This is a genomic window from Tissierella sp., from assembly GCF_032104385.1.
Taxonomy (GTDB): Bacteria; Bacillota; Clostridia; order Tissierellales; family Tissierellaceae; genus Tissierella.
Genome location: NZ_DAMCHJ010000009.1, coordinates 1 through 57671 on the forward strand (window position 1 = coordinate 1; position 57671 = coordinate 57671).

Consider the following 57671-nt stretch of genomic DNA (forward strand, 5'->3'; position numbering starts at 1 on the left):
TTAGGGTCAAATCTATACGAACATAGTGAGTAAATAGATTTGAGTTGCGAAACTGAGGGAAATGAGGTGATTTATATGAAGATTTTGGAGACTATGGACCTGAAAAAATATTATGGTAATGATAAGAATTTTGTAAAGGCACTAGATGGAGTTAGTGTAGAGGTGGAACGAGGAGAGTTTGTAGCTATTGTAGGAACTTCTGGATCAGGAAAATCTACTTTGTTGCATATGTTAGGGGGATTAGATAGACCGACATCTGGAGAAGTTATAGTTGATGATAAAGATATATTTAAACTAAAGGATGATGAACTTACTATATTTCGCAGGAGAAAAATTGGGTTTATTTTTCAATCATATAACTTGATACCAGTCCTAAATGTATATGAAAATATTACACTCCCAATTTCCTTAGATGGGAATGAAATAGATAAAGAATATATAGAGGAAATATTTAAGACTTTGGGAATTGAAGATAAAAAATATAATATGCCAAATCAACTTTCTGGTGGGCAGCAGCAAAGAGTTGCTATTGGCCGGGCATTGGCTACTAAACCATCAATTATATTAGCCGATGAGCCAACAGGTAATTTAGATAGTAAAACTAGCTTAGATGTAATGGGACTTATTAAGATTTCAAGCAAAAGATTTAATCAAACAGTTATTATGATTACTCACAATGAAGAAATTGCTCAGATGGCAGACCGTATTATTAGAATTGAGGATGGAAGAATTCTTGGTGGTGAGATTTATGAATAAGGTTAATAATAAAAAAGTTATCAATAAAATTGCCATTGCTAGTTTGAAGAATAATCACAGGAGAAATATTATTGCATTTATTGCAATCGCACTGACTACTTTGTTATTTACAAGTCTTTTCACCATTGGATTCGGTATGAAAAACTCTATAGAAATGGAAAACATGAGGATGGTAGGATCTACATTTCATGGTGAGTTTAAGAGAATAAATAAAGAAGATATAGATAAGTTACAGACTCACCCATTGATTAAAGAAACAGGAATAAGGCAAATGATAGGGTTTGTAGTAAATGAGGAATTTATCAAGGAACATGTGGAAATTTCCTATGGAGATGATAATTATATTAAAAAGGGGTTTTGTTATCCAACTACAGGAAGGTTACCTATAGAAAGAAATGAGATTATCACCGATACGAAAGTTTTAGATCTACTTCATATACCTCACAAAGTAGGGGAAAAGATTAAATTAAAATATAATATTGAGAAAGATGGAGAAGTTCTAGAAACTATAGAAGATGAATTTATATTATCAGGATTTTATGATGTAGATGAAGTAATGATGGCAAGAATGATATTTACATCAAAGGAATACGCAGGCTCTCTTAAATTACCACAAAATATTTATTCTTTAGATGTAATGTTTTCTAATTCGAGGAATATAGAAAGAAAATTGTTACAGGTTCAAATGGAAAGCGGATATAATTTTGATGAAGATGGGCCAGCTATTGATATTGGAGTTAATTGGGGGTATATATCAGGAAAATTGGAAGATGCTGACTCTGTTACTTTAGGTAGCGCAGTAGTGATTTTATTAATTATCATTTTTACAGGATATCTAATTATATATAATATATTTCAAATTTCTGTAGTTTCAGATATTAAATTCTACGGGCTACTAAAAACTGTGGGTACTACTAGAAAACAGATTATGAAGATTATAAGGAAACAGGCTTTGTTTATATCTGTGATAGGAATTCCTATAGGTTTGATTTTAGGATATTTTACAGGGAATATGATTCTTCCGAGAATTGCATCTACTACATCAATTGGAGATCAAGTGGTGAAAAGTCCTACACCTTGGATTTTTTTGTTTTCCATAGCATTTTCGTTAATTACAGTTTTTATATCTTGTAGAAGGCCAGGTAAGATTGCAGGAAAAGTTTCACCGGTTGAAGCTGTAAAGGTTACAGATATTCATAAGGTGAATTATAGACATATAAGAAAAACAGAAAAAAAGGTCGATATTAGTAAAATGGCAGTTTCTAACTTATTTAGAAATAAGACTAGAACTATTATTGTCCTTCTATCCATGTCTTTAAGTTTAGTACTCCTCAATTCTGTATATACAATGACAAATAGTTTTGATATGAATAAATATTTAAGTAAATTTATTAACTCTGACTTTGTACTAGGGTCAGCAAAATATTTTAAGTCTGATTTTAGATTGAAAGAAGATAATTTATCTGAAAATATAATAAATATAATAAAAGACAGGAATGGCTTTATAAATGGAGGCAGAATTTATTATACTCCAGAAGAATTCATAGAACTTTTTGAAGAAAAAGATTTAGATTTTGTGGATAAAACTCCCATTCAACTTTTTGGATTAGATGAATATTTGATGGAAAAACAAAAATTAGTCAAGGGTAAAATTGATATGGAAAAATTAAGCACTGGAGATTATGTTATTTATGGCGGATATACCAATGATAATGGAACTCCTGTCTGGGATAGAATTAAGTATGATATAGGGGATAAGATTAAATTAACTACAGAAAATGGAGTTAGAGAATTTGAAGTTATGGCTATTATATCCTATGATTATACTAATTCCTCTAGATACTTTCTTGAAAGTTATGTTACAGCAATTAATGGGAAAATAGTTACAGATTCAAAAAAAGGTCAGCTATTATATTTACCTTCTAATATTTATAAAGAAATAGTAGATAGTCCCTTTACTATGGTATATCAATTTGATGTGAATACTGAAAATATCACTGATTATGAAAGTTTTCTAGAGGATTATACTAATAATGTTGACTATACTTTAGATTATGACTCCAGAAACAAACAAAAGGGAGAGTTTGACAATTTTAAAAATATGTTTTTATTAGTCGGAGGTTCTTTAAGTTTTATTGTGGGGTTAGTTGGAATTGTTAATTTTATTAACTCCATAATAACAAGTATTATAACAAGAAAAAGAGAATTTGCATTGCTTGAAAGTATAGGAATGACAAAAAAGCAATTAAATTTTATGCTGATAAGAGAAGGTATATATTATTCTTTAGGGACTATGATTATATCTGTAATACTCTCCATAGTTATATCTATTACTGTAATAAAGAAATTAATTAGCAAATCTTTCTTTGCTACTTATAACTTTACTTTAAATCCACTTCTCGTAGCTTTACCTATGATAGTTATCTTGGGCATTGTTTTACCTTATATTATAAAAAAAGCTATGGTAAAGGAAAGCATAGTGGAAAGGATTAGAAAAGAGGATTAAGCGGTTATAAAACAAATATAGCATACAAACTTAAATAAGTATCATATTTGACATTATACATCAAAAATGATACTTATTATAATGTTTTTATCTAAATTTATTACTGTAATAGTTTTGAAATCTGGTATAATAGTATATAATAAGAAAAATGGAGGGAATTAAATGTTAGTAACAGGAAGAGAATTATTATTAGATGCTCAAAAAAATGGATATGCTGTTGGTGCTTTTAATGTGAATAATATGGAGATAGTACAGGCAATTATTGAAGCTGCAGAGGAAACTAATTCTCCTGTTATTCTTCAAGCTAGTCAAGGTGGAATTAAATATGCTGGAATAGAATATATTGCAGGCTTGGGAAAAATAGCTGCTAGAAATGCTAAGGTACCAGTAGCATTACATTTAGACCATGGTACTGATTTTGACCAGGTGATGCTATGTATTAGACATGGATTTACTTCTGTTATGATTGATGGGTCTAGATTCCCATTAGATGAAAATATTGCATACACTAAAAAGGTAATAGAAGTGGCTAAAGCTGTAGGTGTTTCTGTTGAAGCTGAGTTAGGGAAAATTGGTGGTACGGAAGACCACATAACTGTAGATGAGAGAGATGCTACGTTTACCGATCCAGATGAAGCTTTAAGATTTGTAAATGAAACGGATGTGGATTTTTTAGCAATAGCTGTTGGTACTGCTCATGGAGTATATAAAGGAGAGCCAAAGCTTGATTTTGATAGAATAAAAGTTATTAGGGATAAAGTTGGTATTCCTTTAGTATTGCATGGTTCCTCAGGAGTTCCTGAAGAGGCTTTAAAGAAAGCAATTCCATTAGGAATTTGCAAAATAAATATAGATACAGATCTTAGAATTGCCTTTGCTAATGGTGTAAAAGATTTCCTTAAATCTAATCCAGATAATATTGATCCAAGAAAGATATTAACTCCTGCAAAAAATCAAATGAAGGAAAAAATCAAAGAAAAAATGCATATATTTGGTTCAGTTAATAGAGCTTAGGCTTTATTAACTGACAATTGGCAATGTACAATTGACAATTAAAGGATTAAAAGATTATGAAATAAAAGATAAAAAGCTATGATTTTAATGTGTTTAATTATTTTTAGAACTTATTTTTTGTGAGGTTTTCATCGTCAATTCTCAATTCTCAATTGTCAATTGAATAGAGGGGGAATATTATGAAGCTTTTTATAGATACTGCAAATATAGATGAAATAAAAGAAATTAATGAATGGGGAGTTATCTGCGGAGTCACTACTAATCCTAGTTTGATAGCTAAAGAAGGTAGGGATTTTAAGGAAGTTGTCAAGGAGATTGCTAATATCGTAGATGGACCTATTAGTGCAGAGGTTATTTCTTTAGATAAGGAAGGAATGTTAAAGGAAGCTAGAGAATTAGCAAAAATTCATCCCAATATTATTATTAAGATTCCTATGACTAAGGAAGGATTAAAGGCTGTAAAAGTTTTAGTTAATGAGGGAATAAAAACCAATGTAACTCTGATTTTCTCAGCTAATCAAGCTTTGCTTGCTGCTCGTGCAGGAGCTACATATGTTAGCCCTTTTGTTGGTAGACTTGATGATATTGGAAATGAAGGAATTTATATTATTGAAGATATAGTTCAAGTATTTAATATGCATAATATAAATACTGAAATAATTGCAGCAAGCATTAGACATCCTATTCATGTATTAGATGCTGCAAAGGCTGGAGCTCATATTTCAACTATACCTTATAAGGTTTTTATGCAAATGTTAAGTCATCCTTTAACTGACAGTGGTATAGATAAATTTTTAAAGGATTGGGATAGTCTACAAAATAAATAGGGAGTGTTAGAATGGATAGAAATTTGGCTTTAAATTTAGCAAGGGTGACAGAAGCTGCTGCATTAGCTAGTGCAAAGTTATTAGGCAGAGGAGATAAAAATGCGGCAGATCAAGCTGCTGTTGATGCTATGAGGCGTATGTTTGATACTGTAAATATAGATGGAGTTGTGGTTATCGGTGAAGGAGAAATAGATGAAGCTCCTATGCTATATATTGGAGAGCAAATAGGCATTGCAGGCGAGGATAGTTTGAAGGTTGATATAGCAGTAGACCCTCTTGATGGAACAAGCTCTATAGCATATGGTCGTCCAGATGCAGTTTCTGTAGTTGCTATAGCTCCTAGGGGTTGCATGCTTCATGCTCCAGATACCTATATGAATAAAATAGCTGTAGGACCAAAGGCAGCAGGAGTTATAGATATTAATGCTCCAATAGAAGATAATATAGCTAGAGTTGCTAAAGCTTTAGATAAAGATGTATCTGAGGTCACAATAACTATGCTTGATAGACCAAGACATAGTGATTTAGTGGCAAGTATAAGAAAAGCCGGTGCAAGGATTAGAATGATTACTGATGGAGATGTTATTGCAGCAATAAATACCTGTTTTGAAAATACAGGTGTAGATATGATGGTAGGTATAGGAGGAGCTCCTGAAGGGGTTCTTACTGCAGCTGCTTTAAAATGTATGGGTGGTGAATTCCAAGGTATTTTGCATCCGGTGACAGAAGAACAAAAAAGAAGATGTATAGAGATGGGAGCTGACTTAAATAAGGTCTATAAAACAGATGATCTTGTAAAGGGAGATGAAGTTGTTTTTGCAGCAACGGGTGTATCTCATGGAGAGTTACTTCAAGGGGTTAAGTATTTAGAAAATAATGTTGCTTCAACTCATACCTTAGTTTTAAGGGCAGAAACAGGGACGATTAGATTTATAGAAGCCACTCACAAATTAGATAAAAAACCAGAATACGCAAAATAAAATTAGTGAATAATGAAAAAACAGTGAATAGTGAATAGTGAAAGGTTTATGTCATTTTGAAGAAAATGGGAATCTATGTTTTAAGGTTTTAACTATTAGTTATTCACTATTACCTATTCACTAAAATGAAAGGAGTGTTTATATTTGACGGAACATGATCTGTCGGATAAAAAGATAGGTGATTTAAGGGAAATAGCAAAGTCTCAAGGTATAGCTAGTCCCTATAAGTATAAAAAGGATGAGTTAATAGATATAATACTTCAAAGTTATGCTTCTGAAGAGAAGGAAAAAGGATTATCTGATGAAAATGAAATAAAAATAGATATTAAAGATATTGAAACAGAGGATTTACCTGAGAAGGTTACGGAAGAACTAGAGAATATGGATATAATAAATGGTGCCGAAGGAATCCTCGAACTACACACAGATGGTTATGGTTTTTTAAGATCTGATAATTATTTATCTGGTGACGAGGATATATATATTTCTCCATCTCAAATTAGACGATTTAGATTGAGAACGGGAGATAAAATCTTTGGTGTGACTCGTGATCCAAATCCTGGAGAAAGATACAAAGCTCTTCTTTATATCAAATCAGTTAATGGAATGCATCCGGAAACCTGCACAAAAAGACCTAATTTCGATAGTTTAACCCCTATATATCCAACTAAAAGATTAGAACTTGAAACTAATTCCTCTGAGTTAGCTACTAGGATGATAGATTTAATTGCACCTATAGGAAAAGGACAAAGGGGTATGATAGTTTCTCCACCAAAGGCTGGAAAGACATCACTTCTTAAAATGGTAGCCAATGCAATAGAAAAAAATCATCCAGAAGTAGAAGTTATTGTATTATTAATAGATGAAAGACCTGAAGAAGTAACAGATATGAAAAGGTCTGTAAAGGGAGATGTAGTTTACTCAACTTTTGATGAGCTTCCTCAGCATCATACAAAGGTTGCAGAGATTGTATTGGAAAGGGCAAAGAGGTTGGTAGAACATGGAAAAGATGTAGTAGTTCTATTAGACAGTATTACAAGACTTGCTAGAGCATATAATCTAACTATACCAGCCACTGGAAGAACTCTTTCTGGAGGATTGGACCCTGGTGCTTTACATAAACCTAAAAGATTTTTTGGAGCTGCAAGAAATTTGGAAGAAGGTGGCTCATTGACCATACTTGCTACAGCTTTAGTTGAAACTGGCAGTCGTATGGATGATGTTATATTTGAAGAGTTTAAAGGTACAGGAAATATGGAAATCCATTTAGATAGAAAATTATCTGAAAAGAGAATTTTCCCAGCTATTGATATAAATAAATCAGGTACTAGGAGAGAGGAATTAATTTTATCTCAAAAAGAGCTTGAAACTATTTGGGCAATAAGAAAAGCAATGGGAAATGCACCTACACAGGATGTAATTGAAAATTTAATAGAAAACCTAGTAAGAACTAAAGATAATGATAAATTTATAGATGAGATGAGAAATAAAATTTGGTTTTAGTTGAAAAGAAAAATTTTATATGCTATAATTTAATGGTTGAATTATGAAAAAATGTTTTTTTGCTATATACTAGCAGTTGAAGAGAGGTGAAAGGAATGAAGGCGGATATTCATCCAAATTATAAAGATGTTACTGTAACTTGTGCCTGTGGAAATACTTTTACAACAGGTTCCGTTAAAGATGAATTAAGAGTTGAAATTTGTTCAGAATGTCATCCATTCTTTACAGGTCGTCAAAAATTTGTTGAACGTGGTGGACGTGTTGAAAAATTCAAGAAGAAATACAATATGGACTAATTTCTTCGGAAAACTAGGTTAGATGCTTGAGCAACTAACCTTTATTTTTTATGACCTAATACAACGAACGGCAAATTCATGCGAGTGATAACGAGCAAATGAATTTGTGCAGTGAGACTGCGTGGCTGTCCTACTATCAAAATTATAGTAAGGAAGGATGGTAGGTCAAACGCAATTAGCACCAAATCTATACGAGTGTAGTGAGCCCTAAAGGACTATCGAATTATACCCTGCGGGGCAAATTGAGGAAGTAAATAGATTTGTGTTGCGAAACTGCGGGAAATGACCTAACACAGCGAACAGAGGTAGAGGTGAATTTTGATGCTTAGAAAAGGCTAAAAATTGGGGGTGAAATGATATGAAAATAAAAAATCTAGACAGAACACCAAAGCATATTACAAGTATTGGGGGACAGGCATTAATTGAAGGAGTTATGATGCGTGGACCAAAGGATATAGCTATTGCTGTTAGAAAGCCTGATAAAGAAATTGAAATAAAAAAAGAGAAATTAAATACTTTAGGGATGAAGTATAAAATATTTCGACTACCATTTCTTAGGGGAGTAGTAGGGCTTATAGAAGCTTTAATGTTTGGAACTAGGGCACTTATGTATTCAGCAGAATTTTTTGAAGAGGAAGAAGATTCCACTAAAGAAAGTTTTACGGAAAAGCTGTTTAAGGATAAGGCTGAGGAAGCTGAAATGATATTTGCTGTTATTAGTTCTGTTGTACTTGCTATAGGAATGTTTATGATATTACCAACTATTTTAACTAATTTTTTTAAAGAAAAAATTAGTAGTTCTATAGGACTAAATCTTGTGGAGGGTTTAATTAGAATAATAATATTTTTAATATATATAATAGGGGTATCAAAATTTGAAGATATAAAAAGGGTGTTTGAGTATCATGGAGCAGAGCATAAGACTATACATTGTTATGAAAATGAAGAAGAACTTACAGTTGAAAATGTAAAGAAATATCCTATTCTTCATCCAAGATGCGGAACAAGTTTTTTATTTATGGTAATGATTATTAGTATATTGGTTTTATCATTTTTTGGCTGGCCAAATCCATTACAAAGATTTATTATAAGAATTTTGATGTTTCCTGTAATTGCAGGTATTTCTTATGAAATCAATAAACTTATTGGAAAGAGCAATTCTAGATTATCTTATTTTTTATCTTATCCAGGATTGATGATTCAAAAGTTAGCCACAGTAAAAGAACCTGATGGTGAGCAAATTCAAGTGGCTATAGAATCTTTAAAGGCAGTTTTAACAGATAATAAGGATGAGGATAAATGGTAGGGATAAATGATTTGTTGAGGAAGTCTAGAGCCCCTATTTTAGATTCTATTCTGATATTGTGCAAACTATTAGATGTAGATAAATCCTATATATATACTTACGGTGAGCGAGAGATCTCAAAAGAAATAGAATCTAAGTTTCTGCAGTTAGTAGAAAAAAGGACTGAGGGATATCCTATACAATATATATTAGGAGAAAGAGAGTTTATGGGATTGGACTTTTATTTGGAAGAAGGAGTTCTAATCCCTAGACCTGATACTGAAATTTTAGTAGAGTATATTATAGATTATATAAATAAAATATATAAGAATAAAAGAATTAAGGTACTAGATTTGGGAATTGGGAGTGGAGCTATTTCTTTAAGTATTGCTAATTACTGCAAAGATGTCCTTGTATATGGAGTAGATATTTCAGATACTGCTATTAAGGTAGCGAATATTAATAAGAATAGATTTAGACTATCCAATGTTAATTTTTATAAGGGAGATTTATTTAAAGCAATAGAATTACTTGATTTAGAAAAAGAATTTCAAATTATAGTATCTAATCCACCTTATATTGCTTCTAAGGAAATCGAAACTCTTGATATTACCGTAAAGGATTTTGAGCCAAGGGGTGCTTTAGATGGAGGAGTTGATGGATTGGACTTTTATAGAAAAATTACACCTGAAAGCAGAAGGTATTTAAAAGATAATGGACTTCTAATATATGAGATTGGGTATAATCAAGGAGAGGAAGTTCGAGATATTTTACTTGATGAAGGCTTTAGAGATGTATCTATTCTAAAGGATTTACAAGGCCATACTAGGGTAGTTTTAGGCATTAAATAATAAAGGAGTATGATTTAATGGGAAAACTATTGAAATTATTTTGGGCGTTTTTTAAAATAGGAGCATTTACCATTGGTGGAGGGTACGCCATGCTTCCTTTAATTCAGAGAGAAGTAGTAGATGAGAATAATTGGCTGACAACGGAAGAATTTATAGATATATTGGCTATAGCTGAAGTAACACCAGGACCTGTAGCTGTTAATACAAGTACCTATGTTGGATATAAGGTGGCAGGCATTAAAGGAGCCATGTTTTGTACATTAGGAACTATTCTTCCCTCATTTACAATTATACTTTTGGTTGTAAAGTTTTTTTGGGGTTTTAGGCAAAATCCTATAATCGAAAAAGTGTTTTTAGGCATAAGACCAGCAGTGGCTGCTTTAATATTCTCCGCAGTATATAAATTAGGGAAAAATATGAAATTTAATATTTTCATAATATCAGGAGCTTTTCTTACTGTTTTGGCAATAATGCTATTTAATATTAGTCCAATAATTATAATCCTTATTGCTGCTATTGGCTCAATTATATATTTTAAAAATAAGGAGAAAAAAATATGACTATATTAAAACTTTTCATATCATTTCTTAAAATTGGAGCCTTTAGTTTTGGTGGTGGATATGCTATGCTGCCATTGATACAAAAAGAGATAATAGAAGTTCATAATTGGCTGACATTAAATGAATTTATAGATATATTAGCAGTAGTAGAAATGACACCAGGACCAGTTGCCATAAATTCGGCAACCTTTTTAGGTTATAAGGTTGGGGGAATATTAGGTTCTGTTGTAGCAACAATTGGAGTAGTCCTACCATCTATTGTCGTAATACTTATTATAGCTCATTTCTTATCAAAGTTTAAAAATTCCCCCTATGTAGAGTGGGCATTTAAGGGTATAAGACCAGTGGTTCTTGGGCTTATTATCTCCGCTAGTCTAACAGTATCTAAAAATGCCATTATAGACATAAAGACTTTTATATTAGGTGCAGTACTTTTTTATTTAACTTCATTTAAAAAAATGCACCCCATAATCACTATTATAATAGCAGGAATTGTAGGGGTGATTATTTATTAATTTAAAATTAACAAAATAAGATTAAAATTAATCAAATATATTTTTATCAATGGATAATTAAAGGAAATTAATATTAATAGGTTTTTGATTGTCAGTTGTCCATTGTCAATTGAATAAAGGGAGTGATAGAATATGTTAGATAAATTAGCTAGTATTGAAGAAAGATATAATGAATTAGGCCAAAAAGTAATGGACATGGAAGTGATAAATGATAGAGAATTATTCCAAAAATTAATGAAAGAACATTCCGATATAGAGCCTATTGTATTTAAATATAGGGAGTTTGTAAAAACTAGGGATGGTCTTGAAGAAGCCAAAGAGATGCTTAGAGATAAATTAGATGATGAAATGAAAGAACTTGTTAAAGAAGAAATAAAAGATTTGGAGACTTCGTTAGAAGCTATAGAAGAAGAGCTTAGATTATTACTTATACCTAAAGACCCTAATGATCATAAAAATGTTATTGTAGAAATAAGAGGTGGAGCTGGAGGAGATGAAGCTGCTTTATTCTCAGGAGTATTATTTAGAATGTACTCAAGATATGCAGAGAGAAATAGATGGAAAGTAGAAGTAATGAGTACAAACGAAATAGGTATTGGTGGATTTAAAGAAGTAATATTTATGATAAAGGGGAAAGGCGCTTATAGCAGATTAAAATATGAATCTGGGGTACATAGGGTTCAAAGAGTACCTGAAACTGAAGCGAGTGGTAGAATTCATACATCTACTTCTACAGTTGCCGTATTACCAGAAGCAGAAGATGTAGATATAGATATTCAAGAAAAAGATTTAAAAATAGATATCTATAGATCTTCCGGAGCAGGTGGACAGCACGTAAACACTACTGACTCTGCTGTTAGAATTACTCATATACCAACAGGGGTAGTAGTTGCTTGTCAAGATGAAAGAAGTCAAATCAAAAATAGAGAAAAGGCAATGAGAATATTAAAAACTAGAATATATGATAAAATGCTAACTGATCAGGCGGCAGAAATAGCTGAAGAAAGAAAAGGTCAAGTAGGTACAGGAGATAGATCAGAAAGAATTAGAACCTATAACTTCCCACAAGGTAGAGTTACAGACCATAGAATTAATTTAACACTATATAAATTAGATGCCTTTGTAGATGGGGATCTAGACGAAATGATAGATGCATTAATTACATCTGATCAAGCAGAAAGGCTAGGATCAGAATAAAAAAATAGTTTTAAATAAGTGAAAAAATGGTGTTTAGCACCATTTTTGTCATTTTTGCGGGTTGAAGTTGCTCTGCTACTACAACCTGCAATATTATTGTTTTCTCCTTAGACATAAGCCCTCAATTTTCTTAATTCTGTAACGGTCTAGCATCCCTTTGTGTTTATGTTTATAAAACATCTCTTGTTTTTAAATTTTGATAAGTTTCGGATATTAATATATCAAAATACCAAATTTATCTGAATAATCATATTTGTCTGAATAATCATGTTGACAATAAGTACAATATTTGATTTAATAGATATATGAATAATTTATTGAATAAACCAATTAAAAATATTGAGTTTTTTAATTAAAAGTTAATTGCTTATGCAAGGATTTAATTTGCTTGATTTAATTATTGTACTTAAATACTAGTTGACATAGAATTAGTTTTAATAAGGGGGTGATTAAATGAATAAGCATAGTTTAGCTAGAAACTTAATAAGTCATATTTTTTACCACTATTATTGATATTTGCAATTACATTTACTTCAAATGCAGCTAGTCTTGAGAGAAACAATGTATCAGATATAGATTCATCAGAAGACTTTGTAATCGTTCCAGCAGAACCTGAAATTTGTAATGGATATGATTACCATTTGATGTATTCACGTGGCTGGGGGTTTGTGTATAGAGGAAAGTTTGGTCAAGATGCAGTATTTGCATTTGATGGCAGCTGTTGGCAATGTAAGAGGTGTACTGAAGTATTAATAACTGAATATGATCCTTTAGAAGTGAATTATGTAGGTTATTATGCTCTATGGCATGCAGGATATACTATACCTGCTGCTGGTACGTATCTTTATACAAATGATATTAAGTTTACATCAGGGTCACCTGTACCAGATTGTAGATTGAGGTATGAGGCATATGGGAGAGAGATGGAGTTACCTTAAAGTTTAATCGATGTTTATCTGGAGGTAAAATGACATGAAAATTTGTAAGCCCCACCTACTATTATTATTAATTATCGTTTCTATAGCTCTACTTTTAGTTTTCTATATATACAATAAAACACCCAATCCAAAAACAACTATAAAAAACTTTTTTGATATGAAATCTGCTCTTTATGAAAATTACGATAATATAGTGTCAGGCTTATTCTTACAAGAAGATGTGGATATATTCCTTGGAAATTTCAAACCTTTATTGTCTGAAAAAGTTTACGATGGTTTAATAGCTTCACGCTATTTAATTAATTCTAATTTAGTAAGTGGCAAATTTGATAAATCTAAGATAAATATAAAGAGATGGGAAAAAATATCTAAAGATAAAACAAATGTAAAATACTTGATTGAATATACGGAAAAGCTGTATTCAAATGAAACTATCATAGAAGAATATACCGATGTTTCTGAATTTAAGCTTGAATATATTGACGGAAAATGGATAATAACGAGTATTTATATTTACTAAAAGAAATAGAGGCAAATGGTAAAAAATGATATGCTCCCATGTTAGACAGATTAAAAAATAAAAATCTGATACTAAGAGGGGAGTATTTTTGTTATTTATTTAAAATATAAGATAATACCCAATATAAAACCAATAACAGTACCGATACTAGAAATCCTTCCTTTGTGAAGGGTTTTTGCTGTTGGAATTAGTTCATCACAGACTATATATAGCATGATACCTCCAGCACTGGCTAAACAAATGGAGATTATAGTATTAGATATAGTACCTAAATATGCCCCGATATATGCTCCTATTCCAGTGGGTATTCCAACTAGAATACTAAATAAAATTATTTTCCAAGGTCTAACCTTATTCATGCTCAGGGGTAATGAAATGGATATCCCCTCAGGAATATTATGTAGTAACATTGCCATGGTAAGTACAAATCCAAAATCAGATAGACCAACTAATGTGGAGCCTAATGCCATCCCTTCTGGAATACTATGTATAGCTACGCTTAGACCTAATATAATACCTGTTCTTGCATTGATAAAACAAGATAACCTTTCTAATAAGATTTCTAATAAAGTAATAATGAAAATGCCAACAGTAACACCAAATACTACATTAAAAACTCCTCCTATATAAAATGCTTCGGGAAATAAGTGAAAACTTACTATAAACATTATAAATCCACCAGTTAATCCCAATAAAAAGCTTAACATTTTATCTGTTTTTCTAATACATATTCCAATTATGCCACCTAGACTAATACCTACAACCCCTACTAAAAGACCAATAAGTCCTATAATCCATTCATTCATTTTATCTCCTCCTATTTATAAATATGAAAAGGTTTCATCAATTATTAATTTTTAATTGATAATTGTTCTTTGTTAATTGTTAATTGTCAGGTAATAATATATAATGAAATAAAGCAATAGGAGATGAGAGGGAAATAATGGAAACAAAGATAATAAAGATTGATGAAAACAATGTAGATGAAGACTTAATTATTGAGGCAGTAAATATAATTAAAAATAGTGGAACTGTTGCGTTTCCAACGGAAACAGTATATGGATTAGGTGCTAATGGATTCGATGAAATTGCAATAAAAAAGATATTTACTGCAAAGGGTAGACCACAGGATAATCCATTAATTCTTCATGTTCATTCCATGAGACAAGTGGAAGAATTAGTAGAGGAGATTCCAGATATAGGGAAATTATGCATGGAAAAATTTTGGCCTGGACCATTGACTATTCTTTTACCAAAATCTAATAAGGTACCAGATATGATTACAGCAGGACTTAATACTGTAGCTATTAGAATGCCAGAGCATAAAATAGCATTAGAATTAATTAGAAAATCAAATGTACCAATAGCCGCACCATCGGCTAATACATCAGGAAGACCTAGTCCTACATCAGCAAGGCATGTAATAGAGGACTTAATGGGTAAAGTAGACTTGATAATAGATGGTGGGGATACAGGAATAGGATTGGAATCAACGGTACTAGATTTATCAGGGAATTTACCTATGATTCTTCGACCGGGAGGAGTTACTAAAGAGGAATTACAAAAAATAATTCCTAATGTAAGCATAGATCTTGCTATAATAAAGGAAAATGAGAATATAATTCCAAAGTCCCCAGGACAGAAATATAGACATTATGCACCGAAATCAGATATGATGGTTTTTAGTGGTGATATTGAAAATATTGTAGAGAATATTATTAAAAATACCAAGAAATATATTGATAATGATAAAAAAGTAGGAATTATTTGTACAGATGAAACAAAAGAATTCTATAAAGAAGGGTTAATAATATCTATAGGCAGCAGACAAAATAAAGAAACTATTGCTCATAATCTATTCAATACCCTTAGGCTATTTGATAAAGAAAATGTAGATATTATCTTGGCTGAAGGAGTTGAGATATCTGATTTAGGAATAGCAATAATGAATAGAATGATGAAGGCTGCTGGTGGAAAGGTTATTAATGTGTAGAAGGGAGAATTATATGAAGATTTTATTTATATGTACTGGTAATACTTGTAGAAGTCCTATGTCTGAAGGAATTTTAAAATCTATGATAGAAAAAAATAATTTAAGTATAGAAGTTGAATCTGCCGGAATTTCTGCATTTCATGGAGATAATGCCTCTAAAAATTCAATAGAAGTTATGAAAAAAATTGGAATAGATATATCGAAGCATAGGGCTAAGCAAATTCATAGGGAACTAGTTGACGAGGCTTATATTATTTTAACTATGTCTAAATCTCATAAGGATTTTATTATATTAAATTTTCCTAAATCAAAGGATAAGGTATTTACATTGTTAGAATATGCCTATAAACTAGATAAGGATGTAGTAGATCCATTTGGTGGCAGATTAACAGTATATGAGAATACTAGGGATGAAATCTATCAAGCTATAGAGGAGATAGTGAAAAGTGAGGAGTGGATATAATTGAAAATAGGTATAGGTAGTGATCATGGTGGATTTGAATTAAAAGAGTATATCAAGGAATATTTAGATAAAGAGGAAATTTTTTATATTGACTATGGAACCAATTCTCTTGAATCAGTAGATTATCCTGATTATGGAGAGAAGGTGGCGAGAGCTGTTGTAGCTAAGGAAGTAGATAGAGCCATTGTTATTTGTGGTACAGGTATTGGTATTTCCATAGCTTGTAATAAAGTAAAGGGAATTAGATGCGCTTTATGTGGAGATACTTATTCAGCTAAAATGAGTAGAGAACATAACGATGCTAATATTTTAGCCCTTGGTGGTAGAGTAATTGGAAGGGATTTAGCCATTGAAATAGTATCTGCTTGGCTGAAATCAGAATTCGCAGGTGGAAGACATGGAAAAAGAATAAATAAAATTAGTGAAATTGAAGGTTAATTTATGATATAATTTTCAAGGAAAATAATTAACACTTAGAAGGGAGTTTTATATATGGCAAAAGTAGTAGTATTTGATCATCCTCTTATTAAACATAAACTTACATTTATAAGAGATAAAAATACAGGCTCTAAGGAGTTTAGAGAGTTAGTTACAGAGGTTTCGATGTTAATGGGTTATGAGGTAACTAGAGATTTTCCTTTAGAGGAAATTGAAATAGAAACTCCTCTTACAACAATGAAATCAGAAGTTATATCAGGTAAGAAGGTAGGGCTTATACCAATACTTAGGGCAGGATTAGGAATGGTTGATGGTATGCTAAGTCTATTACCAGCAGCTCGTGTGGGGCATATTGGACTTTATAGAGATCCAGAAACATTAAAACCTGTAGAATATTATTGTAAATTACCTCAAGATATTGAAGAAAGAGAATTAATAGTTTTAGATCCTATGCTTGCAACAGGTGGCTCAGCCATAGCAGCCATAGATTTCTTGAAAAAAAGAGGTGCTAATTCCATTAGATTGGTTTGCCTAATATCTGCACCTGAAGGAGTAAAAGCTGTAACTGAGGCACATCCTGACGTGGATATCTATGTAGCATCCTTAGATGAAAAATTAAATGATCATGCCTATATAGTACCAGGATTGGGAGATGCTGGTGATAGGTTATTCGGCACTAAATAAAAGGAGAGAGGGATTTGTTATGAAAGACTTTCTACCACCATTTTTTCTAGCATTGGTTATCTCATATTTGGTTACTCCTTTGGTGAAGAAACTTGCATTTAAGATTGGTGTTGTGGATATTCCAAAAGATGATAGAAGAGTGCATAAGGAACCTATGCCACTTATGGGTGGTTTAGCTATATTTTTAGCAGTAGTTGTAGTTACTTTAATATTTCTACCTTTAGAGAAAGAAATTCTTTCAATTTTAATAGGTGGAACGGTTATTGTAATAGGGGGAATAATAGATGACCTTAAAGAGCTTAGGCCAAAGACTAAATTTATGTTTCAAATCATAGCAGGTCTAATATTAATATATGGTGATGTTAAAGTTGATTTCATTACAAATCCCTTTACAAAGGACAGCTCTCTAATATATTTAAATTGGCTATCCATACCTATAACTTTATTTTGGGTAGTTGGCATTACAAATACATTGAATTTTATAGATGGGTTAGACGGACTATCTGCAGGAGTTGCTATGATATCTAGTATAACTCTTATGATTGTAGCGAGTAAAGGGTATACTAATAATTACATTAGCGTAATTATATTATCGGCTGCTATAGCAGGTGCATGTTTAGGATTTTTACCTTTTAATTTTAATCCAGCAAAGATTTTTATGGGAGATACTGGTGCTTTATTTTTAGGATTTATGTTAGCAGCCATAACTATAGAAGGTGTTATGAAGTCTGTAGCAACTATAGCAATTGTTGCGCCTATATTAATATTATCTGTACCTATTTTTGATACTACCTTTGCAATATTTAGAAGGTTATTAAACGGTCAATCTATATCAGCAGCAGATAAAGGACATCTACATCATAGACTTTTAAACAGAGGATATTCACAGAAGAAATCTGTACTAATACTCTACGGTATATCTGCTAGTTTCGGTTTGTTTGCTATATTAGTGTCCAAGGCCAATAGTAGACAAGCAGTATATCTATCTATATTATTACTTGCAGCATCAGTATTGGTTGCTATAAAATTAGGGATATTTGAGAAACGATAATTAATAAAGAACAAAAAACAATTAACAGAAAACAATTAATAAAGAATAATTAAGATATTAATTCATTGATTTTAATGTTTTTAATTTGACTATTAATTGTTAATTGGGTATTAGTTGAATATTGTTAATTGGTGAAAGGATGACGAACTTGAAAGTAATGACTGTCTTTGGTACAAGACCAGAGGGAATTAAAATGGCTCCAATAGTAAAAGAGCTGGAAAAGAGAGAAGGAATCGAAAGCATTATATGTATTACCGCTCAGCATAGACAAATGTTGGATCAGGTACTAAATTTATTTGATATAAGACCAGATTACGATTTAAATATCTTTAAACCTGGACAAACTTTAACTGATATTACAACAAGGGCTTTAAAGGGTTTAGAAGAAGTTATTATAAAAGAAAAGCCAGATGTATTATTAGTTCAAGGAGATACTACTACGGTTTTTGCAGGGGCTTTGGCTGCATTTTATCAAAAAGTAAAGATTGGTCATGTAGAGGCAGGACTTCGTAGTGGAAATTTATATTCTCCATATCCAGAGGAAGCTAATAGGAAGTTAACTGGAATAATTACAGACTTTCATTTTGCTCCTACAGAGAGAAATAGGCAAAATTTACTTAAAGAAGACTATCCTGGCGGAAAAATATTTATTACGGGTAATACTGTAATAGATGCTTTAAAATATGCCATTAAGGAAGATTACATATTTGATATAGACTTATTAAATAAATTAGATTATAAAAATAAAAGGGTAATATTGCTTACATGTCATAGGAGAGAGAATATTGGTGAGCCTATGGAAAATATATTTACTGCAATTAAAGATATTGTAGAAAAATATACAGATGTGGAATTGATTTTTCCAATGCATTTAAATCCAAAGGTACGAGAAATTGCTAATAGGATTTTAAGCAATAATGATAGAATACATTTAATTGAGCCATTAGATTATGAGCCTATGGCAAATATAATGTCAAAAGTACATTTAGTTGTTACAGATTCTGGAGGAATTCAAGAAGAAGCACCTACTTTAGGAAAACCTGTACTTGTGGTTCGGGAAGAAACAGAAAGACCAGAGGGTATAGAAGCAGGAACTGCAAAATTATTAGGTACTAATTATGAAAATGTATTTAATGAGCTTAATCTTCTATTATCCAATAAGGATGAATATAATAAAATGGCCAATGCCGTAAACCCCTATGGAGATGGAAGAGCAAGTGAGAGGATAGTAGATATATTAGTGAATAGTGAAAAGTTATAAAACCAGTGAATAGTGAATAGTTTGGAGTAATATTTCGTATCTAATAATTATTCACTATTAGTTATTCACTATTTTGGGGGTTGATTGTTTTGGTGGATAAATTAACTGAACTTAGGGATAGTTTTGAGATGCTTGAGGATGTTTTAAACTACGCATATGAGGGGTATGTATTAGTTGACCCAGAAGGGAAAATAGTTAAGATGAACTATGAGAAACTTTTAGGGATAAAAGAAGAAGATGCAATAGGGAAACCAGTTGAAGAAATCATAGAGAATACACGTATGCATATTGTAGTTAAAACAGGAACAAAAGAATTAAGAGATGTACAAAGGATACAAGGTCATGATATGATAACAAACCGTATCCCTATTATTAAACAGGGTAATGTAATTGGAGCCGTTGGCACAGTACTTTTTAAGGATATCAGCGAAGTAAAGGAGTTGGCTCACCAACTCCTTGATTTGCAATCAAAGATAAATAAATATAAGGGTGAGATTGAAAGAATAGAAGGTAGTAAATATTCTTTTGATAGTATAATTACTAGAAATTCAAAGATGAACTATTTAAAAAAAGTTGGTAGTATGGCAGCAGAAACAAATTCAACTGTACTTATTACAGGAGAATCTGGTACAGGAAAAGAATTATTTGCCCATGCAATTCATAGAGCTAGTTATAGGAAGGGAGAAGCTTTTATAGCCATTAATTGTGCTGCAATTCCAAAGGAATTATTGGAGTCAGAATTATTTGGATATGATAGTGGAGCATTTACGGGGGCTAGAAAACAAGGTAAAGTCGGGAAGTTTGAGCTTGCTCGTGGTGGAACTATTTTTTTAGATGAAATTGGAGATATGCCCCTGGAAATGCAGGCGAAGATTCTTAGAGTTTTGGAATCTAAAGAATTTGAAAGAGTTGGAAGCAATAAAAAAATATCCTTTGATGCCAGAGTTATAGCCGCTACCAATGAAAATATAGAAGAAGCAATAAAAAGGGGAAAATTTAGAGAAGATTTATATTATAGATTAAATGTAATAACAATAGAAATTCCTCCCCTTTGTGAAAGAATGGAAGATATAGAACCTTTAAGTGAAGAAATATTATCTTATTTACTAAAGGAAATGAAATTAGGAGAAAAAGTTTTAGCTAAAGAAACAATAAAGATTCTCAAATTCTATAGTTGGCCAGGAAACGTAAGGGAATTAAGGAATGTATTGGAAAGGGCAATTAATCTTTCACCAGGTAAGATTATTTTACCAGAGCATCTACCTGAAAGGTTTATAGATAAAATAAATTATTCTATGGAAGATTTAAATGATATTCCTTTATTAAAAGATGTAGTGATAGAATCTGAAATAGAAGCTATAAATAAGGCTCTTATACTTACTAAAGGAAACAAATCTTTAGCTGCTGAAAAACTGGGAATACATAGAACAGCCTTATATAAGAAAATCGATAAATATAATATAGGAAAATAAAGCTGTAGCCAAAATTATACATATTTACTTAAGGTGTATATTTTTTGATACATAAATTTCGTCTGAGAACAGGAAAGTTGTATCTAATTATCTACACTATTCAATTGAATTGCTGTATTAAGGAATTTTAAAATTAGATTTATTTTATAGATATTGGTTAAATACTAGATTATAGCGGGTAAGACTCATTTATAAAACATGGCATGAAAATTGCTTTATATAATACTGTGAGTGAAATAAAGTCTATAGAGGTAAATTAATTTTTTAAAATAAATAAAATACAGGAGGTAAAAAGATGAGAGAAGTTGTTATTGCTTCAGCTGTTAGAACACCTATTGGAGCATTTGGTGGTAAATTTAAAGATGTTTCTGCGGTTCAATTAGGTACAATAGTGGCTAAGGAAGCATTAAAGAGAGCCAATGTAGATCCAAATGTGGTAGATGAGGTTATATTTGGTAATGTATTGCAAGCAGGATTGGGACAAAACGTAGCTAGACAGGTGTCAATACATGCAGGTATTCCAGTAGAAGTGCCTTCCTTTACAGTTAATAAGGTTTGTGGATCAGGACTTAAGACTGTTGCATTAGCAGCTCAAGCTATTTTAGCTGGAGAAGCAGATATAGTATTAGCTGGAGGTACAGAAAATATGAGTCAAGCGCCATATTTACTAAAATCTGCTAGATGGGGTCAAAGAATGGGTAATGGTCAAATAGAGGATTATATGGTGCAAGATGGACTATGGGATATTTTCAATGATTATCATATGGGAATTACTGCAGAAAATATTGCAGAGAAATATGGTTTTACTCGTGAAGAACAAGATAAAGTAGCATTAGACAGTCAAAATAGAGCAGAAGCTGCTATAAAAAATGAAAGATTTAAAGAAGAAATCGTTCCTGTAGAAATCCCTCAAAGAAAAGGAGAACCAATAGTTGCTGACACAGATGAATATCCAAAGTTTGGTACTACAGTAGAAGTATTAGCAAAACTTAGACCAGCATTTAAAAAGGATGGAACAGTAACAGCTGGAAACGCTTCTGGAATTAATGATGGAGCTGCTGCATTAGTTGTAATGAGCAAGGAAAAAGCAGATGAGCTGGGAATCACTCCATTAGCTACTATAGCATCCTATGCTTCAGCAGGTGTAGATCCATCGATTATGGGAACTGGACCTATTCCAGCTACAAGAAAAGCTTTGGCTAAGGTTAATATGACTATAGAAGAGGTAGATTTAATAGAAGCAAATGAAGCTTTTGCTGCTCAAGCCTTATCGGTTATTAAGGAACTTAATCTTGATATAGAAAAGACAAATGTAAATGGTGGTGCCATAGCATTAGGACACCCAATAGGAGCTTCAGGAGCTAGAATATTAGTTTCATTATTACATGAAATGGCAAAAAGAGATGCTAAAAATGGTTTAGCGACTCTATGCATAGGTGGAGGTCAAGGAATAGCTATGATAGTTAAACGCTAAGGCGTTTAACTATCAGTATTGGCTATCCACTATTTCTAAAACTATTCACTATTAATTATTCACTAAATATAAACGGGGGTGCATATTTATGAACAAAATTATGTCTATTGATGAAGCCGTAGCTCATATCAAAGATGGTATGACTATTATGATTGGTGGATTCTTAGGATGTGGGTCACCACACAGATTAATTGATGCTCTTGTGAAGAAGGGTGTTAAAGATTTAACATTAATTTGCAACGATTCTGGTTTTCCAGAAATAGGTTCAGGCAAGCTAGTAGTAAATAAACAAATTAAAAAGCTTATAGCTTCTCACGTTGGTACAAACAAAGAAACAGGAAATCAAATGAATTCTGGTGAAATGGAAGTAGTATTAGTACCTCAAGGAACTCTCGCTGAGCAAGTAAGAGCAGGTGGAGCAGGACTTGGTGGATTTTTAACACCAACAGGAGTAGGTACAATAGTTGAAGAAGGTAAAGAAAGAATAGTAATTGACGGAAAAACTTACCTTCTTGAGTTACCACTTAGAGCTGATGTAGCTTTAATAGCTGGAGAAACTGTAGATAAATTTGGTAATATTGTATATTACGGTGCTACAAGAAACTTTAACACACTTATGGCTACTGCTGCTGATATTGTAATAGTTGAAGCTGAAAATGTTGTAGAAGTTGGAGAAATTGACCCTAATGATGTTGTGACTTCGGGAATATTTGTGGATTATATCGTTAACGGAGGTGATAAATAATGGATAAGAAAGAGTTTATTGCTAGACGTGTAGCGAAAGAATTAAAAGATGGAGATGTGGTTAACCTTGGCATTGGATTACCAACTATGGTAGCTAACTATGTACCTGAAGATATAAATGTGTTTTTCCAGTCAGAAAATGGATTTATAGGCTTAGGACCTGCTCCGGAAGAAGGCAAGGAGGACCCTTATATAGTAAATGCAGGGGCACAATGTGTAACGATTCTACCTGGTGGAGTATTCTTTGATTCTTCTACGTCCTTTGGAATTATTCGTGGTGGGCATGTTGATATGACAGTTCTTGGAGCGCTTCAGGTAGATGAAAAGGGTAATCTTGCTAACTGGATGATACCAGGGAAAATGGTACCAGGTATGGGTGGTGCTATGGATTTAGTAACAGGAGCTAAGAAGGTAATAGTTGCTATGGAGCATACTGTAAAAGGAAATCATAAGATATTAAAAGAATGCAACCTTCCATTGACAGCTGCTGGAGAGGTAAACCTTATCATTACTGAGATGGGAGTTATAGAAGTAAGGGAAGAAGGATTAGTACTAATAGAAATTAATCCAGAGTTTACTGTAGAGGAAGTTCAAACTGCTACGGAAGCTAAATTGATAATTGCAGAAGATTTAATAAAAATGGAAATATAATATAAAAATAGCCTCAAATATTTGAGGCTATTTTATTATGTAAATGAAAATTTGCAATATTATACTAAAGCACTTGCATAATTTGTCAAAATTTTATATAATTTTAATAGTGTTGTAAAAGTATTGCTTATAAAAATAGATGTTAATGTTATAATTATAACATACTAAAGAAACAAATATGTTTCAACGGAGTGATAGTGTGAGAAATAAGAACTATAAAGATACCTTACAAGGCCTAGCATTAATAAGTCAAATTGGTTTTTCTGTTATAACACCTATTTTAATTGGTGTGTACTTGGGTCAATTTATTGATAAAAAATTAGGCATGAATGGTATCTTTTCAATTATTTTCATAATTTTAGGTGTTGGTGCAGGGTTTTTAAATATATTTAAATTGGCAAGAATAAAAGGAAATAAGAGGAAGTGAACAGATGAATAATGATTTAGTATTTAAAGTGGCCAAGAGAGTAACGATATTATCTCTGTTGCTTATTGGAATTTCTGTTTTTGTATTTAGGGAACCTAAGCCAATTATACTTGGGTATGTATTTGGAGCGATAATCAGTATATTAAGTTTTAAATTGCTTCATAATACTATAAATAAGGCTGTAGAAATGTCACCAGATAAGGCCAGTGCTTATTCAACCTTACAATATATGTTAAGATATTTAATATATTTCATTGTACTTGCAGTTGCTGCTTTGGCAGATTATTTAAGTTTTCCAGCAACTGTTTTAGGACTTCTTATGGTTAAATTTGTAATATTATTATCAGGCATATTTGATGAAGACTTTAAGAGATAATTAATTAACAATTAATTATATATTGCATTTAGGAAATCATGAAAGAGTAATATATTATAATGAATGATGAAAGGAGGGAGATGTTTGGAATTATTGCTAAAAATCTTTGGAAGGGAAATTATTATACCCGACACTATTGTTAATATGTGGATAGTTACAATATTATTAATTATATTTGCTTTTATAGTTAATAATAAGATCAAAAAAGCTCGTACTGATGAAGTACCGTCAAATTTCCTAAATGTTGTAGAGCTAATTGTGGAATCTATAGAAAATTTAGTTAAGTCCACTATGGGAACACAAAATATTAAATTTGTACCCTACATTTTAACATTAGCATTATTCTTAGCAGTAGCTAATTTATTTGGGCTACTAGGTTTTACACCGCCAACATCAGATTATTCTGTTACATTTTCTTTAGCTTTAATTACTTTTGTTTTAACACAGTATTGGAGTTTTAGAAACAATGGGGGTTTTTTAGGATACCTAAAGGGGTTTACAGAGCCTATGGCTTTTTTAACTCCATTAAATGTAATAGGTGAGTTAGCAAATCCTATATCATTATCATTCCGTCTTTTCGGAAATATAATGAGTGGTGGTATTATTATGGGCTTGCTTTATCAAGCATTAGGATACTTTGCACCAATTATTGCAGTACCTTTACATGCTTATTTTGATGTATTTTCAGGGTTGTTGCAAACATTTATTTTCATTATGCTATCTATGATATTCATAGGTGGTAGGGCAGAAGCAGAATAAATTATCTTTTTAAAATTTGGAGGGAGGAAACAAAATGTTACAAGGAATAACAAGTGAAGCTTTTATATTAGGATGTTCAGCAATAGGTGCTGGTCTAGCAATGATAGCAGGTATAGGACCTGGAATAGGTCAAGGTAATGCAGCAGCTCGTGGATGTGAGGCTGTAGGTAGACAACCAGAAGCCAAAGGTGATATAACTTCAACAATGCTTTTAGGTCAAGCGGTAGCAGAGACAACAGGTATTTACGGATTAGTTATTGCTATAATTTTATTATTCGTTAGACCATTATTAACAGCTTATTTAGAGCTAAAACAATCAGGATTATTATAATATCTGATTTAACCCTTAAAGTGGGAATCTAAGGCTAAGGAGGTTAGTTTATGTTCGTAGTTAGAGCCTTGCCAGAACTTTCATCTATGATTTTAGCTTGGGCGGCGTTGTTGTTGCTCTATTTATTTCTTAGACATTTCTTATATAAACCAGTTTCACAATTTCTAAATGATAGAAAAGCAAAGATTCAGTCAGATATTGATGGAGCTAAAACTTTAAAAGAAGAAGCTATAACCTTAAAAGATGACTATGAATCAAGAATTAGTTTGGCTAAGAAAGAAAGTCAAGAAATCATTGAATCAGCTAGAAAGCGTGGAGAGGAATTAAAAGAAGATATCTTAGTGGAAGCTAGGAAGGAAGCTGAAAGTATAGTATCAAGGGCTAGACGAGAAATAACTCGAGAGAGAGAGATGGCTTTTCAAGATATTAAAACCCAAGCTGGCGAAATGGCTATTTTAATTGCTTCTAGAATTATGGAAGAAGAAATAAAGATAGATAAACAAAATGGCCTAATCGATAAATTTATTGACGAGGTAGGTAATTCAAAATGGCAGAGTTAGTTAGTAATAGATATGCTTTAGCCCTTTTTGAAGCTGGATTGGATTTAGAAAAGACAGATGAATTTAATAAAGAATTAGATTTTTTAAAAGATGTATTTGAAGAAGAGAATAAATTACTTCAAATATTACATCATCCAAAAATTAGTAATATTGAGAAAAGAGATTTAATAGATAAGCTTTTTAAAGATAGAGTATCACAAGAGATAGTTAATTTTCTATATATTCTCATAGATAAAAGGCGCGAAGGCTTTATTTTAGAGATAATAGATAGGTATAAGGAATTATTTAATGAGCATGAAAATATAGTTAAAGTTGTTGCTATAACAGCAGTACCTATGGAAGAAAAAGCTGAGACAAAACTTCAGAATGTTCTATCTAATAAACTAGGGAAGAAAATTGAACTTACTAATAAGGTAGATGCTACAATTCTTGGTGGAGTACTACTTAAACTTCAAAATAAGGAATTAGATGGTACAGTAAAAGGTCAGCTAGAGTCCATGGGCAAGGCCATTAGTGGCGCAGCTAATTAGGTAGGAGTGAGGTGAGGAAATGGAGTTAAGACCAGAAGAAATAAGTTCCATTATAAAGGAACAGATTAAAAGATATGAAAAAACTTTAGATATGGTAGATGTAGGTACTGTTATTCAGGTAGGAGATGGTATTGCTAGGATACATGGTCTAGAAGGATGTATGGCTGGAGAACTTATAGAATTTCCAGGAGAAGTATTTGGTATGGCTATGAACTTGGAGGAAGACAATGTTGGTTGTGTTCTTTTAGGCTCCGATGATAATATAAAAGAAGGCGATACAGTAAAGAGAACTGGTAGAATTATAGAAGTTCCAGTAGGAGATGCTATGATAGGCAGAGTTGTTAATGCCCTTGGTCAACCGATTGATGGTAAGGGAGCTATAAATACTACTAAATTTAGTCCTATTGAAAAGATTGCTCCAGGAGTTATCACAAGGAAGAGTGTTAATCAACCTCTACAAACTGGTATCAAAGCAATCGACTCCATGATCCCAATTGGTAGAGGCCAAAGGGAGCTTATAATCGGAGATAGACAAACAGGAAAAACTGCTATTGCTATTGATACAATAATTAACCAAAAGGGTCAAGATGTAATTTGTATATATGTAGCAATAGGTCAAAAAAGATCTACTGTAGCTCAAATAGTTAATACATTGGAGAAACGAGGAGCTATGGATTATACTATAGTAGTTTCTGCTACAGCTAGTGAATTAGCACCATTACAATATATTGCTCCCTATGCTGGTGTAACCATAGGTGAGGAGTTTATGGCTAATGGCAAGGATGTTTTAATAGTATATGATGATTTGTCTAAACATGCTATTGCATATAGAGCCATGTCATTATTATTAAGACGTCCACCAGGAAGAGAAGCTTTCCCGGGAGATGTATTCTATCTTCACTCAAGACTTCTTGAAAGGGCGGCAAAATTAGATGATAAATTTGGTGGAGGTTCTATTACTGCATTACCTATTATAGAAACCTTAGCTGGAGATATATCTGCATATATTCCAACCAATGTTATATCCATTACTGATGGACAGATTTTCCTAGAAACTGACCTTTTCTTTGCAGGTCAAAGGCCAGCTATAAACTCAGGACTTTCTGTTTCAAGGGTTGGGGGTTCTGCACAGATTAAGGCTATGAAAAAGGTTGCAGGAAGGATTAAACTAGAATTGGCTCAATATCGTGAGTTAGCTGCCTTTGCTCAATTTGGTTCAGAACTTGATAAAGAAACAAAATCAATACTTGATCAAGGTGCTAGGATGCTTGAAATATTAAAGCAGCCTCAATATAGTCCAGTGCCAGTTGAGCATCAGGTAATTATACTTTATGCTGCACTTAATAAACATCTTTCAGATATAGATGTTAATAAAATATCTATTTTTGAAAAAGAATTCTTGAAATATGTGGATAATAATTATCCTGATATAATAGAAAGCATAAAAACAACAAAAGATTTAACAGATGAAAATGCAGAAAGAATAGTAGTAGCTATAAATGAATTTAAAAAGAGCTTTCAATAATTGTCAATTGCGTAAGTGACCTTTAGGTATAAATTGTCAATTGATATAAGGTGGTGTAAATCTTGGCTGAAACAACAAGAGATATTAAAAGACGTATAAGAGGAATTAGCAATACAAGACAGATTACAAAGGCTATGGAATTGGTTTCATCGGCAAAATTGAAACGTGCCAGAGAGAGATTGGAAAAGTCTAGGCCATATTATAATACTGTTCTTAGTAATATCCAAGATATTTTAGCTACTACAGGAAATATGAAACATCCTTTATTAGATAATAGAGAAATTAAGTCTTCTTTATATATTATAGTATCTGCTGATAGAGGACTTGCAGGAGGATATAATGCAGGTGTAATTAGACTAGCAGAAAGTAATATAAAGGAAGAAAACAAAGATGCTAAAATTATTACTGTAGGAACTAAGGCAAGGGATTATTTTAAGAAGAGGGACTATGATGTGATAGGTGAATTTGTTGGAATAGTTGAGGAGCCAACGTTTTCTGATGCTAGAAAAATTGGTAATATGGCATTGGATTTATATAAAGATAAGGTCGTTGATGAAATAAAAATAGTATATACTAAGTTTTTGGGTACTATTTCTCAAGAGCCTGGCATTTTAACATTACTTCCATCTGCGGAAGTTCAGAAGGAATCAGATAAGAGAAAGACCGTTACGGAATTCGAACCTTCTACTGAGGAAGTTCTTGATTTTTTGATTCCAAAATATATACAAAGTACTATCTATGGAGCCCTAATAGAATCCTCTTCTAGTGAACAGGCAGCTAGGAGGGTAGCCATGGAGGCTGCTACGGATAATGCTGAGGAAATGATTGATGAACTTAACATCAGCTATAATAGGGCAAGACAAGCGGCAATTACTATGGAAATAACTGAGATTGTCTCAGGTGCCGATGCTCTAAAGTAAGTATGAAAGGAGAGGGCAAATGGAAAAGACAAAAGGAAAAATTGTTCAAGTTATAGGCCCTGTAGTTGATATTCGATTTAGTGAAGATAGTCTACCAGAGCTACTAAATGCTATTGAAATAGATATGAACGAAAAGAAATTAATCGTAGAAGTAGCTCAACACATTGGAGATGACACTGTTAGATGTGTTTCCATGGATTCAACAGATGGACTTGTAAGAGGAATGGAGGCTACGAATACTGGAAAGTCTATTGCTGTTCCTGTAGGGAAGGAAACCTTAGGAAGACTTTTCAATGTATTAGGTGAGGCCATTGATGGTAAGGGAGAAGTTAAGGCAAAACAAACTGCACCTATCCATAGAGCAGCTCCATCCTTTGAAGAACAAGAAACTTCTAAGGAAATATTTGAAACAGGGATTAAGGTAGTAGACCTTATTGCACCATATTCTAAAGGTGGTAAGGTAGGTTTATTTGGAGGTGCTGGAGTAGGTAAAACAGTACTTATACAAGAGTTAATAAACAATATTGCCACACAACATGGTGGTTTATCTGTTTTTACTGGTGTAGGAGAGAGAACTAGAGAGGGTAATGACTTATACTATGAGATGATTGAATCTGGAGTAATAGATAAGACAGCTTTAGTATTTGGTCAGATGAATGAGCCGCCAGGAGCTAGAATGAGAGTTGCTTTAACTGGACTTACTATGGCAGAGTATTTTAGAGATCAGGAAGGGCAAGACGTTTTATTATTTATAGATAATATATTTAGGTTTACACAAGCAGGATCAGAAGTATCAGCATTGCTAGGTAGGATGCCATCAGCAGTAGGATATCAACCAACTTTGGCTACTGAGATGGGTGCTTTACAAGAGAGGATTACTTCAACTAAGAAGGGTTCCATAACATCTGTTCAAGCAGTATATGTACCAGCAGATGACTTAACTGACCCAGCTCCAGCAACTACTTTTGCTCACTTAGATGCTACTACAGTATTATCACGTCAAATCTCAGAACTTGGTATCTATCCGGCAGTTGATCCATTGGATTCAACTTCTAGAATTTTAGACCCTGAGGTAGTAGGTAAGGAACATTATGAAGTAGCAAGACAAGTACAAGAGATTCTTCAAAGATACAAGGATCTTCAAGATATAATAGCTATTCTAGGAATAGATGAACTTTCAGATGATGATAAGTTAATAGTTGCACGAGCTAGAAAGATTCAGAGATTCTTATCTCAGCCATTTACTGTAGCAGAACAGTTTACTGGAATGAAAGGTAAATATGTACCTATTAAAGAAACAGTTAGAGGATTCAAAGAAATTCTTGAAGGAAAACATGATGATCTACCAGAATCAGCTTTCTTATTTGTAGGTACTATTGATGAAGCAGTAGAAAAAGCTAAGAAGATGGAGGGTTAATTATGCTTTATTTGGATATAGTAACCCCCGATAAGCCATTTTTTTCTGATGAAGTAGAAATGGTCATAGTTAGAGGGATAGAAGGTGATATGGCTATTCTAGAAGGAAGAGCACCTATTACAACACCTCTTAAGATAGGAAAGGTAAGAATATTCCAAAATGGTGAGGAAAAAGTAGCAGCTGTAGTAGATGGCTATATTTCCGTTGTAGATAATAAAACTACTATAGTTACTGAGGCTGCTGAATGGCCTCATGAAATAGATGTAGAGAGAGCTGAGGCAGCGAAGGAAAGAGCAGAAAACTTATTAAAGAGTGAAAAAGACAATATAGATATAGAACGAGCTGAACTAGCACTTAGACGTGCTATAAATAGATTAGAGGTTTCAAGTTTAAAAAAATTTGATGAATAAATAGGTATAAAAAGTACCCAACTATGGTAATACTTTTATCATAGGAAGAGGGTACTTTCTTTATTTAAATGTTTTGTCCCCCTTTACATTTTTAAGAAAGTACCTTTCCTTAAATTTCAAGGAGGGGTATAATGAAAAAGTTTATTTTATTTGCAATTATATTATCTTTATTAGTACCAACACTTACAATGGCGGGAAAAAAACATAGTGAAAAAGATGTTTTGGAAGGTATGTTAAAAGAGTTTAATGGAGAGTTTCTTGAAGGGGATCTTAATATGGGAGGAGTGCTCCTCGATGAGTTTATATCTAAAGAGGAAATAGAGTCTTTAGGGGAAAGGATTAAGATTTCTTTAGGAATTATTGGAGAAGAAGCAGATATTAATAAATTTACAGAAGATAAGGGTAAATACTATTATAATGAAACAATTTATGAAGAAGGATTTAATCATATGTCTATCTATGGATATGACATACATGAAAATCCAATAACTATAGCAATTTCATCTTATTTAGATTCTGAATTAAGTAATGGAGAAACTACTCTTTTTATTAACTTAATAAAAGATAAGCAAAATTTTAGTATTAATGGTATAATAGAGAAGATAGAAGGTATATTTAAAGATTATGGAAAATCTTTGGAAATCACCACTTGTATTATTGGAACAATTGAGGGACGATTAGAAAAAATGGATTTAAATAAAGCAGTAGTTAAAGCAATGAAAAGGTTCAAAGGAAAAGTTGTAGAAGAGTATACAGATGAATCCATATTTAGTTATACAGCTTATACACCTCTTATAGAAAGTTTCATATTTTCTGGTGAAAAAAAGATTAACTTAAATCTGGCAATAAGGTATAATGAATATGAAGATAAGAATTATATTTGGATAGGAACACCTATTATTACCACTGGATATTAAAATTAGGAGGAGATTTGCTTGGAGAAAATAATGGTGGAAAAAAGCCCTCCACTGAGAGGAAGAGTGCGAATATCTGGTGCTAAGAATTCAGCCCTTCCAATATTGGCAGCATCTTTACTTGGGACAGAAGATATAATATTAGAAGATGTACCAAATTTAAAAGATGTAGAAGTAATATGTGAAGTACTTACATCTCTAGGGGCTAAAGTTGAGCATTTAGATAAGGGTATTATAAAGATTAATTCAGCTAATATTGATAATTATGAAACTAAATATGAGCTAATGAGTAGAATGAGAGCATCATTCTTGGTCATGGGACCATTATTGACAAGATTAGGTAGGACTAAAAATTCTTTACCAGGTGGTTGTGCCATAGGTACTAGACCTATAGATCTACATCTAAAGGGGTTTAAGGCTTTAGGAGCTACTATAGATGTCGACCATGGAAATATTTCTGCCTATGCAGAGAAATTAATAGGGGATAAAATTTACTTAGACTTTCCTTCTGTTGGAGCAACAGAAAATATAATGATGGCTGCAGTATTAGCAGAGGGTGAAACTATATTGGATAATGCAGCTATGGAGCCAGAAATAGTAGATTTAGCTAGCTTTTTAAATAAGTTAGGAGCAGATATTAAAGGTGCAGGAACATCAACCATTAGGATTAAGGGAGTAGAAAAATTGGGTGGTGGAGTCCATTCAATTATTCCTGATAGGATTGAGGCAGGTACCTTTATGGTAGCGGCTGCTATAACCAAAGGAGATATAATAGTAGAAAATGTTATAACATCTCATATAAAACCTGTAATAGCAAAGCTTAAAGAAGTAGGATGTACTGTAATTGAAAATGATGATTCAGTTAGAGTAATAGGCACTAATGATCTAAAGGCTATAGATGTAAAAACCATGCCTTATCCCGGGTTTCCTACAGATATGCAAGCACAGTTTATGGCGCTTATGAGTCTTTGTAAAGGAACTTCTGTATGTATAGAAACAGTTTTTGAGAACAGATTTATGCATGTAGATGAGTTAAAGAGAATGGGTGCAGATATAAAAATAGACGGTAGGTCAGCTATTATACAAGGTGTAGACAACTTAACCTCGGCTCCAGTAAAAGCCTCTGATTTAAGAGCGGGAGCAGCTTTAGTATTAGCAGGATTGGTATCTGAAGGAATTACTGAGGTTGACAATATTTACCATATAGATAGAGGATATGACAGTATAGAAGAGAAATTTACTAAATTAGGAGCAATTATATATAGGAAAATAGTGGATAAATAATAGTGAAAAGTAAATAATTGGAGTGAGATTTGCTCCCTTGTTAGAGGATAACTAATAGATGAGAAAAAGATTTCAGATATTAGTTATTTTTATTTTTTGTTCTGTAGTTATTCATTCTTAGCCATCTACTAATATAATATGCGTAGTTTATAGTCATAATGACTATAAACTACGCATATTATATTTTATACTAAAGGCAAAGAGGGGGAAGAGATGAAAAAATTAGGAGTTTATATTTGTACAGTATTAACAATAACTATATTATTACCTACGGTTATTGTAAAGACTTTTAAATTTGTACCTAAGGGAAATACTGCCAAAGGGGAGTCCTTAGAGTTAGAGGAACCAGTAGTTATAGAAGAAGAGATACCAGTAAAGACTAATAAGCTATATGAAACAATAAAAATTTATGATGGAAAGAAAGAAATTGTAGATGAGATTAATATAGAAGATTATGTAAAAGGTGTAGTTGCAGCAGAAATGCCTGCAGAATTTCATATGGAAGCATTAAAGGCTCAAGCTGTAGCTGCTAGAACATATGCGATTAGTAGGAGTATAAAATATAAAGATGGGCATCCCAATCATAAACTTGCTCCTCTCTGTGATGGTGTTCATTGTCAAGCATATTTATCACTTTCTAAACTTAAAGAAATTCATGGAGATAATTGGATTGAGAAATATTGGCCTAAGATTGAAGAAGCTGTAAATTCTACTAGAAATTTAGGAATTTTTTATAATGGAGAAATTATAGAGCCTCTATATCATTCTACATCTGGAGGTAGGACAGAAGATGTACAAGATGTATTTGCTGTAGAAATGCCTTATCTAAAATCTGTAACCAGTCTTTATGAAGAAGAGGCGCCGAAATTTAAAAATACTATTACTTTAACAACAGAAGAGTTTATTGGAAAAATAAAATCTAAATATCCAGATGTTAACTTAACGAAGGATAATCTTCATGAAAAGATTAAACTTATAGAGAAAACATTAACTGGCAGGGTGAAAAAAGTTGCTATAGATAAAATTATAATAGATGGTAGAGAATTAAGGGAGTTACTGAACCTCAATTCAACCAATTTTACTATATCTTTAGATAAAAGATTAAATATTATAGAAATAGAAACCTATGGATCTGGTCATGGTGTAGGTATGAGTCAATGGGGAGCTAATGGTATGGCTAAACATGGCAGTATTTTTGAAGAAATACTTAAACATTATTATACGGGAGTAGAAATAAAAGAAATTAATAATTGAAAACTCATAATTGAAAACATCGGATTCTTCCCTATACTCAGAATAATAGTGATTTTGTTATCATGAGTGAAATGAAGAGTCTTTTTCATCTTTATTTTTTTATTTTTATATATTTCACTGTATGTAATTTTCCAATCTGGAAATACTAGGTAATGGAGGTGGAGATATGAAAAATAAACTAATAAAATTAATGGAAAAAGAAGGATTTATCTTATTCTTATTTGTATGTGTATGTGTAGTTGCTGGAGGAACCTTGTTCCTATCTATGCGAAATGTTAATGCAAATAGGGATGTGGGAAATAGGGATTTTGTCATTGTGGATGAAGAGAAGGAAAATGAAGTGGAAAAACCAAAAGATTATGATGAGAATCTTTATACCATTAATGTATCTAATTCGGATGTAGATGCTCCTGTAGATGTTCCGAATTTGGAAGATGTTAAAGAAGCTGATTCAGTAGAAGAATATCATGCTAAAGAGGAAATTGAAGATGATTATGCTAAGGTAGAAGTTGAAGATTTAGAATTTGAAGATGATGAATATGAAGAAAAGGTAAAAGACTCAGATTTAGTCCAGGAAACTACAAAGGTTTTTCTTCCAATAGATGGACCTATACTTACAGAATACACTTCTGATTCTCTAATTTATTCAGAAACCCTAGAATCCTGGATAGGACATGAAGGCATAGATATTGAGGCTCCAGAAGGCACTGTAGTTAAAGCAGCAGCAGACGGAGTGATTAAGGAGGTATATGAGGATGAATTATGGGGGATAGTAATATTAATAGATCATGGTGGAGATTTACAAACTAGATATGCAAATCTTGCAACTAAAGATATGGTAAAGGTTAATCTTAAGGTCAAAAAAGGTGATGATATATCTAAAGTAGGTAATACAGCAAAAATTGAGATGCTGATGAAACCACATCTTCATTTTGAAGTCATAAAAAATGGAAAATTAGTAAATCCACGTTCTATTAACAATTAAAAAAGCATAAGTATTTAGTGAATACCCAAAAAGTCAGGGGGTTGATTAGGTGAAAGATTATATAGAAGAACGAACAATAGAAGTTGCAAAATACATAATTGCGAATAAGAGTACTGTTCGAGATACAGCTAAAGTTTTTGGGTGCAGTAAATCAACGATTCATAAAGATTTAACAGAGAGATTACCAAAGATAAATCCAAATTTAGCCCATATGGTAAAAGAACTTTTAGACCTTAATAAGGCAGAAAGGCATATAAGAGGCGGTAGAGCAACTAAACTAAAGTATAGTGCATCTAATGAGTAAAAGGTCCCATAATAGGGACTTTTTAAATTTTGTAAAATTTTGAAGAACTTTACAAAAAAAGAAGGAATTTTGAAACTTATGTAGAATACTATATATGATAAGTATAATTAGGGGGAATTGACTTGGGATTCAGAACTGATATAGGTATAGATTTGGGTACAGCAAGTGTTTTAGTATATGTTAAGGGAAAAGGAATAGTTTTAAAAGAGCCATCTGTTGTGGCAATTGACCAGAATACTAATAAATTTTTAGCTGTTGGTGAGGAAGCAAGAAAGATGTTAGGCAGAACCCCTGGGAATATTATAGCTATTAGACCTATGAAGGATGGTGTAATATCTGATTATGATATAACAGAGAGGATGTTAAAGTATTTTATAAAAAAAGCAGTAGGAAAATACTTGCTTAAACCTAGGGTAATAGTATGTGTACCAAGTGGTATAACTGAAGTAGAAAAAAGAGCAGTTATAGATGCAAGTAATCAAGCTGGAGCAATAAAGACATATGTAATTGAAGAACCTATAGCTGCTGCTATCGGAGCAGGAATAGATATTACTGAGCCAAATGGCAATATGATAGTAGATATTGGTGGTGGAACTACAGATGTAGCTGTTATTTCACTAGGAGGTATAGTGGTTAGCCGTTCAATAAAGATAGCAGGAGATGAATGTGACGAGGCTATATCTAGATATATTAAGAAAAAATATAATATGATGATTGGAGAAAGATCTGCTGAGGAATTAAAACTTAGCATTGGTTCTGCATATAAAAGGGACAAGGAAGAATTTAATGAAGTAAGAGGGAGAAATTTACTTACAGGTTTACCTATAACTGTAAATATATCTTCTAATGATATGCTTGAAGCTCTAAAGGAGCCAATACAGGAAATTATAGATACAGTTCATATAGTTCTTGAAAGAACTCCACCAGAGCTAGCTGCTGATATTAGCAATAAAGGAATATTGATGACTGGTGGAGGGGCTTTACTATATGGTATGGACAAGCTGCTTACAGAAAAAACAGGAATACCTGTAAGTATAGCTAATGAGCCAGTTTCTTGTGTTGCTAGAGGAACTGGTAAGGCTTTATCATGGGTAAAATATCTTGATAATAATATAGTAGAAGATAATACAGCAAAAAAATATAGGGGCTAAAGTTTTAGTAAAACTAGTCGATAATATATGAGATATTGATATTTAGGATGTGATAAAAGATGAATAGAGGTCTATATATTGGCGCTACTTCTTTAGTGGCTAATCAAAAGAAATTGGATGTTCTTTCAAACAATTTAGCAAATATAAATACTTCAGGATTTAAAAAGGATATTTCATTAACAGAGTCTTTTCCAGAGAAACTATTGGCTAAGACTAGTAGAACTCCCGAGTTAAGAAATATGCCTAGAGAAAATAATATTATTTATGAAAACAGCGGAGAAATACATAGTGCACGAACTGAAGAAGGGTATTTTGTTGTAAATACACCTAGAGGTAAGTCTTATGTTAAAGAAATAAAATTTGTAGTAGATGATGAAGGTTATTTGAAAACATCCTATAAAAATCTAGAAGACCAGCATAAGACTGATTATGAAAACTATATTATTGACAATAATGGGAATAGAATACAACAGGGTGGAGATATGGAAGCTCTCCTACAAGGTATAGTTTATACTCCTCCTTCCTATGTTATAGGGACAATGAGTGGTGGAGTCAGATTTCAAAAGCTAGTCACAGACTTTACAAACGGAGGACTTGCAGATACTGGTGGGAAACTAGATTTTGGTATAAAAGGTAATGGTTTCTTTAAACTTCAAGGAGAAAATGGAGAAATTCTTTATACTAGAAATGGTTCCTTTGCCGTAACAGAAGGGTATTTAACGGATTTAGACGGAAGAAGGGTATTAGGAAGAAATGGTCAGATCCCATTAAATGGTAGGGATGTAGATGTTTTAGCTAGTGGACAAGTTCTTATAGATGGAACTTTAGTTGATACTTTAGATATAGTAAATATCAATAATAAGGAATTCCTTAGAAAAAGGGGAGATAATATTTTTTATGTAGCAGAAAATGCTAATGCTGAGGAAGAACAGTTTAATGGAGAGGTATTACAAGGATATTTAGAGAGTTCAAATATGAATCCTATATCTGGTATGGTTGAGATGATAAATTTATTAAGGGAATTTGAAGCAAATCAAAAGGTAGTTAGGATGCAAGATGAAATGCTAGAAAAAGCAGCTAATGAAATAGGAAGAGTATAGGAGGTAGAAGATGAGATCGTTATGGACTGCAGCAACGGGAATGAAAGCACAGCAATTTAATATAGACACTATATCTAATAACTTAGCCAATGTAAATACTACTAGCTACAAGGTACAAAGGGCAGAGTTTAAGGATTTATTCTATGCAAATATAAAAAGAGCCAATATAAACGATGACCAAGGAAGACCAGTTAATCTAGAAGTAGGTCATGGTGTTATGCCAATAGCTACTAAGAGAGATTTTAGGACAAGTAGTTTTATTGAAACTCAAGGAGCTTTTGATTTTGCCATAAATGGAGAAGGGTTTTTTGCAGTAGAATTACCAAATGGAGATACAAGATATACTAGAGATGGAAGTTTCAAATTAAGTATAGATGGAGATGAAGCTACTTTAGTTACTTCAGATGGATATTTTGTACTTAGTGAAGATGATGATTTAATTACAATAGAAGATGGAGTTAAGGATATTACCGTTGATGAGTTAGGATATATTTACGGAAAAGATGAAGATGATGAAACTGTAGAAATTGGTAGATTGAAATTGGTAAACTTCATGAATCCAGAAGGACTTCAATCAGAAGGGCAAAATCTATATAGAGGAACAGCTGCTTCAGGTGAGGAAATACCATTAGAAGCAGAGGAAATGAATACTAGAGTGGTACAAGGATATTTAGAAGCTTCAAATGTTCAAGTAGTGGATGAAATGGTAAAGATGATTACTGCACAAAGGGCTTATGAAATCAATTCAAAAACCATAACTACTTCAGATGAAATGCTGCAGATGGCAAATAACCTGAAAAGATAAGAGGTGAATTAAGTGGAAATATCACCAATTAATAATATTATAAATATAGATAAAGAGCCAGCCTTAATTCAAAAGAAGATGGAGAATTTAAAAGAAACGGAAGACGATAAGAAACTAATGGAAACTTGTCGTGAGTTTGAAAGCGTATTTCTCTATATGATGTTGAAAGAGATGAAAAAGACTATTCCAGATGATAATGGCTTAGTGGAAAAGTCTCAAGGAACGCGTATATTTGAGGAAATGCAGTTAGAAGAATTATCGAAGGAAATGACAAAAGGAGATAATAGTATAGGTTTAGCAAAAATACTTTATAACCAATTTAAAAATAACTATGTAAGACTATAAAAATTAAAGACTTAGGCATATGCCTAAGTCTTTAATTTTTATTTACCTACTTTAACATTTGGTTTTTCAAAGAGTGGAGAAATAGTATAAGTTAGATCTGAGCTATTTACTACAAATTCTATAATAGATAAATCATAGATATCTTCCGGTTTAGTTAATGCTTTAGTATTTAATTCAATATATCTTATACCATCTTTTAAATTTGAAGTGTTGGAGCTGCCTCCATGTACAACAAATATATTTTTACCCTTTTCTCTAGCTTCTACTAAATATTTATGAAGAAGTTCTGCTTCTAAAGTATCTTTAAATCCATTTGAACCAAATATTGGTGTAGAGAAGAAAAGCACAATATTATTTTCTGTTGCTCCATTTAAATCATTTATTAGATTAGTCCATTGAGCTACATTTGTTTCTCTAATGCCATTTTTCTGGGTATTTATATTTATAAAAACAACATCCTTATGTTTATTTTTCTTATATGCTCCAGAGGCATCAATTCTTGAATAATTCTTTAGGCCATTTGCAAATTCATTAGATATTCCATTTAAAGAAATAGCTATCTTATGATTATTTACTCTAGCTTTAACCTTTGAGCTAGCATCATATTTTACCAATGCATCTAATCCTTTTGGTTCTGCTAAAACTGCAAAGGAGAACCCATCTTTGTTTATAGGGGATTTTATATTTTTACTATCCTTCAAAGAGCTTGGAGTAGGTAGTACCACATTACTCAATGTAGGAGGATAAAAAGCTGTTAATCCATCAAACAATAATTCGCCAGATTGTTTCTTTAAGCTATCTGTTTCCACAGGATAAATTTTTTCTAAGACTATGGGATAGGAAACATTAGTAGGAATATTAGCGTTTACAAATTGCCATCCAGTCCAATCAATGGTTTTTGCAAAGTCTATTGCATGAGAATTACCTTTACTATCTTTGATAGCTCCTCTTAGCCAACTGCCGCTATTATCTCCATTTACCCATAGACCTAATTTTTTTGGTAGACCTGCTATAGGTAATCCATCTTTTCCGTCTTTCATTAGATTTAGATAGGCTGCTCTAGTATTTTCTCCTTGAGAGAAATCATATTTTAATGCTAAAGAGTATTGTCCTTCTTTGGCATCTTGGTTAGGGTTTATTTCACCTAAAACAGTTTCAGGTTGGGAAGTAAATTTAAAATTGGAAATGGATTCAAATCCTTCTATTAACTTACCATTACTGCCTACAGATACCAAAATATTTTCGATACCTTCATCTAGCTTAGCAGTAAGAACACCTGCTGCAGATGTATCAGCACTATAGAATATACCTTTATCTACATGTCCAATATTATTTATAGTTGTAAATACAATATCTTCGGGGTATATTTTAGCTTGATATCCATTTTCATCTTTACCATAGAATGTAGGTAAGGCTTTTTCGCTGTTTATATCTATATTGAAATTAGATAGGTTACTAGTTAAATCCTTTACATTGCCTAATACATTAATATCTATGGAGTTAGTTATATTACCATAATTAGCAATGATTTTTGATTTCCCTTGGGATAGAGCTTTGAATATGTTGCCAGATATATTTCCATCTACACCTTCGTGAGTAAATAAAATTTGAGATTCATCAATAGCTATAGGATTATGGTTTTTATCATATCCTTTTACTGAAAACTTTCTTGTTGTATTTATGAACATATTTGTATCGTCTGTTATTATCTTAATATAGGATAATTCTTCTACTGGAGCATTAGAAAAGACTCCTACTCCATTTACAACAAGTCTTTCTGAACCTTCAGAAGGCTTATTTACTATAGTAGATTTTTGTGCATCAATTGGTTTTATAGCCATGGCAGTTGACCCACCGCCATCTAAATTCAAGCCATTATAGGCTCCAAGATCCCTAAGAACTGCGCCAAACATTTCTTGGCTAACTCCTTTAAAGGAAGAATCTCTACCGTCTATAGTAACTAAAATTACTTCTGTACCATCTTTGTTAATTCCAATCCCAGTTCTAGGATGATTTCCAGGAGAAGAAATATCTGGCTTATTTAGTTCCCCATTTTTTAGAATATAACTTCCGCCACCTATGGAAAACTTAATATTATTAATATCAGGAGTACTGGATATATTAAGTTCTACAGCATCCCCTACAGAAAATTTTAGAAGTTCTTCTGATTTTTGTCCTCTTCCAATTAATACATAACCATTTTCGGGGATATTTACTGCTTCTTGACCAACTCTTATATCTGTTACTATATCATTATCTATAACTACTTCTACTAAATCATTATGGAATCTAGTTCCTATGGATTTAGAACCCCAGTGTTTATTTAAAAGGGTTACAACATCAAAATATGTGGATACATTATTTACAGCATTTATATTAATCTTACCACCTGTTGTAACATTCTTAGCTTCCATTGCTCTTTTAAAATAGTCGATTTTAGCATTATTCAAGAAGTCAACAAAAAAACCAGGAAGTGCTGGAGTTGCATCATCTCTACGGTCAGTCAATAACTCACCATTATCTATTAATGCACCTAAAGTTGAAGGTAATGGGCTATAGTTGAAAAAATCGCCATTTATTCCAGCAACAGCATTATGTTTTTCTACCATAGAACTAACCTTGTCTCTATTTGGTAAACCATTTGGATTTACTAAACTCTTCAATTCTGTATAGGGATTTAATAGATTAATCCTAAGGACATTTATATTCCACCATCCAGATGTAGTAAATTTCATTATTTTCTCATGGACTACACCAGCAGAAATATTATTTTTCTCAACATTTTGATATATAGTATAGGGCATATTTACAGTAATTTTATTAGCTAAGACTGGTCCGGTAGACGTGAAAATAGTTGTAGCGGCTAATAAAGACACAAAGACCTTTTTAAAATTTTTTCTCATAATCTCACCTCGTAATATTTTATGTAAGCCATATTGCTTGTCCCTTTCATTATATAGTTTAAATATATCAATTTGGTTACAAACATATTACAATCAGTTAACAATTACAATCAATTGACAATTGGGAATTAATAAAGAGTAAAGAAAGTATGTAATAATATTGATGAATTAATATGAAAACAAAAAATAAAAAAGGAATTAAACGAAAGTTTAATTCCTTTTGTCGATGGTCGGGGTGAGAGGATTTGAACCCCCGGCCCCATGGTCCCAAACCACGTGCGCTACCAAACTGCGCTACACCCCGTTGCTCATTCAACTATTACATTATACGATGGAATGGATAAAAATGCAATAGGGTAAAATGAGCTATATTTGTCAAAAAACAGTTGTAATGTATATATACACAATAAGAATACATAATATCAAAATAAATCTCCAATTATCTTTGAATATCTATATATTTCATATAAAGCATAGATGTTATTTTAATACTTAAGTTTAGAAATACCTTTATACATTTCTTCTGATAGCTCCAGTAAGGCCTCACATGAATTTTCTATTTCCAACATAGACGCCATTTGTTCTTCAACAGCTGCTGAGGTTTCCTCTGTACCAGCAGCATTTTCTTCTGATATGGCGGATAAATTTGAAATAATTGTTATTATATCTTCTTTTTTGATTTTCATTTCTGCTGCTGAGCTATTGACATTATCTATTGATTTTTCCATGTTTTCTATGGCTGATGCAATACCCATAAATTTTTTATTAGCTATTTTTACATTTGTTACTTGTGATTGTGTAGATTCCTCAACTTTTTTAATATTATCTACAGCATATTCTGTTTTTGTAGTTAGATCTTTTATTATGGTAACTATTTCTTTTGTAAACTCATTAGAACTTTCAGCTAATTTTCGTACTTCTTCTGCTACAACGGCAAAACCACTTCCTGCCTCTCCTGCTCTAGCTGCTTCTATAGCGGCATTTAATGCCAACAGATTAGTTTGTTCTGCGATGCTTTGAATCATATGGCTGGCAGTTTCTATTTTTTCTGCACTTTTATTTGTATTTATAATTATTTCATTTATTTCTTTTACAGAGGCTTGATTCATATTAGTACTTACTACTAATTCCTTTATAGTTTCAATTCCTTCATCTTTTAGGGAATTTGCTTCTTTAGTAGACGTATTTAGTTCTTCAATAAATCTTTGGTTTTTTTCTACCAAATCTCCAAGAACATTAATGCTTATTGCACCTTGTTCTGTATCACTAGCTTGTTCACTGGCTCCCTTCGCTATTTCTTGAATTGTATTGGCTATTTCTTCTGAAGCTATTGTAGATTCTTTGCTAGCAGATGTTAGTTTTTCTGATGCAGACTTTAATTTTTGAGAGGACTTTCCTATATTATTCGTTGTATTTCTAATAAAAATTTGAAGGCTTTTGATGGCAATTGCAATTTCTCCAAATTCATTCTTTTGTTCAAGGTAATTATTTGGAATATCTACAGTAAAATCTCCGGAGGTCATAATATTTAAATGTTCTTTTGTAATATAAAGATTCTTTGCTATACCTTTAGAAATAGAAAGTAAAATAAATCCCAATACAATAAATGATAAGATACCTATTAGTGTAATATTGTAAATGTTTTTATTAATAGCTTTAAAAGTTTCATTCATAGAAAATGCAACTTTTAAAGAGCCTATATACTTACCATTTAGATTAACAGGTACTAATACTTCATAGACTTCAAGCCCTTCATTATCATATAAAGCAGAGTATCTTTCTTGACTTGTAATAGCCGCAACTATATTTTCATCTGTTTCCTTTGTATTTATCATATCCTTATTACTATGGGCTAAAATAGTAGAGTTTGCATCAATTAATTCAGCGTACACGATATTATCGGTATAGGATAAACGTTCAACAAGATTTTGATATTCATATTTTGTTGTTAATTCCTGTACTTTATTAGCAAGGATGGCAACTTGTACAAATTCACCATTCTTTGCTTTAACTGCTCCAAATTTAAAATAATCTCCATTTTCTGAAGCATTATCTTGTCTTATAGCTTCCATAATTTCACTATCATTACTTTTCATAAATTTAGTTAAAGGATGGTCCTCCGGCACTATCCAGCCTATATCACCTCGAACTGTAGAATATATTATTTCCATATTACTATCATACCAGTAGATGGAATCTACAGTTGAGTTCTGTACAATACTATCTAAAAATTCATTGCTTAAGTTATCTTGGTTTCTAATGCTGGCATTTGCTGCAGCTCTCATATTTTCTTCTAAAATTTGATTAATATTTAGAATTGAATTTGAATTATCGTTTATTCTATTTATTACTTGGTCTACTAATTCAAAACCACTTTCTTTCTTGGCATTTAATAAACTTTGTTTAAATAAATAAGAACTAGCTAAGGCTATACCTAAGATTGTAATAAATACTAGTATCAAGGGTACTACGATTAATTTGAATTTGATGGTTCCCGTTTTTTTGTTTTCTAAGTTATTCATTTTTTCATCTCCTATTTTTATTAGTGTAAACCCATATATAATTAATAGATTTATACTCTATATAATAAATGCTGTCCAATACCTTTAAATAAAAATAATGCCCCTTTCTTTTTATATATAGGAGCAATTTTAACATTGGTTTTATATTCTAAATATAATTATGCAAATAGTATGCCATGTTTCCTATTTCTTTCTTATATGGTATTGTTAGCCATTTGACGGCATTGTGAAGACTTTCTGTTTAAAAACATAATAAAAACATGTATGAAATAATTTCATACTATGAAATTATTTCATACATGTTAATTTTTAGATGAGCTAGCTATAGAAGATTTATTTCTTATAAGATAATGAATTTTTTGATTACTATTTATTGTTTTATATTATTTATGATTAAATAAGCTAATTGAACAATAGTCTAAAATAGCTTATAATTATATTAAGATTGGAGGCATATTGTATGTGGGAGTTAATAGAGGAATTACAAATAGAAATCATGGTAATATTCTTTGCGATGATGCCTATAGTAGAGCTTAGAGGTGCCATACCTTTAGGTATATCTTTAGGTCTTAGCCCATTACATAGTACAATCTTAAGTATAATAGGAAATATAATTATAGTACCATTTTTATTAAAATTACTTCAACCTATTATGAAATACTTTGAAAAGACTGTAGTTTTTTCAAATACAATAGGCTGGGTAAAAAGAAGATCCATGAAAAAGGCTAATATTATAAAAAAATATAGTTTAATAGGATTATTTATATTTGTAGCTATACCAGTTCCAACTACAGGTGTATGGACAGGGTCCATTATAGCATCTATATTAAAACTGGATTTCAAAAAGGCTCTATTATCCATATCTTTGGGTATAATAACAGCAGGTGCTATTGTAGCCACTATATCTTATCAAGTCTTTTCGTTATTTTAAATCTTATCATCATTGACTAGTATTTTCTGCTATGATAAAATGTTTCTTAGATAAAAACTAAATATAGTTCCTTATCAAGAGTGATGGAGGGTATGGGCCCGATGAAATCCAGCAACCAGTATTATACAAGGTGCTAAATCCCACAGAACTATGTTCTGAGAGATGAGGTAAAGCGAATGCTCAAACCTTTTCTTAAAAAGGTTTTTTTTATGACCTAACTTAGCGAACGATAGTGAGCTTTAGTAGGTCAAAGGCAACGAACGCCAAATTCATGCGAATGATAATGAGGAAATGAATTTGTGCAGTGAGACTGCGTGATATGACCTAACTTAGCGAACGATAGAATTTTAAAGAATGGGAGGCAAATTAATGAAAAAATGGTTATTTACTTCTGAATCAGTAACAGAAGGACATCCGGATAAGGTATGTGACCAGATATCCGATGCTATATTAGATGAAATACTTAAAAAGGATCCAGATGCAAGAGTTGCTTGTGAAACCACAGTAACAACTGGAATGGTATTAGTAGTAGGGGAAATTACTACAAAATGTTATGTAGATATACCTAAAGTAACAAGGGAAACAATAGAACAAATAGGATATACAAGGGCAAAGTATGGATTTGATGGAGATACTTGTGCTGTTCTTACTTCTATAAATGAACAGTCAAGTGATATTGCTATGGGGGTAGACAAGGCATTAGAGCAAAAAACCGACTCTAATGATGCATTGGATTTAATAGGTGCAGGGGATCAAGGTATGATGTTTGGTTATGCATGTAATGAAACTAAGGAATTAATGCCATTACCTATATCTTTGGCTCATAAATTAGCTAAGAGATTAGCGGATATAAGAAAAGATGGCACATTAGAATATCTAAGACCAGATGGCAAAACTCAGGTAACAGTAGAATACCATGACGATAAACCTGTAAGGATAGAAAATGTAGTAGTATCTACTCAGCATAGTCCAGATGTAACTTTAGAAACCATAAGAGAAGATATAGTAAAATATGTAATAATGGAAATAATACCCCATGAATTATTAGATGAAAACACTAAATATTATGTAAATCCTACAGGCAGATTTGTAATAGGCGGACCTATGGGAGATTCAGGATTAACTGGAAGAAAAATAATAGTAGATACCTATGGTGGCTACGCAAGACATGGTGGGGGAGCATTTTCAGGTAAAGACCCAACCAAGGTAGATAGATCAGCTGCTTATGCTGCGAGATATGTGGCTAAAAACATAGTAGCAGCAGGATTAGCAGATAAATGTGAAGTAGGACTGGCATATGCCATAGGTGTAGCAAGACCATTATCTATTTATGTGGATACATTTGGAACAGCAAAGAAATCTGATGAGGAAATTCAAGAACTAGTGAAAAAACATTTTGATCTAAGACCAGCTGCTATTATTAAGGATTTAGATTTAAAAAGACCGATCTATAAACAATTAGCATCCTATGGACATTTTGGTAGAGAAGAACTAAATTTACCATGGGAAAAAACAGACAAGGCAGAATTATTGAGAGGATAACCCTCCCAATAATTCTCCAGTTGACAAAGACTACAGGGGGTATTGTTTTGTTAGTATTAGAGGGAACTATAGAGGAAATAAGATTTAGAAATGAAGCTAATGGATATACAGTTGCAAAACTTAATACATCTGATGGAACTGTTACCATAGTAGGTAATACTCCCTTTATAAATCTAGAGGAAACTGTAAAAGTTGAGGGAGAATGGATATATCACCCGACCTATGGAGAGCAATTAGCTTTTACAAGTATTTCTACAGTAGTACCTTCCACCTTAAAAGGAATAGAAAACTATCTATCCTCTGGTTTAATTCCCCATATTGGGCCTAAGACAGCTAAAAAAATAGTTGAAAGATTTGGGTTAGATTCACTGGAAATCATACAATATAATCCTGAAAGATTAAAAGAAATATCTGGCATAGGTGAGAAAAAACTTGAAAAGATAATAGAAGCCTATGGAGAACAAAGGGAATTAAGGGATATTATGGTGTTTTTACAAGGGTATGGTATTACAGTTAATTATGGTATAAAGATATATAAAAAATATGGAAAAGATACTATAAATATAATCAGTGAGAATCCTTATAAATTATCGGAAGATATTTATGGCATAGGATTTAAAACTGCTGATAAAATAGCATCAAAAATGGGTATAAATAAAGAATCCATTTATAGAGTAGAAGCAGGGATTAAATATATTATAATGGAGTTTGCAGGTAATGGACATTGTTATGTACCAAAGGACGAGTTAATATCTAGTGTATCCAAATTATTAGAAGTAGAAGAGGGCTTAATAGAAGAGGGAATAAGAAATCTAGGACTTAGGGGAAATATTCATTTAATCACAGATAATGAAGATGTTCTTATATATTATACTCCGTTTCATATAGCAGAAAATAATGTTAGTAGAAAACTTGTAGAATTATCTCAAGTTCAATTGGAAGAATTAGAAATAGATATAGAGAAAGAAATAAAAGGAATAGAGAAAGAAGAAAATATTAATTTTGCCAAGAAACAAATTCTTGCTATAAAAGAGTCCTTAGAAAATGGGCTAGTAGTTATTACAGGAGGGCCAGGTACAGGAAAGACTACGACTATAAATGCTATTATAAAAATCTGTGAGGATTTAAACCTATCAGTAATTCTTGCAGCACCAACGGGGAGAGCAGCCAAGAGAATGACGGAAACCACAGGAAGAGAAGCAAAAACCATACATAGGTTACTGGAATATTCTTTTATGGAAGAGGAATCTATGGCCTTTGGGAGAGATGAAGATAGTCCTATAGATGCAGACTTAATAATTATAGATGAATCCTCTATGATAGATATATTGCTTATGAATTCACTTCTCAAGGCTATAAACCCAGGAACTCGTGTAATTTTAGTAGGGGATATAGATCAATTGCCATCAGTAGGTGCAGGAAATGTATTAAAGGATATTATTGAATCAGGAGTAATTAAAATTGTAAGATTAGATGAGATATTTAGGCAATCAGAAGAAAGTATGATAATAGTCAATGCCCATAGGATAAACAAAGGGGAGGAGCCTATTCTAAATGAAAAGGATAAAGATTTCTTTTTCTTAACTAGAGGAAATAGCAGTGGAATATTAGATACCATATTGGAACTTTGTTTTGAAAGGCTTCCTAGTTTTTATGGGGTAGATAAGTTAAAAGATATTCAGGTTCTAACTCCCATGAAAAAAGGAGATGTAGGTATTAATTCATTAAATAAACATTTGCAGTCTATTTTAAATCCAAAGGATAGCTCTAAAGAGGAAAAAAACTTAGGAGATGATATATTTAGAGTTGGAGATAAGGTAATGCAAATAAAAAACAATTATACAACTGAGTGGAAAATAGTAAAAGATGGTATAGAAATAACTACTGGTGAAGGAGTTTTTAATGGAGATTTTGGCTTTATAATAGATATAGACGAAGAAGATAGGATCATGAAAGTTTTATTTGATGATGAAAAGGAAGTTGAGTATGAATTTAATCAATTAGATGAATTAAAACTAGCCTATGCCACAACAGTACATAAATCACAAGGCTCTGAATTTCCAATAGTTGTTATGCCAATTAGTTGGGGGCCACCAATGCTTTTAACTCGCAATCTGCTATATACAGCCATTACAAGAGCCAAAGATTTGGTGGTATTAGTAGGGGAAGAAAGATATTTATCTATGATGATAAAAAACAATAGGATAACTAAAAGGTATTCGGCATTAGATAAGAAGATTAGAAATTATATGTCCATATTTATGGGGTGATAGAATTGCTTCAGACCTTAAATAATTTGATTTTTCCAACAAAACATATCTGTCTTTTATGTAAAGAAAAAAGTGGAAATAGAGAAGGGCATATATGTAAAGAGTGTTATGGGAATTTAGAAATATTAGATAAAGAGATAAATATAAATTCCCCTTATATTAAAAAGGTCTATTATTCAATTTCATATAATAGATTTGCTAGAGAAATGATTAAGGATTATAAATATAATGGAAAGAACTATTTATATAAACCATTTGGTGAAATTATGATTAAAACCATTAAAAATAAAAATATGGATAATGATATAGATGGAATTCTTTATGTTCCAACTCATAAGAGAAAGGAAGCCCTGAGAGGATATAATCAAGCTGAATTATTGGCAAAATACATATCAAACAAATTATTCAAACCTTTAGTTAGAGATAGCTTAATAAAGATAAAATGGACAAAGGAACAAAGCCATTCAAATAAAATTGATAGAATGATAAATTTAAAAAATTCATTTCAAATAAGAAATTCAAGTGTTATAGAAAATAAAAAGTTTCTTTTAATAGATGATATTATAACAACAGGAGCAACTATGGAAGAATGCAGTAAGGTGCTTATAAATGCTGGTGCAAAGGAAGTAGTTGGACTTGCTTTGACATCAAGTAAAAATAATTAAAGGATGTGAAATTATGAATATAAGAAATTGTATAAGATGTGGAAAAATTTATAATTACGATGGTTTTAAAATATGTCCTAGTTGTAGGAGAGATGACGAGAAGGATTTTCAAAAGGTAAAAGAATATTTATATGAATATCCAGGAGCGAATATGGTGGAGGTTGAAGAAGCAACAGGTGTAGAGGCAAGTAAGATAATAGGTTATTTAAGGGAAGGAAGACTTGAAGTAGCAGATGGCAGCAATCTAATACTCCAATGTGAAAAATGTGGAGTAAGCATTAAGACTGGAAGGTTCTGCGATAAATGCACCAATGATTTGCAGAGGGAATTAAATCAAGTAGTTGACTCTGCAAGGTCTAAAAAGACAACAATAGATAAAAAGGCAGAAGAAAAATTTAGATTAATAGATAGATATGAAAAAAGAAGATAAAGTATTAAAGAAACCCCCTATCTTACCGATAATAATAATGAATAGGTAAGAGGGGTGTTTTTTTATGAGAATAAATAAATTGGATAATATTTTCCAAGTGTATAACAAAAACTCAGGGATTAAAAAGGTTAAATCAGATAATAGGGGGAAAGATACAGATGAACTCAAAATATCTGAGAAGGCAATAGAATTTCAATACGCATTGCAAAAGCTTAAAGATGTAGAAGATATACGTATGGATAAGGTTGAAGATATAAAGAATCAAGTCCAATCAGGAGCTTATCATGTAGATGGAAAGAAAATAGCTGAAAAGATACTCGAAACAGTTAATTTTGACAAAAAAATTTAGCGGTCGGTGATAGAAATGACTTTTGGAGAAGAATTGTTATTAGTTTTAGAAAAAGAAATGAACATTTTAGTGGAGTTAAAGGAACTTTCTTTTAGGAAAACAGATATTATTGTAGAGAATCTTATAAATGATTTAGAAGAAATCACAAGAAAAGAAGAAGACCTAATAAATGAAATAGGCATATTAGAAGAAGAAAGGGAAAAGCTCTTAGATACTTGGGGGTTAGCTATAAATACCCCCATCTCTAATATTGTAGAAAAATTACCAGAAGGCAATGAGGAATTAGTAGCTATCGCAGATAAAATGCATAATATTATGGAAGAACTTTCATTTAGAAATAAATTGAACAATGATATCATAAAAGAGAACTTGGATTGGATTGATTTTAATATGAATTTAATTACTAGTACTCATATGGAGCCAGGCTATGGCAATGAAAATAAAAAATCCAGTAGAAATAATATATTTGATAGGAAGGTGTAGATATGGGATTTGGAGGTCTATATATTTCAATAACAGGATTGCAGGCATCAAGAATGTCTTTAGATACGGTTTCACATAATATATCTAATGCAAATAATCCAAATTATGTAAGACAATCAGCAATACACGCAAATAATCCATATACAACTGATGGAAGATTTCAGAAGGGTACAGGGGTTAATGTTATTGAAGTAAGACAAATAAGAGATGAATTCTTAGATATAAAAGTAAGGCGAGAGGTAGCAACCTTCGGATATCATTATGCTAAATCTCAAATCCTTGAGGAGCTGGAAGGTGTATTTAATGAAATAAGTAGTAGTAGTTTACAAAAAGTAATGCATGATTTTTGGAAGAATTGGAATGAATTGTCTAAGGAGCCAGATAGCTTAACTACAAGAGGACTCGTGCATGAATCCTCCGTTGCATTTACAGATACTGCAAATCATATATCAAGGCAACTTAATGATATAAGACAGAATTTAAATAAGGAAATCCTTGTTAAGGTAGATGAAGTAAATAGTATATTAAATGAAATAGGACAATTAAATAATAGTATTAAATTAGTGGAAGGGGAAAATAGCAGGATAAAGGCAAATGATTTTAGAGATGAGAGAAATGCACTATTAGATAGATTGTCGGAACTAATACCTATTACATCATATGAAAATGCCTGTGGAGAAACAGTAGTATCTCTACAAGGTAGAGATTTAATAAATGGGAACTATATTAGTACAATAGATGTAAAAAATGATGAAAATGGTTTGGGACATATTTATTGGAAAAATTCCAATGAGAAAATAGAATTAAATGGACAAGGGGAATTGGCAGGGTTCATAGATGTAAGAGATAGTTCCATGGTAACATATATGAATAAATTAGATGAGCTGGTTGGTGAATTTGCTAATGAAGTAAATAAACTTCATGAAAGGGGATTTGATTTAGAGAGAAATAACAATAAAATACCTTTCTTTATAGGTTCAGGTGGGAAGATAACTGCAGCTATTATAAAGGTAAATCCAGAGCTTTCTAATTATAATAAAATAGCTATATCATCTACCAATGGTGCTAAGGGAGATGGAGAGATAGCGAAGGAAATTTGTAAACTTAGAGATAAGAAACTTTATGGAGATAGAAATGGTGAAAAAGATATGGATATTGAAGGATATTATAGGAATATAATACTTACACTAGGCATAGAAAGACAAGCTTCACAATCCATAGCGAAGAATCAAGGATTTCTAATAAAGGCTATAGATGATAAGAGAAAGAGTATATCAAATGTATCCTTAGATGAAGAAATGGCAGATATGATTCGTTTTCAACATTCATATTCAGCAAACTCACGAGTAATAAATGCAATAGATGAGATGATAGAAACAGTAGTGACTAGAGTGGGATTAGTGGGGAGGTAGAGTAAATGTTTTTCGGATTTAATTCAGCAGTAAGAGGACTTCTTGCATCTCAAAGAGCCTTATATACTACAAATCATAATATAGATAATGCAAACACAAAGGGATATTCAAGACAACAGATAGAGCAAAGAGCCACATCTCCATATAAAATGCCAGGTGTAGGTTTCTTAGGAACTGGTACGGAAGTTTATAATGTTGAGAGAGTAAGAGACTCCTTTGTGGATTTTAAATATTGGAATGAAACAGGTTCAATGGGAGAGTGGCAAATAAAGAATAATTCCCTAACAGAAATAGAAAAGTTAATGGGAGAGCCATCTAATAATAGTTTTAGAAAGTACATGGATGATTTTTATAAATCTTTAGATGAAATGAGTAAAAATCCCTCGGATTTGGCCTTTAGAGAACCTGTGCTTCAAAATTCAATGGCTTTGACAAAACATATTAATGAAACAGCACAAAGATTACAAGAGATGAAGAAAGAAACTGAATATGAAATAGAAACAAAAATAAAGAATATAAATAATTTAAGTGATCAAATAGCAAAATTAAACAGACAAATTTATTCAGCGGAAATAGATGGGAAACCTGCCAATGATTTAAGGGATAAAAGAGAATTATTAGTAGATGAACTATCTAAGATTGTAAATGTAAAGGTAAACGAATCTCCAGATGGGAAATACAATGTTTCTGTTGGAGGTATATCAATAGTAGACCATTTATATACAAATGAAATGACTCTTAAAATCACAAATGATAATGGAAAAGATAAATATACAATTCATTGGGAAAATGGTGGAGAAGTAAATGTTAAATCAGGAGAATTAAAAGGACTACTAGATATGGTTCAAGGAGATGGAGAAGGAAATTCTTATAGGGGTATACCTTATTTTCAAAAGCAACTAGACGATTTTGCAAAGGGGTTTGCAGAGAAGTTTAATGAATTGCATAGAGAGGGATATGGAGAAGGAGAAACACGTGGAGCAGGTGATGAAGGAATTGACTTTTTTGTAGGAGTTGGAAATAATTCAAATAATATTACAGCTGCAACATTAACCATAAATAGTGAAATCGTTAAAGATGTTAAAAAAATAGCAGCAGCAGGAAATCCAGGTGGAGCATCAGAAGATAGTACCAATTTATTAAGATTAATAAAACAAAGGGAGGATAAGAGTTTCTTCCCAACTGGATTATCCCAAGGAACACCTGATGATTTTATTAAAGCTATGCTTTCATCTATGGCAGTAGATAGCCTTCAGGCTGAAAGGTTCTATAAAACTCAGGAGCTTATGCAAAAAAACATAGAAACAAAACGTAAATCCATATCAGGAGTAGAACTAAATGAAGAAATGGCAGATATGATAAGATTTCAACATGTGTATGTGGCATCATCAAAAATGATATCAACAATGGATATGATAATAGATATTACAGTAAATAGATTGGGAATGGTAGGACGATAGTCCGATTAATTAACAGAAGGAAGTGAATAACTAATGAGAATAACAAATAATATGCTTGTAAGTAATATGACATATAACTTAAATAATACATTACAAAGGTTAGAGAAATTACAATATGAATCTACAGTAGGAAAGAAGTTTAGAGTACCTTCTGATGATCCGATAGGTGCAAGTAAATCATTAAAGTTTAATACGGACATTTCAAAGGTAGAACAATATCTTAGAAATACCAAGGATGCAGCTGCATGGATGAAGGAAACAGAATCAGCTTTAAAGGAAATCAACCAAATACTCCATAGGGCAAATGAACTAACAGTACAAGCAGCCAATGGTACTAATACGGAGGATTTAGATAAAATAAGAGATGAAATAAAAGAATTAAAAAGTCATTTGATACAAACAGGAAACTCAACCTACGCAGGAAGGTCAGTATTTACAGGATTTAAAACTGATCAGAAATTATTAAATGATGATGGAACATATAATGTTGATTTAAAGAAGTATACAGATGCAGATGGAAAACAAAAAGATGAGATATTTGTATATAATGTTGGAGTTGCAGAAACTGTAGATGTTAATACTCTGGGGAATAAGGTTTTCGGAAAGGCTGAGTATGATGGTACAAATTTGAAAACCGATAATCCAGGTTATTCAGCTGAAATATCTAAGGGAGATAAGCCATATTTAATAGCAGTATTTGATGAATTAGAAAATGCATTATCAGCTCCATCAAATCCTGATAAAATTCAAGAAGCCTTAAGTAATATCAAAGGTTCAATGAATCAAGTCCTATCAGTTACTGCAGAAATAGGAGCTAAAGCCAATAGGCTGGAAATGACAGGAAATAAGTTAGAAAATCAATTGGTAAATTTAAAGGATTTACTGTCCTTTAATGAAGATGTTAGCTTACCAGATGCTATGATGAGATTAGCCATAGAAGAAAATGTTTATAGAGCAAGTCTGGGAGTGAGCACAAGAATAATACAACCAAGTTTAATGGATTTTCTAAGATAATTATAGGGCGTGCCTTTTGGTCGCCCCTTATTATTTTTCAAGTATAAATACTCTAGAAGAAGACTAGAAATTAATATATAATAATTTTACATATTGTATTATAATGTAATTAATACATAAGCCACTAGAGATTACCATTTAATTCTCAATTCTCAATTACAATAAGGGGGTAATATAAATGAAAATCAGAACCAAAAACTTCGGAGAAGTAGAGATAGAAAAAGATAAAATAATTTATTTTCAAGAAGGAATTCCAGCTTTTGAGGAAGAAAAAGAATTTGTACTTATATTAAACGAAGATAAAGAAAATCCTTTCCATTCATTACAATCTGTTAATAAAGAGGAGCTATCTTTTATTGTTATAAATCCATTTGAAATATTTAATGATTATGATATATTACTTCCGGATATAGCAATCAATAAATTGGAAATAAAAAAAGAAGAAGATTTGAATATATATACAATAGTAGTGATACCAGAAGATATTAAAAAGATGACAACTAATCTGTTAGGACCAATAGTTATTAACAGGAAGAAAATGTTAGGGAAACAAGTAATCTTAGATGATGAAAGATATACAACCAAGCATTTTATATTTAACCAAGATTCCGAAATGGGAGGGGAGTAAAATGCTTATCCTCACTAGAAGAAAAGATGAATCAATAATTATAGATGGGAATATTGAGATAAAAATAGTGGAAATAGAAGATGGTAAAGTTAAAATTGGAATTGATGCTCCAAAGAATATAGATATTATTCGAAAAGAGTTATATAAAAAAATGCAGGATGAAAACTTAGCAGCCCTTAACAATACTTCTAAATTAGACGATGTAAAAAAGCTTTTCAATAAAAAAACTACTTAAATATTGCAATTATTCAAGGAGGAATTGTTACATCATGGATGATATACAGAGAACTTGCATTAGCAAAAATGACTTTTGGAAGGTATTAATAGTTGATGATGATAATTTTATACATAGGATGTTAAAAAAGGTAAATCAGGATCTTATATTTGAGGATAAAGGAATAATATTTTATAGTGCTTATACATCTAATGAAGCCATTAAAGTATTAGAAGAAAATAGAGATATAGCATTAGTTTTATTAGATGTATTTCTAGAAGAAGAAGATACTGGTTTAAATTTAGTAAGATATATTAGGGAAGATATAAATGATGTTAATATTAGGATAGTTTTAATGACAGGGAAGGATTCAGCTGTATTACAGGATAAGATAATATTAAATTATGATATAAATGGATATGAAAACAAATCAGATTTATTTTCTAAGAAGATGAATACAGTTATCCTTTCATCTTTAAGATCCTTTAGGGATATTAATAGAATAAAAAATCATAAAGAATCAATGGAAAAAGTAGTATCATCTATATCTAAATTATATGAAAAAGATGCACTTAATGATTTTTTAACTTCTAGCTTATGTCATCTTAGCTCACTAATTAATCAGTGTAAGGGGTTTGGAAAAGAAAATTGCCCTATAAACTCTTTTGCAGCAGTAAAAGAAGGAGAAAGCAATATATTTAGAATAATTGGTGGAACGGGTAACTATAAGACTTCCATAAACAATAAAGTTAGAGAAACTATATTAAAAGATGATTTAATAAAGGTAACAAAGATATACAATGTTGGGGAGCATGAACTTTTTGATAATTGCTATATAGCTAGATATAAAAGTACAGCAGGAAGTGAAGCGATTATATTTATTGAACGTTATAATAATATGGATTGTGTTGATATAGAATTATTAAATATATTTCATAAAAGTATAGCCGCAACCTTTGATAACCTATGTTTGAATTTAGAAATAGAAGCAACTCAAAAAGAAATATTATATACATTAGGAGAAGTAACTGAAGCTCGATCAGAAGAAACAGGTTATCATGTAAAAAGAGTATCCAAGTATTGTGAGTTGCTAGGGGAGAAATATGGTTTATCTCAAAGGGAAATCATGTTAATAACACATGCTTCTCCAATACATGATATAGGAAAAGTTGCCATACCGGATAAGATACTTTTAAAACCTGGAAAGTTAACTAAAGAAGAATTTAATATAATAAAAACCCATACAACAATAGGATATAATCTTTTAAAAAACTCAAAAAGAGAAATCCTAAAGGCAGCATCTATAGTAGCTCATGAACATCATGAAAAGTATGATGGGGGAGGATACCCAAGGGGACTGAAGGGTGAGGAAATTCATATCTACGGAAGAATAGCAGCCATAGCCGATGTATTCGATGCCCTAGGCTCTCCTAGAGTATATAAAAAGCCTTGGATAATGAATGATATACTAG

The 57671-nt window shown here is 31.8% G+C and carries 59 protein-coding genes, 1 tRNA gene and 1 riboswitch (1 of these 61 running past the window's edge); of the genes, 56 read left to right on the forward strand and 4 right to left on the reverse strand.

Annotated elements, in window-relative coordinates; translation table 11 throughout:
- Positions 1–75 precede the first annotated feature (75 nt).
- The 14 genes from RT714_RS09930 to RT714_RS09995 all read left to right on the forward strand — a co-directional run bounded on the left by RT714_RS09930 (position 76) and on the right by RT714_RS09995 (position 13748).
- Complete coding sequence (locus tag RT714_RS09930; RefSeq protein WP_313757417.1) at positions 76–756, forward strand: ABC transporter ATP-binding protein; 681 nt, start codon at positions 76–78, stop codon at positions 754–756.
- Complete coding sequence (locus tag RT714_RS09935; RefSeq protein ID WP_313757418.1) at positions 749–3262, forward strand: FtsX-like permease family protein; 2514 nt, start codon at positions 749–751, stop codon at positions 3260–3262. Before RT714_RS09930 ends, RT714_RS09935 begins: the two co-directional genes overlap by 8 nt.
- A 162-nt stretch (positions 3263–3424) precedes the next feature.
- Complete coding sequence (locus RT714_RS09940; RefSeq protein WP_313757419.1) at positions 3425–4276, forward strand: class II fructose-1,6-bisphosphate aldolase; 852 nt, start codon at positions 3425–3427, stop codon at positions 4274–4276.
- Positions 4277–4455: 179 nt separating this feature from the next.
- Positions 4456–5103: a fructose-6-phosphate aldolase gene (gene fsa / locus RT714_RS09945; protein WP_313757420.1), complete on the forward strand. Its 648-nt coding sequence runs from the start codon at positions 4456–4458 to the stop codon at positions 5101–5103.
- 11 nt (positions 5104–5114) lie between these two features.
- Positions 5115–6083: a class II fructose-bisphosphatase gene (gene glpX / locus RT714_RS09950; RefSeq protein ID WP_313757421.1), complete on the forward strand. Its 969-nt coding sequence runs from the start codon at positions 5115–5117 to the stop codon at positions 6081–6083.
- Positions 6084–6227: 144 nt separating this feature from the next.
- Entirely contained in the window at positions 6228–7586 is a 1359-nt protein-coding gene (gene rho, locus RT714_RS09955; RefSeq protein ID WP_313757422.1) for a transcription termination factor Rho, read from the forward strand.
- A gap of 95 nt (positions 7587–7681) precedes the next feature.
- Entirely contained in the window at positions 7682–7882 is a 201-nt protein-coding gene (gene rpmE, locus RT714_RS09960; protein ID WP_313757423.1) for a 50S ribosomal protein L31, read from the forward strand.
- A 358-nt stretch (positions 7883–8240) separates the two neighbouring features.
- Positions 8241–9188 carry a DUF1385 domain-containing protein gene (locus tag RT714_RS09965; protein WP_313757424.1) on the forward strand — a complete coding sequence of 316 codons (948 nt, stop codon included), beginning with the start codon at positions 8241–8243 and terminating at the stop codon, positions 9186–9188.
- Positions 9182–10018, forward strand: coding sequence for a peptide chain release factor N(5)-glutamine methyltransferase (gene prmC / locus RT714_RS09970; protein WP_313757425.1), 837 nt, complete (start codon positions 9182–9184; stop codon positions 10016–10018). The genes RT714_RS09965 and prmC overlap by 7 nt, the downstream gene beginning before the upstream one ends.
- 17 nt (positions 10019–10035) lie before the next feature.
- Positions 10036–10578 carry a chromate transporter gene (locus RT714_RS09975; RefSeq protein ID WP_313757426.1) on the forward strand — a complete coding sequence of 181 codons (543 nt, stop codon included), beginning with the start codon at positions 10036–10038 and terminating at the stop codon, positions 10576–10578.
- Positions 10575–11093: a chromate transporter gene (locus RT714_RS09980; protein WP_313757427.1), complete on the forward strand. Its 519-nt coding sequence runs from the start codon at positions 10575–10577 to the stop codon at positions 11091–11093. Before RT714_RS09975 ends, RT714_RS09980 begins: the two co-directional genes overlap by 4 nt.
- 132 nt (positions 11094–11225) lie before the next feature.
- Complete coding sequence (gene prfA, locus RT714_RS09985; RefSeq protein WP_313757428.1) at positions 11226–12290, forward strand: peptide chain release factor 1; 1065 nt, start codon at positions 11226–11228, stop codon at positions 12288–12290.
- 509 nt (positions 12291–12799) lie between these two features.
- Positions 12800–13228 carry a hypothetical protein gene (locus tag RT714_RS09990; RefSeq protein WP_313757429.1) on the forward strand — a complete coding sequence of 143 codons (429 nt, stop codon included), beginning with the start codon at positions 12800–12802 and terminating at the stop codon, positions 13226–13228.
- Between the two features lie 34 nt (positions 13229–13262).
- Positions 13263–13748 (forward strand): hypothetical protein, encoded by a 486-nt coding sequence (locus RT714_RS09995; protein ID WP_072975719.1) that lies wholly within the window; start codon positions 13263–13265, stop codon positions 13746–13748.
- Positions 13749–13843: 95 nt separating this feature from the next.
- On the opposite strand, the gene RT714_RS10000 is transcribed toward RT714_RS09995, so the two are convergent.
- Complete coding sequence (locus tag RT714_RS10000; protein ID WP_313757430.1) at positions 13844–14554, reverse strand: ZIP family metal transporter; 711 nt, start codon at positions 14552–14554, stop codon at positions 13844–13846.
- A 137-nt stretch (positions 14555–14691) separates the two neighbouring features.
- Between RT714_RS10000 and RT714_RS10005 the strand changes: the two genes are divergently transcribed.
- The 29 genes from RT714_RS10005 to RT714_RS10145 all read left to right on the forward strand — a co-directional run bounded on the left by RT714_RS10005 (position 14692) and on the right by RT714_RS10145 (position 39376).
- Positions 14692–15741 (forward strand): L-threonylcarbamoyladenylate synthase, encoded by a 1050-nt coding sequence (locus tag RT714_RS10005; protein WP_313757431.1) that lies wholly within the window; start codon positions 14692–14694, stop codon positions 15739–15741.
- A gap of 13 nt (positions 15742–15754) precedes the next feature.
- Positions 15755–16204 (forward strand): low molecular weight protein arginine phosphatase, encoded by a 450-nt coding sequence (locus RT714_RS10010; protein ID WP_313757432.1) that lies wholly within the window; start codon positions 15755–15757, stop codon positions 16202–16204.
- Positions 16205–16642 carry a ribose 5-phosphate isomerase B gene (gene rpiB / locus RT714_RS10015; protein WP_313757433.1) on the forward strand — a complete coding sequence of 146 codons (438 nt, stop codon included), beginning with the start codon at positions 16205–16207 and terminating at the stop codon, positions 16640–16642.
- Between the two features lie 54 nt (positions 16643–16696).
- Positions 16697–17326 carry a uracil phosphoribosyltransferase gene (upp, locus tag RT714_RS10020; RefSeq protein WP_313757434.1) on the forward strand — a complete coding sequence of 210 codons (630 nt, stop codon included), beginning with the start codon at positions 16697–16699 and terminating at the stop codon, positions 17324–17326.
- 19 nt (positions 17327–17345) lie between these two features.
- Positions 17346–18377 (forward strand): MraY family glycosyltransferase, encoded by a 1032-nt coding sequence (locus tag RT714_RS10025; RefSeq protein WP_313757435.1) that lies wholly within the window; start codon positions 17346–17348, stop codon positions 18375–18377.
- A gap of 148 nt (positions 18378–18525) precedes the next feature.
- Positions 18526–19638 carry a non-hydrolyzing UDP-N-acetylglucosamine 2-epimerase gene (gene wecB, locus RT714_RS10030; RefSeq protein ID WP_313757436.1) on the forward strand — a complete coding sequence of 371 codons (1113 nt, stop codon included), beginning with the start codon at positions 18526–18528 and terminating at the stop codon, positions 19636–19638.
- Between the two features lie 92 nt (positions 19639–19730).
- Positions 19731–21110, forward strand: coding sequence for a sigma 54-interacting transcriptional regulator (locus RT714_RS10035; RefSeq protein WP_313757530.1), 1380 nt, complete (start codon positions 19731–19733; stop codon positions 21108–21110).
- Positions 21111–21405: 295 nt separating this feature from the next.
- A complete protein-coding gene (locus RT714_RS10040) occupies positions 21406–22584 on the forward strand; it encodes an acetyl-CoA C-acetyltransferase (RefSeq protein WP_313757437.1) in 1179 nt (392 codons plus the stop codon).
- Between the two features lie 88 nt (positions 22585–22672).
- Positions 22673–23329, forward strand: a complete 657-nt coding sequence (locus RT714_RS10045) for a CoA transferase subunit A (RefSeq protein ID WP_313757438.1) — start codon at positions 22673–22675, stop codon at positions 23327–23329.
- Positions 23329–23979: a 3-oxoacid CoA-transferase subunit B gene (locus RT714_RS10050; protein WP_313757439.1), complete on the forward strand. Its 651-nt coding sequence runs from the start codon at positions 23329–23331 to the stop codon at positions 23977–23979. The genes RT714_RS10045 and RT714_RS10050 overlap by 1 nt, the downstream gene beginning before the upstream one ends.
- A 199-nt stretch (positions 23980–24178) precedes the next feature.
- The gene (locus RT714_RS10055; protein WP_313757440.1) at positions 24179–24406 is read left to right on the forward strand and encodes an AtpZ/AtpI family protein; all 228 of its coding nucleotides are present in this window, start codon (positions 24179–24181) and stop codon (positions 24404–24406) included.
- A gap of 4 nt (positions 24407–24410) precedes the next feature.
- Positions 24411–24782: an ATP synthase subunit I gene (locus RT714_RS10060; protein WP_313757441.1), complete on the forward strand. Its 372-nt coding sequence runs from the start codon at positions 24411–24413 to the stop codon at positions 24780–24782.
- 84 nt (positions 24783–24866) lie between these two features.
- Complete coding sequence (atpB, locus tag RT714_RS10065; RefSeq protein ID WP_312668252.1) at positions 24867–25541, forward strand: F0F1 ATP synthase subunit A; 675 nt, start codon at positions 24867–24869, stop codon at positions 25539–25541.
- A 34-nt stretch (positions 25542–25575) separates the two neighbouring features.
- Positions 25576–25872 carry an ATP synthase F0 subunit C gene (atpE, locus tag RT714_RS10070; RefSeq protein WP_072975692.1) on the forward strand — a complete coding sequence of 99 codons (297 nt, stop codon included), beginning with the start codon at positions 25576–25578 and terminating at the stop codon, positions 25870–25872.
- A 50-nt stretch (positions 25873–25922) separates the two neighbouring features.
- Positions 25923–26432: a F0F1 ATP synthase subunit B gene (gene atpF, locus RT714_RS10075; protein ID WP_313757442.1), complete on the forward strand. Its 510-nt coding sequence runs from the start codon at positions 25923–25925 to the stop codon at positions 26430–26432.
- A complete protein-coding gene (locus tag RT714_RS10080) occupies positions 26420–26962 on the forward strand; it encodes a F0F1 ATP synthase subunit delta (protein WP_313757443.1) in 543 nt (180 codons plus the stop codon). Before atpF ends, RT714_RS10080 begins: the two co-directional genes overlap by 13 nt.
- 19 nt (positions 26963–26981) lie before the next feature.
- Positions 26982–28487 carry a F0F1 ATP synthase subunit alpha gene (gene atpA, locus RT714_RS10085; protein ID WP_313757444.1) on the forward strand — a complete coding sequence of 502 codons (1506 nt, stop codon included), beginning with the start codon at positions 26982–26984 and terminating at the stop codon, positions 28485–28487.
- Between the two features lie 62 nt (positions 28488–28549).
- Entirely contained in the window at positions 28550–29407 is an 858-nt protein-coding gene (gene atpG / locus RT714_RS10090; protein WP_313757445.1) for an ATP synthase F1 subunit gamma, read from the forward strand.
- Positions 29408–29426: 19 nt separating this feature from the next.
- Complete coding sequence (atpD, locus tag RT714_RS10095) at positions 29427–30824, forward strand: F0F1 ATP synthase subunit beta (RefSeq protein ID WP_313757446.1); 1398 nt, start codon at positions 29427–29429, stop codon at positions 30822–30824.
- Between the two features lie 2 nt (positions 30825–30826).
- A complete protein-coding gene (locus RT714_RS10100) occupies positions 30827–31234 on the forward strand; it encodes a F0F1 ATP synthase subunit epsilon (RefSeq protein WP_313757447.1) in 408 nt (135 codons plus the stop codon).
- Positions 31235–31365: 131 nt separating this feature from the next.
- Positions 31366–32151: a YwmB family TATA-box binding protein gene (locus RT714_RS10105; RefSeq protein ID WP_313757448.1), complete on the forward strand. Its 786-nt coding sequence runs from the start codon at positions 31366–31368 to the stop codon at positions 32149–32151.
- 18 nt (positions 32152–32169) lie between these two features.
- Positions 32170–33432 (forward strand): UDP-N-acetylglucosamine 1-carboxyvinyltransferase, encoded by a 1263-nt coding sequence (gene murA, locus RT714_RS10110; RefSeq protein WP_313757449.1) that lies wholly within the window; start codon positions 32170–32172, stop codon positions 33430–33432.
- A gap of 213 nt (positions 33433–33645) precedes the next feature.
- On the forward strand, positions 33646–34686 hold the full coding sequence (gene spoIID, locus RT714_RS10115; RefSeq protein WP_313757450.1) for a stage II sporulation protein D: 1041 nt from the start codon (positions 33646–33648) through the stop codon (positions 34684–34686).
- Positions 34687–34852: 166 nt separating this feature from the next.
- The gene (locus tag RT714_RS10120; protein WP_313757451.1) at positions 34853–35671 is read left to right on the forward strand and encodes a M23 family metallopeptidase; all 819 of its coding nucleotides are present in this window, start codon (positions 34853–34855) and stop codon (positions 35669–35671) included.
- 49 nt (positions 35672–35720) lie between these two features.
- Positions 35721–35975 carry a sporulation transcriptional regulator SpoIIID gene (gene spoIIID, locus RT714_RS10125; protein ID WP_072975668.1) on the forward strand — a complete coding sequence of 85 codons (255 nt, stop codon included), beginning with the start codon at positions 35721–35723 and terminating at the stop codon, positions 35973–35975.
- A gap of 122 nt (positions 35976–36097) precedes the next feature.
- A complete protein-coding gene (locus RT714_RS10130) occupies positions 36098–37126 on the forward strand; it encodes a rod shape-determining protein MreB (protein ID WP_313757452.1) in 1029 nt (342 codons plus the stop codon).
- Positions 37127–37185: 59 nt separating this feature from the next.
- Complete coding sequence (locus RT714_RS10135) at positions 37186–38226, forward strand: flagellar hook-basal body protein (protein ID WP_313757453.1); 1041 nt, start codon at positions 37186–37188, stop codon at positions 38224–38226.
- Between the two features lie 10 nt (positions 38227–38236).
- Complete coding sequence (gene flgG, locus RT714_RS10140) at positions 38237–39031, forward strand: flagellar basal-body rod protein FlgG (protein WP_313757454.1); 795 nt, start codon at positions 38237–38239, stop codon at positions 39029–39031.
- Positions 39032–39043: 12 nt separating this feature from the next.
- The gene (locus RT714_RS10145; protein ID WP_313757455.1) at positions 39044–39376 is read left to right on the forward strand and encodes a rod-binding protein; all 333 of its coding nucleotides are present in this window, start codon (positions 39044–39046) and stop codon (positions 39374–39376) included.
- A 38-nt stretch (positions 39377–39414) separates the two neighbouring features.
- Here RT714_RS10145 and RT714_RS10150 read toward each other — a convergent pair whose 3' ends face one another.
- From RT714_RS10150 to RT714_RS10160, 3 genes are all read right to left on the reverse strand, one after another.
- Positions 39415–42279, reverse strand: coding sequence for a phosphodiester glycosidase family protein (locus tag RT714_RS10150; RefSeq protein ID WP_313757456.1), 2865 nt, complete (start codon positions 42277–42279; stop codon positions 39415–39417).
- A 227-nt stretch (positions 42280–42506) separates the two neighbouring features.
- A tRNA-Pro gene (locus RT714_RS10155) sits at positions 42507–42583 on the reverse strand.
- 181 nt (positions 42584–42764) lie between these two features.
- Positions 42765–44801, reverse strand: a complete 2037-nt coding sequence (locus RT714_RS10160; protein WP_313757457.1) for a methyl-accepting chemotaxis protein — start codon at positions 44799–44801, stop codon at positions 42765–42767.
- 460 nt (positions 44802–45261) lie between these two features.
- On the opposite strand from RT714_RS10160, the gene RT714_RS10165 reads away from it, so the two are divergent.
- From RT714_RS10165 to RT714_RS10225, 13 genes are all read left to right on the forward strand, one after another.
- Entirely contained in the window at positions 45262–45732 is a 471-nt protein-coding gene (locus RT714_RS10165; protein WP_313757458.1) for a small multi-drug export protein, read from the forward strand.
- A gap of 68 nt (positions 45733–45800) precedes the next feature.
- A riboswitch (SAM riboswitch) is annotated at positions 45801–45901 on the forward strand.
- A gap of 200 nt (positions 45902–46101) precedes the next feature.
- A complete protein-coding gene (gene metK, locus RT714_RS10170; protein ID WP_313757459.1) occupies positions 46102–47274 on the forward strand; it encodes a methionine adenosyltransferase in 1173 nt (390 codons plus the stop codon).
- A gap of 47 nt (positions 47275–47321) precedes the next feature.
- Positions 47322–49544, forward strand: coding sequence for an ATP-dependent RecD-like DNA helicase (locus tag RT714_RS10175; RefSeq protein WP_313757460.1), 2223 nt, complete (start codon positions 47322–47324; stop codon positions 49542–49544).
- Positions 49545–49549: 5 nt separating this feature from the next.
- Positions 49550–50209, forward strand: a complete 660-nt coding sequence (locus RT714_RS10180) for a ComF family protein (protein ID WP_313757461.1) — start codon at positions 49550–49552, stop codon at positions 50207–50209.
- 13 nt (positions 50210–50222) lie between these two features.
- Positions 50223–50639 (forward strand): TIGR03826 family flagellar region protein, encoded by a 417-nt coding sequence (locus tag RT714_RS10185; RefSeq protein WP_313757462.1) that lies wholly within the window; start codon positions 50223–50225, stop codon positions 50637–50639.
- A 64-nt stretch (positions 50640–50703) separates the two neighbouring features.
- The gene (flgM, locus tag RT714_RS10190; RefSeq protein WP_313757463.1) at positions 50704–50988 is read left to right on the forward strand and encodes a flagellar biosynthesis anti-sigma factor FlgM; all 285 of its coding nucleotides are present in this window, start codon (positions 50704–50706) and stop codon (positions 50986–50988) included.
- 15 nt (positions 50989–51003) lie between these two features.
- Entirely contained in the window at positions 51004–51471 is a 468-nt protein-coding gene (locus RT714_RS10195; protein WP_313757531.1) for a flagellar protein FlgN, read from the forward strand.
- A gap of 2 nt (positions 51472–51473) precedes the next feature.
- Complete coding sequence (flgK, locus tag RT714_RS10200; RefSeq protein ID WP_313757464.1) at positions 51474–52883, forward strand: flagellar hook-associated protein FlgK; 1410 nt, start codon at positions 51474–51476, stop codon at positions 52881–52883.
- 5 nt (positions 52884–52888) lie between these two features.
- Positions 52889–54343, forward strand: a complete 1455-nt coding sequence (gene flgK / locus RT714_RS10205) for a flagellar hook-associated protein FlgK (RefSeq protein WP_313757465.1) — start codon at positions 52889–52891, stop codon at positions 54341–54343.
- A 33-nt stretch (positions 54344–54376) separates the two neighbouring features.
- Positions 54377–55357, forward strand: a complete 981-nt coding sequence (gene flgL / locus RT714_RS10210; RefSeq protein ID WP_313757466.1) for a flagellar hook-associated protein FlgL — start codon at positions 54377–54379, stop codon at positions 55355–55357.
- 178 nt (positions 55358–55535) lie between these two features.
- Complete coding sequence (gene fliW / locus RT714_RS10215; protein WP_313757467.1) at positions 55536–55985, forward strand: flagellar assembly protein FliW; 450 nt, start codon at positions 55536–55538, stop codon at positions 55983–55985.
- A 1-nt stretch (position 55986) separates the two neighbouring features.
- On the forward strand, positions 55987–56220 hold the full coding sequence (csrA, locus tag RT714_RS10220) for a carbon storage regulator CsrA (protein WP_313757468.1): 234 nt from the start codon (positions 55987–55989) through the stop codon (positions 56218–56220).
- Positions 56221–56254: 34 nt separating this feature from the next.
- Positions 56255–57671, forward strand: partial view of an HD domain-containing phosphohydrolase gene (locus RT714_RS10225; protein WP_313757469.1) — the 5' portion only. The gene runs 137 nt beyond the window's last position; the window shows 1417 of its 1554 coding nt (coding positions 1–1417); its start codon is at positions 56255–56257; its stop codon lies beyond the right edge, outside the window.

Bases quoted from the DNA above. Each gene is read 5' to 3' on its own strand.
- RT714_RS10160 (WP_313757457.1), bottom strand. From the start codon at position 44,801: ATGAATAACTTAGAAAACAAAAAAACGGGAACCATCAAATTCAAATTA.
- RT714_RS10000 (WP_313757430.1), bottom strand. From the start codon at position 14,554: ATGAATGAATGGATTATAGGACTTATTGGTCTTTTAGTAGGGGTTGTA.
- RT714_RS10150 (WP_313757456.1), bottom strand. From the start codon at position 42,279: ATGAGAAAAAATTTTAAAAAGGTCTTTGTGTCTTTATTAGCCGCTACA.
- flgK (WP_313757464.1), top strand. From the start codon at position 51,474: ATGGGATTTGGAGGTCTATATATTTCAATAACAGGATTGCAGGCATCA.
- flgM (WP_313757463.1), top strand. From the start codon at position 50,704: ATGAGAATAAATAAATTGGATAATATTTTCCAAGTGTATAACAAAAAC.
- RT714_RS10165 (WP_313757458.1), top strand. From the start codon at position 45,262: ATGTGGGAGTTAATAGAGGAATTACAAATAGAAATCATGGTAATATTC.
- fliW (WP_313757467.1), top strand. From the start codon at position 55,536: ATGAAAATCAGAACCAAAAACTTCGGAGAAGTAGAGATAGAAAAAGAT.
- RT714_RS10185 (WP_313757462.1), top strand. From the start codon at position 50,223: ATGAATATAAGAAATTGTATAAGATGTGGAAAAATTTATAATTACGAT.
- prmC (WP_313757425.1), top strand. From the start codon at position 9,182: ATGGTAGGGATAAATGATTTGTTGAGGAAGTCTAGAGCCCCTATTTTA.
- RT714_RS10080 (WP_313757443.1), top strand. From the start codon at position 26,420: ATGGCAGAGTTAGTTAGTAATAGATATGCTTTAGCCCTTTTTGAAGCT.
- prfA (WP_313757428.1), top strand. From the start codon at position 11,226: ATGTTAGATAAATTAGCTAGTATTGAAGAAAGATATAATGAATTAGGC.
- RT714_RS09975 (WP_313757426.1), top strand. From the start codon at position 10,036: ATGGGAAAACTATTGAAATTATTTTGGGCGTTTTTTAAAATAGGAGCA.
- RT714_RS10025 (WP_313757435.1), top strand. From the start codon at position 17,346: ATGAAAGACTTTCTACCACCATTTTTTCTAGCATTGGTTATCTCATAT.
- RT714_RS09980 (WP_313757427.1), top strand. From the start codon at position 10,575: ATGACTATATTAAAACTTTTCATATCATTTCTTAAAATTGGAGCCTTT.
- RT714_RS10010 (WP_313757432.1), top strand. From the start codon at position 15,755: ATGAAGATTTTATTTATATGTACTGGTAATACTTGTAGAAGTCCTATG.
- flgL (WP_313757466.1), top strand. From the start codon at position 54,377: ATGAGAATAACAAATAATATGCTTGTAAGTAATATGACATATAACTTA.
- atpE (WP_072975692.1), top strand. From the start codon at position 25,576: ATGTTACAAGGAATAACAAGTGAAGCTTTTATATTAGGATGTTCAGCA.
- fsa (WP_313757420.1), top strand. From the start codon at position 4,456: ATGAAGCTTTTTATAGATACTGCAAATATAGATGAAATAAAAGAAATT.
- RT714_RS10045 (WP_313757438.1), top strand. From the start codon at position 22,673: ATGAACAAAATTATGTCTATTGATGAAGCCGTAGCTCATATCAAAGAT.
- glpX (WP_313757421.1), top strand. From the start codon at position 5,115: ATGGATAGAAATTTGGCTTTAAATTTAGCAAGGGTGACAGAAGCTGCT.
- atpF (WP_313757442.1), top strand. From the start codon at position 25,923: ATGTTCGTAGTTAGAGCCTTGCCAGAACTTTCATCTATGATTTTAGCT.
- RT714_RS09940 (WP_313757419.1), top strand. From the start codon at position 3,425: ATGTTAGTAACAGGAAGAGAATTATTATTAGATGCTCAAAAAAATGGA.
- RT714_RS09935 (WP_313757418.1), top strand. From the start codon at position 749: ATGAATAAGGTTAATAATAAAAAAGTTATCAATAAAATTGCCATTGCT.
- RT714_RS09965 (WP_313757424.1), top strand. From the start codon at position 8,241: ATGAAAATAAAAAATCTAGACAGAACACCAAAGCATATTACAAGTATT.
- metK (WP_313757459.1), top strand. From the start codon at position 46,102: ATGAAAAAATGGTTATTTACTTCTGAATCAGTAACAGAAGGACATCCG.
- RT714_RS10105 (WP_313757448.1), top strand. From the start codon at position 31,366: ATGAAAAAGTTTATTTTATTTGCAATTATATTATCTTTATTAGTACCA.
- RT714_RS10120 (WP_313757451.1), top strand. From the start codon at position 34,853: ATGAAAAATAAACTAATAAAATTAATGGAAAAAGAAGGATTTATCTTA.
- RT714_RS09930 (WP_313757417.1), top strand. From the start codon at position 76: ATGAAGATTTTGGAGACTATGGACCTGAAAAAATATTATGGTAATGAT.
- flgK (WP_313757465.1), top strand. From the start codon at position 52,889: ATGTTTTTCGGATTTAATTCAGCAGTAAGAGGACTTCTTGCATCTCAA.
- RT714_RS10005 (WP_313757431.1), top strand. From the start codon at position 14,692: ATGGAAACAAAGATAATAAAGATTGATGAAAACAATGTAGATGAAGAC.
- flgG (WP_313757454.1), top strand. From the start codon at position 38,237: ATGAGATCGTTATGGACTGCAGCAACGGGAATGAAAGCACAGCAATTT.
- csrA (WP_313757468.1), top strand. From the start codon at position 55,987: ATGCTTATCCTCACTAGAAGAAAAGATGAATCAATAATTATAGATGGG.
- atpD (WP_313757446.1), top strand. From the start codon at position 29,427: ATGGAAAAGACAAAAGGAAAAATTGTTCAAGTTATAGGCCCTGTAGTT.
- rpmE (WP_313757423.1), top strand. From the start codon at position 7,682: ATGAAGGCGGATATTCATCCAAATTATAAAGATGTTACTGTAACTTGT.
- RT714_RS10060 (WP_313757441.1), top strand. From the start codon at position 24,411: ATGAATAATGATTTAGTATTTAAAGTGGCCAAGAGAGTAACGATATTA.
- RT714_RS09995 (WP_072975719.1), top strand. From the start codon at position 13,263: ATGAAAATTTGTAAGCCCCACCTACTATTATTATTAATTATCGTTTCT.
- spoIID (WP_313757450.1), top strand. From the start codon at position 33,646: ATGAAAAAATTAGGAGTTTATATTTGTACAGTATTAACAATAACTATA.
- upp (WP_313757434.1), top strand. From the start codon at position 16,697: ATGGCAAAAGTAGTAGTATTTGATCATCCTCTTATTAAACATAAACTT.
- RT714_RS10195 (WP_313757531.1), top strand. From the start codon at position 51,004: ATGACTTTTGGAGAAGAATTGTTATTAGTTTTAGAAAAAGAAATGAAC.
- RT714_RS10040 (WP_313757437.1), top strand. From the start codon at position 21,406: ATGAGAGAAGTTGTTATTGCTTCAGCTGTTAGAACACCTATTGGAGCA.
- RT714_RS10135 (WP_313757453.1), top strand. From the start codon at position 37,186: ATGAATAGAGGTCTATATATTGGCGCTACTTCTTTAGTGGCTAATCAA.
- atpA (WP_313757444.1), top strand. From the start codon at position 26,982: ATGGAGTTAAGACCAGAAGAAATAAGTTCCATTATAAAGGAACAGATT.
- RT714_RS10100 (WP_313757447.1), top strand. From the start codon at position 30,827: ATGCTTTATTTGGATATAGTAACCCCCGATAAGCCATTTTTTTCTGAT.
- RT714_RS10050 (WP_313757439.1), top strand. From the start codon at position 23,329: ATGGATAAGAAAGAGTTTATTGCTAGACGTGTAGCGAAAGAATTAAAA.